Origin of the sequence: Neisseria sp. P0020.S003 (assembly GCF_051957095.1) — a bacterium.
GTDB lineage: Bacteria > Pseudomonadota > Gammaproteobacteria > Burkholderiales > Neisseriaceae > Neisseria > Neisseria subflava.
The window spans coordinates 1-53,494 of record NZ_JBQCWU010000006.1 but is presented as its reverse complement, the minus strand read 5'-3'; the positions used below and the strand labels follow the sequence as shown (position 1 = coordinate 53,494).

Sequence of the window (53,494 nt, the reverse complement as noted above, 5' to 3'; positions counted from 1 at the left end):
GTTTCTCAATTTCAACTGCAATTTCAGCAGGCATTTTATTGCGACCCTTTACCCAACTATTTACAGTAGAACGTTTTTTTCCAAGCTTTTCGGCTAATGCCGCTTGACCGCCAGCAGCTTTAATTGCTTTTTCCAGATGATTCATGACATCTCCTTAATTTAGAGAAAGTATATTTTAAATAACCTTAAAAGTAAACTTTTAGTAGCCGTTTTTTGTCTATTTAAAATTTACAATGCTGAAAACATGGAGAATTTTATGACTTACGATTTGGCAAAATGGGCTACTGAGGCAAGAAAAGCAGCAGGGATGACTCAAGAGGACTTTGCACTTGAGCTTGGCTTCTCAACAAAAGCCAGCGTTAATGCAATCGAAAAAGGACGAAACAAGCCAACATTTGAAACGATGGTAAAAATATCTGAAATTTCAGGATTCCCTTTGCCTTATCAGGAGACCTTCCCCAAAAAAGTACTGTCTGAAGATTCAGACGGCCTTGCTGACGACCGCGTACGCTTTGAGCGGCTGGACGTGGTTGCCGCGCTTGGAGACGGCTATATCAACAACGAAGCAGTGGAGGTGGTCGATTTCGTCCATGTCGATAAGGCGTGGGCGCGCGAAAAACTCGGCGGCAACCTCTCCCGTATCCAAGTCATCACGGCACGCGGCGATTTCATGCAAGGCACCATCGAGGACGGCGACGTGTTGTTTGTCGATACCTCCGTCCACTCATTCGAAGGAGAGGGCATTTATCTCCTATCCTTCGCAGACGGCCTAAAAGCCAAACGCCTGCAAGCCTCCGTCAGCGGCGGCCTGCTCGTCATCAGCGACAACCCGCTATACCGCACCGAAACCATCGAAAACGACAAGCTGGAAAAACTAACCATCTGCGGCAAAGTCCGCGGCGCATGGCATTTGTCTGCGTTTTGATTTTATTTTCTGAATCTGCTCGATTCACGGTAAGTTTTGGAATGTACTGCCGTTGGATTTTTTGGATATTTAGTGATTTTGTTTATTAGGGAAGTGCAATATGGGAAAACAAAGTGGTCAACAGGCTGACAGGCAAGACGGTGTGAAATTGGACTTGCAAGAACTGCACTCACGGCAAATTCAATTAAAGCAGACCGTGCAGGAAAATATCGATGCTGTGCTGGCACTGCTGGCATTGGTTGATATTGAACCGGTAACGCGGACGCGGAATTTGAGATACAACCAAATTATTAAATCTGCACTCGCTCTGAACGGGATTGATTTGTCAGTAACAGATGACGAAGAGACGGAAGCAGGGGCTGAATCAGACAAAAATAAAGGCGAATTCCAAACAGACGCCGACAAACTTGAAAAGTTGTTGCTCAAATTAGGGCAGGAATTTTTGGGCGGTTTAATTCGGAAAGATTTTAAAGAGTCTCTCGCAGCTGCCCGAAACCTCGATTTTGAACGCCGCCTCCATTGGGCAGCCTGTTCGGGCGCGATATTAGTCTACGGGCGGAACGACACGGCCAAACAGAAACTAACACCGTCTGAATTATCTCTCCACGACATGATTAAAAAAGAATGGTTTTACGATGAAAGATAAACCTGTGCTGCTGCCTGTCGGCGGTAGTTTTGAAATTGAATATGTCAATGCTGAAGGAATCGGAAGCAGACGGGTTATCGATGTCCGTAAGTTTGTTGCCAACCTTTCAGACGGTTATGTGCAGGCGTTTTGCCACGTGCGGAAAATGGTCAGGACGTTTAAATATCAGTCGATTATGGGACTGGTGGATTTGGAAACCGGCGAAGTGGTCGAACCGTCGCTTTTCAGACGGCGTTTGCAGGAACGGTACGATGAGGCACCGGAGCGTCAGATGGATTTTTTTGTGCGAGACATGAAGCCGATTGTGGATGTGTTGGTCTATATCGCCTACTGCGACGGGAGATATGCGCCGTCTGAACAGCGGTATATTGCACAATGGCTGACGGACAAATCGGAAATGGGCAATGATTTTCTTGCTTATGCGCTTGGCGCTATGAAGTCTTGGCCCGTGCCGGATTCTATGGATTTTTCTTTTGCTGTCCGTGCCATTAACCAGCGTTTCCCCGATTGGAGGGAGGCGATTTTGGAATATGCCAGCGGTGTTGCCAAGGCGGACAGAAAGGTAACTGCGGAGGAAACGGATCATTTGGCAAAATTGGAAAGGTTGTTTGGGGTAGTGGCATGAACATCAACAACAACCCGCTATACCGCACCGAAACCATCGAAAACGACAAACTGGAAAAACTAACCATCTGCGGCAAAGTCCGCGGCGCATGGCATTTGTCGGGATTTTGAGGGGGGATTTGATGTATGTTTTGACTTTTCCGAAACGCTTGTGTCTGTACCGCAATTTCAATCAAACAGCCAGTGTTTTGAATCTTCTCGACTCGCCGCATCAGGTGTTAACGCTAGATTTTTCGCAAACCGAAGAAATCACGTCGGCAGCGGCTTTGGCTTTGGTTGCCCATATCAACCATATCCAGCGCAAGCGGAATAATAAGGGCTGTTTTGTCTTCGACTGCAAACGTTCACCCGTTTACAAAAAGCTGTTTTTGGAATCCAAACTGCTTATCGCCTTGAAGTCTGGACGGGATTTGATGAAAGTAGACAGTTTTTTCCATTCCGGCAACCGTTTGAATTTTGCGCAGCAGCGCAAAGCGATTTACAGACAGCTTGATGAGTATGAATCCCGCTTAAAAGAACAAATCGGAAGCCGCTCCGAGAAATTTTTTTCTTACCTGCGGACTTCTATTTCCGAAGTCCTGCTCAATATCCGCGAACATGCCTACCCCGTCGATGTCGGTGGCGAAAATCCTTGGTGGTATATGTTTTGGCACGGAGACGACAACCACATTCATTTTCTGGTCTATGATTTAGGGGTTGGCATTGCCCGCTCCTATGTCGATCACGCCACCAAAGAACGCGGCGTCTTTTACAGAGAACTACAAGATTCCCATATCCTTCAGGAAGCATGGCAGCAAGGTATGAGCCGTCGCATTGGCGAAGGGCGGGGCAACGGACTGGCAAATGTGGTACTTGGCGCAGAAGACTGGTCTGAATCCCATCTTCTGATTCTAAGCGGTGCCGCAAAAGGATTATTGTCCGACGGCAAGTTTACAGCACGCCAATCGGAATCTATAATCCAAGGAACCTTAATCGAATGGGCTTTTCGCCTACCGGAGTAAAAAATGTCAAACAACAAATATATCGATATTCTGGAATTCTCAGACGACCCTTGGGGACGCTCGGTTGAAGACAATCCCGACAGCAACGGCAACGATTTCCGCAAACGCTTCTTGACGCATGCTTTCCGCCAATTTGACACGGTGACGGTCGATTTTTCCAAATTGCGTGACGTTCCCGATTCTGCATTTTTAGGCGGTTCATTCGTCAATCTGATTAAAGAAGACGGCTTCTCATACGATGAGGTTTTACAAAAATTGGTTATCCTGCCTGCTGACGGCTTCCTTCCCCAACTTGTCCGCCGAATCATCGAATTGGCACGCGACGAACATAAACGGGTGGCTGGCGCATAATGAATACGCCTGATTTGGATCAGTGGGATAAGCTGATTAATATCCTGAACAATCTTTTCAGCATTATCATTTTCGTTACCGGAAATATTATAGGGGCTTATCTCCAACGGCGACATGCCCGTGAACTTAATGAGATTACAGAAAAAAATAGGGTAAAAGAGGCAAGAGAAAAAAGCTTATCCGAAATCGAAGATGAACTGCAAAACCATTTGGACAGTTTCTGTGAACGGAAAAACATACAGTACATCACATTTTCTGCTAATCGAATCAAAGGAATAATTTCACGGTTTTGCGTCAATCATGAAATATCCCTTGATGCTATCAATCCTTCATTAATTGATTTTTTTATCACTTCTAGTGACGGAAGATTTGATCCCGCCGCCCTTAATAGGAAGTCCATTAAACTTAAAGATGATTTACGCCGCTTGGCTAATCAACGTTAAAAAGGTCGTCTGAAATGTTTCAGACGGCCTTTCTGATAAGGGTGTACGTTTTAATTTGGTATTTGTCGGCATTTTGAGACAAGTGGCAGGGTGGCCGCTTGCGGAATATAACTAAAAAGATATATTATGCAACTTATTGTTCACGATCATGCGGAAGCGGATTTAGAACGCCTTTTCGAGAGTAAGGAGGAGGCGGTCGGTTATATTGATAGTGTGATTGCGCTTATTGATGATACGCCTGCGCTTTTTGACAAACTCTTTTCTGAAAACTACTGCCGCGATTACGATCAGCCTATCGGGCTTTTGGGTATGGAATGCAAACGGGTGGCTGTGTTGTGGCGGGCGGATATACGCGTGATGCGGCTACGGCTCGATGAGGAATCTGCGCTTTCGCTGCGTATTTTGTACTGCGTTCGAAATGAGATGCAGCCGAACCGGACGTTTATCCGGAAAATCTATATTTTGGCGGTTGCCGACAAATCCGAGGGCTTTGATTATCAGCCCGATCATCCGATTATGCGGAGAATCCAAAATGACTATGCAAAAATCGAATATTGAAAATTGGACTGCCTTCGGGGCGGTCTGTCTGTTTACGGCTTCAGCGGTGTCTTTGTCTGTGCCTGCCGCTGCTGCGACTGTCAGAGCTTCTGCGGTATTTGTTGCAGGCGGCCAAGTTTTGCCGCTTTCTGATGCTTCAGACGCTTGCTGCTATGTGGAACGTGTTCGCAAAAATCCTCGCCGTGCGGCGGCGATGGATAGAGCCGCTAAAAAGCTGGCAGCAAGACTTGATGCGGATACTTCGGGGGCAACGTTTGCATCATTGCGTCTGAAACATGGTTTGACGCAATCTTCGCTTACTGAAAAAACTGGTCTGAAACAGTCTTATCTTTCGCGCATTGAAAACAACCGCTGTACTTTGAGTAATGAAACAGTCGATAAGCTGGCAACGGTTTTCGGTATCGGCCCTCTTGATGTACGGGCGGCTTTTGACCGTCAATGGGATTTTGTGGAAGGACTCAAATCATGATGCCTGTATCGCTGCATATTCAATATTGCGATAGTATTATCCGCCATGCGGACGATTTCCGTTACAGTCTGATTGGCATTTATCCGGGGGTCTGCCCGCTACCGTCGCGTGATTTTGTATTGGCTCAATTAAATCTTTCTCTGAATTTTGAGATTCCGACTTCTAGAAAGGATTTGAGTTTTGCGCCTTTGCGCTTGGAGATTCTTAGGAATGCCGATGTTTTGTCAGTATTCGAAATGCCACCTGTCGATAATGCTCCTGTAGTATCGGAAAATCCTGAAGTATTCAGTGGGCTGGTGCATCATAGTTTGGATCATCTTCCTGTATCAGTCGGAGATAAAATTTATGCGCGACTTGTAGTAGGGGATGTTGTGGCAACTGGAAATTCCCTTAAGTTTATCGCTATGTAAGCTGAAATTTTAAAAGGCCGTCTGAATTTTCTCAGACGGCCTTTTATTTTGGTCAGGATTTTGAAAATGCTGCGGCAAAGTTTGGGCTGACTTCGCCTTCGTAGAGGATGATCGGTACGTCTATCAGGCTTTGTAGTTTGACGGCGGTCGTCAGTCCGTTGCTGTCTAGGGTGTGGACGGTTTCTTTCCCCACCCATTTTTCCGCGTCGATTTCGGGTTTGAAGCCTTGCAGGGTTACGGGGCTTTCGGGAGCGACGTCTGGGCGGCCAATAGCGAGGGAAATGTCGAATTCCATTGTGCCGCGTTTTAGTTTTTTGTACGCGGAGCGTGCGCCGGTGGCGGCGGTTTTGGGGCTTTGGTAGGTATGGCGCAGGGTTTTGATTTTTTTGCCGGCAGTATCCACCTGTTTGATTTCGGTTACTTCTTTGGTGGTGGTTTTGTGGGTTTTGCCGTCTTTGCGCTTGGTCTTATATTTTTTGGTGGTGGTAACGGTTTTTTTGACGGGGTCGTAGTTGTCTTCGGTAATGACGACTTCGTGCTTTTTCCCTGTCTGTTTGTCGATGTAGTAGGCGCGGACGGCGTTGTAGCTTTCGGTATTGCTGTATCTGAATGCATATTGGTCGCCGCTGTTGCGGGTAATCCTGATCGTTGGCAACGGCTGCCCTCCGGCGGTCGTGGCTTCGCCTGATGATACAAACAGGAGGCGGCCGTGTTTGACTGTTGCGATGGCGTCGTAGCGCTCGGCAAGGCGTGATAAGAAGGCAGCGTCGGATTCGTTGCTCTGGTCGATGTGGTCGATTTTTTCGTCTTGGTAGGCTTTGCCGATGATTGGGGTGTAGCCGTTGGCGGCGGCAATGGATTCGATGATTTCTTTCAGGCTGGTTTTGTGCCAGCTTTTTTCTTTTGCCTCTGAAAATCGGTCGGATGTGTCAGCGGATTGGGCGGTGATGTGCAGGGTATCGGGTGCGCCGCTCCAGCTTACTTCGGTTATTTTGTAGCTGCCTTTATCGACAATGCCTGTTTCGATGTAGCCCAGGGCGATGGTTATCTCGGCAGACTTCGGGGGTAGGGCGAGCTTGCCGTCGTGGTCGGACAGGCTGACGGTCAGCTCGTCCGCCTCGAAGCCGCTTTTGTCGGTCAGGCTGATGGAGATGATGCGGGAGAGAGCGTCGGTATTGAACGGCTTGCCGTTTATGGACAGCTTGGCGACTGGGGTTAGATGGTTGCCGCCAGTGTCGGTAATGGCGTTGAAGATTTTGACGGCTTTGTCTTTGATTTGGGTAAGTGCGGTCATGTCAGATTCCTGCAATGCTGCGGGCGATGGATACGCCAAGCTGAAGGGCTTTGCCTTTTAGTCCCAGCGGGCTGTCGGATACTTTTTTTAATTCTATGCTGAAGCTGATGGAACGGGCTTTGCCATCGTGCATGAGTTGGCTTCTGTCTTCTTTGATGGATGTGATGACGTATGCGCCCATTATTTGACCTGTGCCGAGGATGAGATTGTATGGTTTTCCACGCTCTGCCATGAGGTGGAGCATGGCTAGGGAGGTGTCTCCCCCTGTGATTTCCGGCCTCATTTCGGCTGACAGGGTCAGGGTGTCAGTTTCCGGCCCTAGGTATTGGGTGGGATTAATACCGCCGCCGACGGTGGATTGATTTGGGTGCTTCCAGCCGCTTTGGCGGTTGATGGTTTGAAAGGGGATAGTGCGGATGAGAAAGGGGAAGAATCCTAATGTGGCAAGCATGGTAGTGTCCTTTTTTGGTGTCAGTCATCTGAAAATGCGCTACGGGCACGACGTGCGGCTTGGTCTGCAATCTGCTTAATCTGACGGGCAACTTCGCGGGCGATGTCAGCAGGGCTTTGGCTGCCGCCGTTGATAGTAATGTTGACGGTCATACCGCCTGCGTTTGTGTGATTAAATCCTGCCGATACGGGAACTGCTCCGACAAGGGAAGGGCGCGGTTCTTCAGCTACGGCGGGGATAATGCTCTGCAATGCGCCCAAGCCTGCCTTGCGGATTTTTTCCAGAACACGCCATCCTCCGAAGCGGGCTACATCTTGTTGATTGAAGACAACCTCGCCTTTATGCACGATACCGGCCGCTTGGTTGACACCTCCCGCCCCTGTGTAACCGCCTGTGGAATAACCTTTGTTGGGAATGTATGCGCCTACGCCATAACCGGATGCGCTGCCTCCCGGCGCGGTCGGTTTGGTGGAAAAGGCTTTTTTCATCCATTCCCATGCGCTAGTAGCGACGTTTTTGAGGATTTGGAAGTTTTTGATGAGGATACCGATTGGGCCTAGGGCGGCAGAGAGGGCGTAGGATATGGGGTTGTTGCCGCTGAATGTTTTTTTTATCCATCCCCAGCCTGTAATGAGGGCGTTTTTGATGCGTTCCCAGTGTGTGGCCAATGCAACGATTGCACCAATCGGTCCGGTCAGGGCGTATAGGATGGGGTTTTGGGCGAATGTTTTTTTAATCCATTCCCAGCCTCTGATAAAGGCGGCAGTCAATGTATCCCAATTGGTGTAAACGAGATAGATGATGCCGACTATGGCAGTCAGCGCAAGGCCTATGGGATTTAATGTCATGAAACGTAGGGCAATGCCTAAAAATTTAAGAATACTCATGCCGAATCCGCCAAAGGCAATGCGGGCGGCGGCAAAGGGGACGGCAACTGCGGCAATAACTGAGGCCAACCCTGCCAATGCGGTCATTGCTGCGGTTGCATAAAATGCGATTTTTCCAAGTTTGGCGGCGGCCTCTGGATTTTTTGCCGACCATTCGTTGAACTTATCCAATAAGCCTGAAATGACATTCATGCCGTATTCTAAGCCTGAAAACATACTGCGCCCAAAGCCTGATTCGGTATTGAAGAGCTTATTTTTGAACATCTGCCATTTGGACGACATGGCGTTGACACGAATTTCGAACTCTTTGTCGAGGCTGCCTAATGCGTCCGGGGAGGTGGCAAGGCGTATTTGTTCGCGCCAAAGCTCTGTATTGGCGATGAGTTGGGCAAATACGCGGTTATATTCGCCGCCTGCCAAGCCTTTGAGAATGCCTGCTTGTTGCTCTTTCGGCATTTGTTGGACGGCGGCAATGATTTTTTCAAGCGTACCTTGCGCGTCTACGACCATGCCTTTTTGGACGGATTTTGCGTCTATACCTATGCTTTTCAGGGCTTCCCGTACGGGTTTCATATCAGGTGCGGTACCCAGCCTTGTCATGAGGCTGCCGACCGCTTTGGCAGAGGTGGAAGCATCTACACCTGCGGACATAAGGGCGGAACCTAGAGCCGCTACATGCTTCTCGTTCATTTTCGCCAAACCCATGCTGCCTGATACTTCGTTCATGTAGCTGATGAGCTGGTCGCCTGCAACCAGTGCGTTGTCATCAAGGTAGTTCATGACGTTGACTAGTTCAGAAGCGGCTTCTTTGGATAATTTGAAGTTTTGGCGAATGCGCCCCAGCTCTTCTGCAAGCGCCCCCGGATCTGCTGCTTCAAAGGCATTTGCAGCTTTGACGGCTTCGGTAACATAGGCTGCAAGCTCTTGGCGTGGGATATTCATCTTCGCGCCGGCAGTCATCATATTCATGATCTCAACCGTTGCCATGGGCAATTCACCGCTTAGTTTTTGGACTTCGGCGCGGATTTTGGCGATTTCGGCGTGGTTGAGGCTGCCGTCTGTATTTTTGAGGCTGCCGACTTGGCGGATCAGTCCCTGCATTGCATCTTCTTCGGACATGGCTGTATTGATGGCATGCCCTGCACCTTGCCTCATGGTGGCAGCCTTGCTACTTGTCCATGATGCGACACCTGATGCGATACCTGCGATGGCTGCGGCTTTGATTCGACTCTGTTGCCGTTTCTCCAGCTTTTCTAAGGCGTTGGACTGCTTTTCGATTTGAGCAGTAGTCTTCTGCATTCGGGCGGCAATCTCTGCTTGCTCTTTTTCAAAGTTTTGTCCGGATACGCCGACTTTTTCCATGTGGTCTTTGTAGCGTTTTAGCTGCGCGGATTGTTTTTCGTATTCGTTATTCAGCTTTTCGCCTTCACGGGTCAGCTTTTTGAGTTCTGCCGCTTGTTTTTTTGTGGCAACGCCCGTTTTCTCGATTTCGGCAGTAAGGCGGCTTGTGGCAGCAGAATTACGGATGATTTGCTCATTCAGACGGTTGAAATATTGTTCTGCCTTGCCGATTTTTACCAGTGCGGTTTGGGCGCGCTCGAGATCGCGCATGTCTTTTTTGTTTTTCGCCAATTCGCCCGACAGCCCGCTACTACTTTTTTTAATTCTGTCAAACGTTTTGCTTGCTTTGTCGGCGGCTTTGAGGATAATATTAATTGTCTTGTCTGTCATGGCTCGAGCTTTAAGATGAAACGGAAAATGAAAAATCAAATCTTGGCAGATTCGGTTTTGAATGCAGTCGATTCTGTCATTTGGTGGTATGGCGCATTATTTTGGCTTTTTGTTGCCGTCATTGCCCTTATGGTATGGATGCTTCCTTGATTATTTTGTCGATTGAAAAGGTCGTCTGAATTGATTTCAGACGACCTTTTTTATTTTCCGTCTCCTTGGCGTGCGCGTTGGATTTCGGCGGCTTTGGCTGCCCAGCGGTTAAGGGTAAAAAGATTTAGTCCTGCGAACCAGCCTATACCTCCTTTGAAAGTAATGGCGCAGAGGGCAAGGGCGTCGTCTATTGGGTAAAACGCAGGAACGTCTTCATCTTCTTCAGCCTGCCAGATGTCGGGCGCTGCTTTTATAAGGTCGGCGAACTGGCCGGCTCGGTATCGGAAGCACGGGTATAGCCCAAATCGGCAAAGGCTTCCTGAATCTCTGCTTTCGCCGAAGGTGCGGCTGAAAAAAAATCAATAGCGGCATTGAGGGCTTGTACATCTGCCATACCTAATACGCCATATTGCGCCATGCCGATTTTTGGGGTGCTGATTTTTGAGAGGAGCTTTTGAACAGTTTCGGTGTGTTTGATTTTGATGAGGTCTTGTCCCATGCCTGCCATGTCTTTGGCCAGCGGTTCGCGCAGAGTGTAGGCTTTGCCATCGGTCAGGGTTACGGTCAGGGTATCGTCGGGGTTGATTTTGATTTTTGGTTCTTGCATTTACTTGTTCCTGTTGTATGTGTTTAGAGGCCTAATGCGGCGCGAATGCCGGCACGAACGTCTTTGCCGCCGATGATGAGTTTGTTCGCCATGAGGTCTGCTTCAAAAACGACTTCTCCATCGACGGTTTCTTTCCAGTAGGTTAGGGCATATTTGAATGTCTGCTCTCCACCTTCGGCCGCTTTGTCTTCGCTGCGTGTGGTTTCGATAATTCGGCCACGCGCTTCGCCGACCAGTGTTTGGTAGGTTTCTTCGTCTTCTTTGTGCAATGCGCCTTGATAGCGTAAGAGGTTGCCATTAATTTTGTGGCTGATGGATTTGAACAGCTCAAGATCGAAACCTTTGCTGGTCAGCTCCAGCTCTAATTTTTCAATGCCATGAATAACGGTAAATTCGCCCATACCGCCGCCCGGGGTATAGTCTTCGGTTTTGAATTTGATGTCCGGGCGTTTGACGGTCATGAGGACGCCGTCTTTGTTGAGTCCGTCGGTAAAGACGTTAAAACTTTTCAAGATGCGTGGCAGCTGCATTTGGTGTCCTTTATTACTTGTGTTTGGGATGTCTATCCCTAACCCCTCTCTGTTGGGAGAGGGGAATTATTGGGAGGCAAGGTGGTTTAGACGGTGGTAGGTTTTAGGTTGGATGCGAATTCGATAACTCGGTCAGTCAGGTTGACGATAAAGCGGTCTGATACATGTTGGTTGAGTTCGATATTCTCTAAAGGCGGGGCTACGGTAAATTCGTAGTCAAAAGCAAAGATGCCGCCGGCTACGCGTTCTTTTTCGATTTTTTTGGGGTCGATGAAGACTTGGGCACCCAATAACCAGCCTTGATAGACTTTTTCGGCGAGCTTGGCATTGATGCTGTTGATGATGTCAATCATAAGGCTCGGATGCATTGGTTTGTCCATTGCCCAGAGGAAGCTTTCGGCGATGGTCTCTTTAATTACGGAGGAGACTCGGACTGTCGGTTCGAATGCCCAGGCTGGGTCTGCAGAGCATGTGCGGTTGCCCCAAACGCGAAAGCCGTTTTCACGGATGAGGGTGGTAATGTTGAGGTTGTTGATGGTATTGGCGTCGCTGTTGATGTCCAAAAGTCCGAAGCTACGCGGGTATTTAAGGGCGGATACTCCTTGAATTTCAGTATTTGAAATGGATTTGTGCGGACCGATTTTCTGGTCAAGCATGGCGCGTGCACCGAGGATGCGGGCAACGGTAGCGGCAGTTTCTTGGGTTTTGGAAGCGCCGAAAGTCATGAATTCGTTGTCAATCAACATGAGATTTTTTTGCCCAAATCCATTTTTATATTGGGTCAGGGCGGTGATATTTTCTGTGCCGCCGGCGGATGCATATACGAAGCCTTCAAGAGCGTTGGCGGTTACAACCAGCTCGGCGGTTACGTCAGCGTCGTCAAGTTCTGGTGCACCAATGATTTTTGGTTTGTACCCGGTATGTGCGGGAGCTTTCGCCAGTGCTTTGATACCTGCGATAACGTTTGCTTTCTGCTCCGGTGCTTTGGTTGAGCCGGGAACACGGACTACAACGATTTGGGCATCTGCCTGATCTGCAATTGCGTCTAGGGATTTTGCCAATGTTCCTTTGCTGCCTGCTTTATCAATCAGGGCGGAGACGGATGTTGAAAATATGGGGTTGGTAGCGGGGAAGACTGTGGCATCAGCGTCGTCTGCAGTGGCAACGATGCCGATAATGTTGGTGGCGATGTCGGAAATATGGCGCGCGCCGTGTGTGAATTCGTTGGCTGTTACGCCGTGCATGCGTTTTGCGGTCATGTGGCTATCCGTTTCTTTGGGAATGGTCTGATTGTTGCTTTGCTTTCTATCGGTGGCAAGCGGCGGATGTTTTGAGTGGGATTTTCAGGCCGTCTGAAGTTTTCAGACGGCCTTTGTTTGTCTTAAGCGGCGGCGATAATTTGCCCTTGCTCTCCGCCATTGCTTTGGCCAGCAGCTCATACTGATACCAATCGAAGCAGCCGTTTTCTTTACATTTCTGCCGTCATGCCCGCCAAATCATTAGGCGACAGCCGCCACGGCTCGGCAAAATCCAAGACATGGGCGCACCACTCCGAGCAAAACCACTTATCCGGCCGGTTGCCGACGCGCAAGATCACACCAAGCGAGCCGATCAGGTCGTAGGGCTGGTCTTGGGTCATCAGCCAAATCATCTGTAATTTGGCAGTTAACACGTCTGCTGCTGGCAGCTTAACCAAATCCCACTTATCCGACGGCAAGCGCATGATTTTGCAGCGCACGCCGCCATCACGCAGGCTGGATGAGTAGCACTCAAACACGCCGTCACCCAAGGCCAGGGCAATCTCGCAATGCGAGTAAATGCCGCGCGTGGCTTTGCAGATTACCCAATCCGCAAAGCGCATGGCCAATGCCTTAGGGGTGCGGCCTGATTTTCGGCCTTTGTAAAGTGCCAGATAGACTTTGCTCATTTAGGCAGCCTCCGGCGCGGTGAACTCGATTTTAATTTTTTCGAGCGTGGCAACCGTTTTGGCTGACTCAATCTTGCTTTGCAAGGCTTGGCGTTGACCGGCGACATGAGCCGACAGGGCGGAATACGCCAAGGCTTTGCGCAAGGCGGCGGCTTTGAGCTTGTCGGCATCCATGCCACGCGCGGCAGCGATGCGGTCTAACACGGGCGTGGCGGCAGTGTTGTCGGCTGCCCACGCTTGCGCCTCGGCCGCCTGCAGTGGCCATGTTTGCACCTCAAAATCGGGCAATGCATCCAGACCGGTATGTTGATTAATAAAGGCTTGCGCTTGCGCATTGAGTGTTTTGAGTTTAATGTCTTTTAAATCCGCCAGAAGCGCAGACTCATCCTCAACGACCCATTTTATACCGTCCCAAGCATGATATTGAGACGGCGGCGGCGGGGTCAGGCCATCTGCCAGCAGTAATGCCCCCGCCATAACCGCCGACAATACATCATCGGCCTCGTCGGCGCTGTAATACTTAGCGGCTTCGTCACGCAATGCCAAATCATCGGCATCTGGCTCATGGTCTGCCGAACATGTTAATCGGCCGTCTGAATTAAAAATAAGCCATAGTCCAGATTTTGTTTGTAAACTCATTATTTGACTCCAATAACGATGTAGTTGACATGGATGCCACGATCAGGATAGCCGTTAAGCCTCATTTTAGCTGTGACGCGGCGGGCGCCATCGGCATGTATTAAATATGCAAAGTGGTTATGGCTACCGCCCTCATCGATATCCCATCGTGCCCCACTTGCATTGTCATCTCTTAAAGAGACCAGCCACTTACATTGCCTCTCTGTGTATCCTGCGGGTAACGGGAGGGTATCACCGTCGTAAATAACTCCCGTTAAAACCGCAACCTCTGATTTTCGATTGGCGATTTCCTCTGCGCCGACAGCTTTGTCATAGGCGGTTTTGACGGCTTTGGATGTGGCAAGGCGGTCGGTACTGTCCAGATTGACGGCATCGGACTTGTCTGACATGAGGACGATTTTGCTGTCACTGTATGTCAATGTGCCGTCGTCTTTAAGTTGCAGGTATTTGTTGCTCTTGGAATTACGCAAATAAATGCCTTGGGCACCGGTATTGATATCGGCAGATTTTCCATTGCCGGATACGGACAATCCCGCATTAAATACGGCTTTTGATGTAAAGGTTTTGACACCGCCGACGGTTTGGTCGCCTGTCAGCATGACGCCGTTTTCTTCAGTCAAGACGGTTTTCATGCCGATATAACGACCGTTGGCATCCCAAGCAGAGGTAACCAGATGAAACGGATTGGACGACGAGCCGTATGAGAAGCCGATGCCGCGGGCGTGTGCACCGTTCACTGCTTCCGGATGGGCAATGTGGATTTCCATCGTTGGCAGGGTATTCCCATCAAGCTGACGGCCATCGGATCGGTAAAATCCACTTTTGGTATAACCACCGGACTGGTCTGTATAGTAGTTGGTGGTGGCAACATTCATTTTGTCAGTAGCAAGGCGGGCGGCATTGGCTTCGACCCAACTTTGATAGGCGACGCTTTCAGAACCGGATACGCGAGGGAATTGTACGCGCCCAATTTCTCGACTTCCCGATGTAAAAACATAATTGAAGCGTGCGCCGTTTTCTCCTTCAGATACGGGGGCAGTCTTAAAACGCCAGTAGCTGCCGTCGCCATTGGTAAAACGGATTTTTTCCCATGCGTCGGTTTGAATGTTGAGCTGCCCTTCTATAACTTGCGTACCTTTATTGCCAATCTTGGTTTCGATTTGGGTTTTAAGGTATAAGGTGCGGTTAGCTAGTGCTTGCAGGGGTTGATTGATTGGGGTATCAGTACCGCCGATAACGCGGTCGCCAGGTTCGATGAGGCGGACGTTTTGGGTGTATTGGTTGAGTTCTTTTGCGTTGGCCATTTTTTATCCTTTAGGGTCAGGCTATGCCGAAGTTGTAACTACCATCGAATGTGATTTCTCCGTTCCAATAGATAGGGTGGTCTCGGTAGTCGAGGCTGTGCAGTTCGCAACGGAGAGGAACAATTCGTTCCAGCCATTCTCGAAGTTTTTGGGCTTCATTATTGGTAACCGGGCGGCTTAATTTAATGCTGTATTTCGCCCATTCTCCGTTGCTGCCACCGAATAGGTGTGTGCCGTCGAAGACGGCGCTTCCATTCCAGTAAAGATTGGCGGTATTTTCGATGATTTGTATTTCTCCGTACCCCAGGTCACGGAAAAGGCGCCGGATTACTGATGGTGTCCCTTTGTGCTGATGCTTTTGAATATAGTTTTCTATCAGCTTTCTGCGTGCGACTTCGGTGTCAGTAATATTCCAGCCTTCATCACTGCCTATGGAGCGTTCCCATGCAAGCCATGGTATGAATTCGGGAGGGCAATTTTGGGGCATGCGGCTTTTGGTAATGACTTCGAGATCGAAGACAGTTGCCAGTTCTTGTGATGTCAAGCGGGCAAGGGTTTGCAGGAGGTCGGTATTGTTGGTAGGGATGACTGTCGGCATGGCTTAGGCTTCTGTCAGAATGGTTTCTGTGATTTTTATAAATTCGCCGTCTGTGCAGAGGATGTCTTGTCTTGGCTCTGTCAGCTCTACTTTTTTGACGCCATCTGTATCAAGTGCGCCAATGATTTTTGACAAGGCAATTTGTGCGCCGAGTCTTTTATGCTGCTCTAGCATTTGATTGAGGTCTTGAAGCTGGCGGGCTTTGACGATTTCTTTGTCTGGGCCGTCTTCATAGGTAATACGGGCGGATATGCGTATTTCTTTCGGGGTTCCGGCGTGGACGGTTACGGTATCGCAGAGTGGGCGGCGGATTTCGTCGCTAAGATAGGCATTGACGGTTTCAAGGGTGCGGCCATTTGGTATGCCTTGGTTGCCGGATGTTTGGATATAGACAGCGACTGTTCCTGGAGACACTCTGACGGCGCGGGCATCGGTAATATCGGGCGCAGCATCAAGGGCATGGGCTTCGTATGCTGCACGAGGCCCTGCAGCTGCGAGTTTTTCTGGATATAACTGGACGCGCCGGCGGAGGTCATCGTCGGTTTCGTAAACGGCTTCTGTGGGGGGATTGGTGGTTGGATCGGCAGTGATGATGGTTTTCCGCTCTATGCCTTTGGCTGCAGCAAGATGGTCAAGATCGCTTCCTTGTGCAAAGGCTAAAAGTGTTGCTGCAGCTGCTTGGTTTATGCGTTGACGCAGAATGATTTCTTGATATGCCTGTTGTTGAAGGTCGATGGTCAGTGGCTCTGATTCGAGTTTCAAGGTGGCTGTAATGGTTGGGCGTATGCTAGCCGGTACGAGGTCGATGAGGTTCGCTTTTTTGCGCTCAAATATGGTCTCAAAGTCGAGTTCTTCGATGACTTTTGGGGCTGGTAGGCGGGTTAGGTCAATTTCTGCCATGTTTCTGCGTTATTGTATTTGGAATGTTTGTTCTGTGCCGTCGGTCAGGGTTGTGACTATGGTAATGGCAAGTTGCCCATTGGCGGCGGCGGTTGGGTCAAAGTGTATGCTGCGGACGGTAATGCGCGGCTCCCATGCAGCTATGGCAGTTACGGCAGCCTGATGGCAGAGCGCTATAACGGTCTGGGTCATTGGCATATCTATCAGATCAGGCAGGAGGCTACCGTAGTCTTCTCGCATGAGGCGGCTACCGATTCGAGTGAAGAGTATGTTTTTTATGGATTGGGCAATGTGTTCTTTTAAGCCGATGCGGCGGCCTGTTTGGTTGTTGGTCATTTTGGCGTCCCTGTTGTGCCGCCGCTGTCGCCTTGGTGGGTGTGGGTGGTTAGGTTGATCCCGTTACTGATGATGCTGCCTGATTCTTGGCGTATTGTGCCTTTGATAACTGCTGCTGCTCCACCTTCGCCGCCACTTCCTGCCATGCCGCCCTGATATGTAAGCAGTCCGGCAACGTTCAACTTGCCTTTGATGTCTGTCTCGGGACTGTCGATAGTCAGGTGTTTGGTGTGTACGGTGGCTGTTTCTTTGACGGTAATATCGGCAGTTTTGATGCCTTTGATTTGCAGATGGCTTTTTGCGTGGTTGTATTTAAACTCTGCTCCGTCAGGCATGAGGATGATGGTTTCGTCTGGGTTTTGGGATGGGGCAGGATGTTGGGTGGTTGAGAAGCCGCAAATAATAATTCCGTTTTCGGGTTCTCCGCTGGGAGAAAGTATGATGCAACCTTCGCCGATGGAAGGTAAACGCCAAATTGATACGCCACCCGCTGCAGGAACAAAGTATGGCAACCAGTCTGTAATGAGACCGCCGTGTTGTGCGCGGATTCTGTTGGCAACAGGGTCGGTTTGGGAAACTGTGCCGATTTTTATGAGGTTTTCAATTTTGCGACTGGTCATGGGATGATGTAGTCTCCGATTTTTAGGCTTTCAGCTGCTTTTTTGCTTTCAAACATGGCTTTGCGGTCGAATTTCCAGCCGTATTCATTTTTTAGTCTGACGGTAATGAACCATAAGCCGCAAAAAAATAAGGGGCGGCTGTGGATTGCTATGACTTGGCAGGGTTCTTTGAACATGGTTTTGGTTTTGCTGTTTTTGGAAAGCCGCCGTTGTGGAGTGGCAACGGCGGCTTTGGGGGATGCCGTCTTTCCGGCTGTCATTACTCAACAATCACAAGGAACATATCACTTCAGATGACGATTTGATTTTGGCAAAGAGTGAATATGTGGGCAAGCAGATGGGGTTTTGGGTGGGTTTTTTAAGTTTTGGATATAGAAAAAGGTCGTCTGAAAACTTTTCAGACGACCTCAAAACTATTTTATCCGATACTTTTCCCGTAATGCCATCACATCTCGACCAAGGTTTTCCAGCATTTCTCGTCGCTCCTCTAAAAGCTCTGATCGGTCATAGGCGCGTTCTGTCTTATCCGTAATGCCATGCGAAAGCAGTAATTCCCCCACATCTTTGCGAACCTTATAAACCTCCCTCAAATAAGTCCGTGCTAGACTCCGCAAGCCGTGTGCCGTCGTATCCAGCCCCATTTTAGTGCGAAGCTTTAGTCTGACTGTCTCGGACGACAATGGCTTGTTAAACCCTGAACCTTCAAATAAGAATACTCCATTCACATTTAATCTTAATGCCTCAAAATAGATTCGGGTCAAAGCGGAACTTAATGGGACAACATGCGGCCTTGTTTTCATCCGTTCAATTGGAATTTCCCAGGTTCCTGACTTTAAGTTAATTTCATCCAGACGAGTTCCTGCTGCTTCTGACGGTCGCGTCATACTCAAAAGTTGCCAATAAATTAATAGCCGAGCTCGTTCCCCAATTCCCTTCGATGTTTCTAACTTCTCCACTAAGAGTGGTAGCTCATCAAAGCGCAGTGTATCGAAATGACGTTCAGGCGGCCTATCGAATACTTGTTTCCCAATAACACTGACTGGATTCATAGCGATAGATCCATCCGCTACAAAATAATCAAACATCAATCCCAATGCACCTTTAACCCGACGCAAATATTCAAGTGCCCCGCGTTCTTCCATTTTCCTTAAAACAGCTACTACATCTGCCGTCTTGATCGAACGGATATCCTTCCCCTTAAAAAAAGGTAGTACATTCAATTCTAAAGCTGCCAGTACTTGCCCTGCATAACGAGGATTTTTACCCATCCCTTGTTTTCCACCCGACTTCTTCCATTTATCGAACCAAAGTACCAAGCAATTTTCAAAACGAAACTCTGCTCCTATGTCCGCAGAAATTGCTTTCGGATCAGTTCCTTTTCTGATTTTTTCTAACATCTCTTTTCGCCATGCCCGCGCATCTGCTAGTCCGAAACGAGGAAATAAACCCAGTGTCAATGTGTTCATTTTCCCATCAGGGCGGCGGTATTGTAGCCTCCAAGACTTAGAACCTGAAGGCAAAATCCATAGGGCAAGCCCACCCCCATCTGGTAATTTGTAAACCTTCTCTTTAGGTTTTGCTGTTTTAATTTGAGACAGACTTAATGGCGTTACAATTTTTGGCATGAAGTGTTACTCCTTGGGTAATAACACATAAAATACCACAAAAAAGATAAAAGAATTGAAATATACCCGAAATGAATTTAAAGCAGATGAATAACAAAAAAGCTAAGTTATTGATAACTTAGCCTTTAATATGCAGTTTTAGAAGTAATGAAAAACTTATAAAAATGAAAATGGCAGAGAGGAAGGGATTCGAACCCTCGATACGCTATTCACGTATACACGCTTTCCAGGCGTGCGACTTAAACCACTCATCCACCTCTCTGTGGACTATTATCCTGACTTGTTATCAGAATAATGTAAAACTTGACTGATTGATTTATCAGTGGTGCCCAGGAGAAGACTCGAACTTCCACACCCGTGAGGATACTAGCACCTGAAGCTAGCGCGTCTACCAATTCCGCCACCTGGGCAATTTAAATTTTCTTAAGCAAAGAAGCACCAAATTACTTGGTGCCCAGGAGAAGACTCGAACTTCCACGCCCGTGAGGACACTAGCACCTGAAGCTAGCGCGTCTACCAATTCCGCCACCTGGGCTTTGCTTTATTCTTCAATTTAAGGTAGAGTTGACTACCTGAACTGCGAAGAAGCAGCTATTATATATTTTAAAAAAAGAATGTCAACTATCAAAATGAACAAAAATACTAAATCTTTAAATTTACGAGAAAAAGACCCGTATTTGGAGCGGGAGAAACAACGTTACGCTCATCCGTTGCCCAGCCGTGAATGGGTCATTGAATTATTGGAACAAAAAGGTGTACCGACCAAAATCGAAGCTTTGGCACATGAATTGTCGATTACAGAAGATGAATATGAATTCTTCGAGCGCCGTCTGAAAGCGATGGCGCGCGATGGTCAGGTGTTGATCAACAGACGTGGCGCGGTGTGTGCGGCAGAAAAATTGGCATTGGTTAAATGCCGTGTCGAGGCGCATAAAGACGGCTTTGGTTTTGCCGTGCCGCTAACGCCAACGGGCGAGGGCGATTTTGTTTTGTATGAGCGTCAGATGCGCGGCGTGATGCATGGGGATATTGTTACTGTTCGTCCTGCCGGTATCGACCGCAGAGGCCGTCGTGAAGGTACGGTTTTGGATGTGGTGGAACGTGCGCAGTCTAAAGTGGTCGGCCGTTTTTATATGGATCGCGGCGTGGCTATTTTGGAGGCTGAAGACAAGCGTTTGAGCCAAAGTATCGTGTTAGAGCCTGAAAGCGTGGCGCACTTTAAACCGCAATCCGGCCAAGTGATTGTGGCTGAAATCGAGACGTATCCTGAAGCGCATCGTCCTGCTGTGGCTAAGCTGATTGAAGTTTTGGGCGATTATGCCGACAGCAGTATGGAAATCGAAATCGCTGTACGCAAGCACCATTTGCCTCATCAATTCAGCGAAGCATGTGTCAAAGCTGCGAAGAAAATTCCCGATCATGTGCGTAAAACCGACTTGAAAGGACGCGTGGACTTACGCGATTTGCCTCTGGTAACCATTGACGGCGAAACTGCGCGGGACTTTGACGATGCGGTTTTTGCTGAAAAAATCGGCCGCAATTACCGTTTGGTGGTGGCGATTGCCGATGTCAGCCATTATGTCCGTCCTGATGACGGAATCGATGTAGATGCTCAAGAACGCAGTACCAGCGTGTATTTCCCACGCCGTGTGATTCCGATGCTGCCGGAGAAGTTGTCCAACGGTATCTGCTCGCTCAACCCTGATGTTGAACGCCTGTGTATGGTGTGCGATATGGTGATTACTTATGCCGGCAATATCAAGGAATACCGTTTCTATCCGGCAGTAATGCGTTCGCATGCGCGACTGACTTACAATCAAGTTTGGGATTGGATTTCAGACGGCCAAGATCATCCGTTTAAGCAGCGAATCGATACTCTGTATCAGTTATTTAAAATCTTGCAGAAAAAACGTTTTGAGCGTGGCGCGGTTGAGTTTGAGAGCGTTGAGACTCAGATGATTTTTGACGACAACGGTAAAATCGACAAGATTGTTCCCGTCGTCCGCAATGATGCGCACAAGCTGATTGAAGAATGTATGTTGGCGGCGAATGTTTGCGCGGCAGAATTTTTGCTGAAGAACAAACATACGGCTTTATTCCGCAATCACTTGGGCCCGACTCCCGAAAAATTGGCCACTTTACGCGAGCAGCTTGGTTTGTTAGGGCTGAGTTTGGGCGGCGGCGATAATCCGACGCCGAAAGACTATGCTGCGCTTGCCGAGCAATTTAAAAACCGTCCGGATGCGGAGCTGTTGCAAGTAATGATGTTGCGTTCTATGCAGCAGGCGGTTTATGAGCCGCATTGCGACGGTCACTTTGGTTTGGCTTATAGTGCATATGCACACTTTACATCGCCTATCCGCCGTTATCCGGATTTGACGGTACATCGTGCCATTAAGGCTGTATTGAACGGACAAACTTACCAGCCCAATAAAACCTGGCAGGCTTTGGGCGTGCATACCTCTTTCTGTGAGCGTCGTGCCGATGATGCTAGCCGTGATGTGGAAAACTGGTTGAAAACTTATTATATGCGCGACAAAGTCGGCGAAGTCTTCAGTGGCAAAATTTCGGGCATGACCAGCTTCGGTATTTTTGTAACGTTGGACGATATTCATATCGACGGCTTGGTACATATCAGTGATTTGGGAGAGGATTATTTCAACTTCCGTCCTGAAATTATGGCGATTGAGGGCGAACGCAGCGGTGTCCGTTTCAACATGGGTGATACGGTCACTGTAAAAGTCGCGCGTGCCGATTTGGATACCAGCAAGATTGATTTGACCTTAGTCAGCGGCGGTTCAGTCGGTAAGAAACGTGGTAGTAGAAAAGCGAAACCTGTGAGTAAGCCAATAGCTGCTGACAAACCTGTTGAGAAACGTAAGCGTAAACTTTCAGCTAAAGAAATTGATGAAGCGTTGGCTGCTCCCGTGAAGGCAAAGAAGAGCAAGGTGAAAAGTAAACCTGCCTCCAAGCCCGTTAAGCCAAGCAAACCTAAAGCTGCAAGCAAGAAAAAAGTGCAGGCGAAAACAGCTTCCGTCAAAGCCGGAGGTAAAAATAATGCTCAAGGCAAAAGCGTGAAGATTAAAGTGAAGAAAGCTGCTAAGAAATAAGCGGCATTCAATTCAGGCCGTCTGAAAAGTTTCAGACGGCCTGAATTTGTGATTTTATGAATGACACCAAGGATAAATAAGATGATAAAACTATACGGTATTCCCAATTGCGATACGGTTAAAAAAGCGCGCAGTTGGTTGGCGGAAAATGGCATCGAGTTTGAGTTTGTAGATTTTAAGAAAAACGCCCCGACTGCCGAATTGATTGATGGTTGGTTGGAGCAGGTAGCTTTGGAAATTTTGCTTAATAAAAGAGGCACGACTTGGCGTAAATTGGATAAAGATGCGCAAGAATCTGCCGCCACAAAAGAAGGGGCGATTGCTTTGATGGTGGAAAATCCGAGCATCATCAAGCGGCCTGTGTTGGTCAAAGAAGGACAGGTTCATGTCGGATTTTCAGTAGAAGCGTATCAGGAAATTTTCGGATAAGGCATTTTTAGGTTTTTAGGCCGTCTGAAAAAGCAAGCCTCGAAAAAATACGTTACAATACGCGCTTTGAGCCTGTTTTCAGGATTTTAAGATTTTTGCGGCAGCATTTTCCGGCTGCCGCGCCAAACTTTTCTTTCGGATAAATATGTTCCATATTGTTGAAAAATATAAAACACCCGCCCAGATTGTTTTAGGTATCATCGGTCTGACCTTTATCGGATTCGGTGCCAATAACTTGTCTTCGCCGGGTTCTGATTACATTGTCAAAGTCGGGGATGAGAAGGTTAGCGAGCATGCTTTACAGATTGCGATACAAAATGAGCAGGCTGCCGGTAATAATGCGCCTTCGCGTGATGCGATATTCCAATCTTTATTGCAACGTGCTTACCTGAAGCAGGGTGCCAAGCTGATGGGCATCGCTGTGTCTCAGGAACAAATCAAGCAAGTTATCGTGGATGATCCGAATTTCCATGATGCTTCCGGCAAATTCAGTCAGGATTTGCTCAAGAAGTATTTGGATCAGCGCAAAATGACCGAGGATCAGTTTGTCGAAGATATCCGCGAACAGTTCCAGTTGCAAAATCTGTTGAATTTGGTGCAAAACGGTGCGTTGGTCAGCGATGCGCAAGCGCGTCAGTTGATTAACCTGACCCAAGCCACCCGTACTATCCGTTCATTTACGTTCAGCCCTGAAGCATTTGCGGCACAAGTAAAAGTAGATGATGCGGCTTTGCAAAAGTATTATGAAGCGCATAAGAAAGATTACTTGATTCCTCAAGCCGTTAAGCTGGAATATGTGGCTTTGAACATCAAAGATTTGGCTGACAAGCAAACCATCAGTGCGGAAGAAGTACAAAAAGCTTACGATAGCAAAAGCGTAGATTTGTCGCCAAGAGCCGAAATTGCGCATATTTTCATACCGGTTATGCCTAACGGAGATGAAGCAAGCAATGCGGAAATTAAAGCCGAAGTAGATAAAATGGCTGCAGAGCTCAAAGCACACTCGGATGCTTTTGCCGAGCTGGCGGCCAAGTACTCCAAAGATTTGTCCAGCAGCAATAAAGGCGGCAATTTGGGCTACCTGAGCAAAAGCGGCGGTAGTGGCTTTGGGCCTGAATTCGATAAAGCGGCATTTGCATTGGGCAAAGGCGAAGTCAGCGATACCGTTAAATCGTCTTTGGGTTATCACATCATCAAAGTTTTGAATGTCGAAGCTGAGCCGACTTTGGAACAAGCCAAAGCACGTATCGAAGCAGCCTTGAAACTGAAAAAAGCAGCTTCTGCCTTTAACGCAGCCAAAGAAAAATTGGGTGAAGATACCTTCAATGATCCATCTTCTTTGGCAAAAGCAGCCGCCAATTCAGGCTTGAAAGTGGAAAACCTGGATGAATGGGTAACCAAAGCGGGTGCGAAAGAAGCCGGTTTGCCTGAAACGTTGATTAATGCTGCGTTTAGCGACGATGTGCTGAAGAAAAAACACAATTCTGAAGTCATTGCTATCAACAACGAAACCGTTTGGGTTATTCGTGCGAAAGAAGTGCGCGAAGAGAAAATTGCACCATTTGCAGAAGTCAAAGACACTGTCCGTGCAGCATATCTGCGCTCTGAAGCTGCCAAACTGGCAGAGAAGAAAGCCCAAGAAACTTTGGCTGCGTTGAAAGCCGGTAAAGCTGCCGACGTTCAATGGTCGCCTGTTTCGCAATTGAGTGCGCAAGATGCACGCAAAACCATGTCTCCTGAAGCTTATGCGGCTTTGATGAAAGCGCGCCCTGTCGGCGGTAAACCTGCGTACGCATTATTAGAAGGTATGCCTGCACCGGTAATTATGGAAGTTCAGAGCGTTTCTGCTCCTGAAAATGCCGATTCACAGATTCCGGCTGCCAAACAGGCTTTGGTTCAGCAGCTTTCTGCGAATGTGTTCGATAATTTACTCCAGTATTTGGGTAAGAAAATCGATCGTAAGCAAGGCGCACAGCAAGTTAATAATGCTGCCGAATAAGCAGAAATATTTGAGTAGGGCAGCCGGATGAATTCCGGCTGTTTTCTTATTTTTAGCTATCTTTTAAAAGGCCGTCTGAAATCATGAGTAAAAATCCTGATGCCTTTGTCCGCTTGATTAATGCATTAAAAATCCTGCCTAATGTCGGCCCGAAATCCGCTCAACGCATGGCTTACCAGCTTTTACAGTATAAACGCGAAGAAGCGCAGGAATTGGTGGATGCTTTGCAATTTGCCTTGAAACAGGTGCAGCATTGTCGGATGTGCAACACATTTTGCGAAGGTGATTTGTGTGAAATTTGCGCGGACGAAAAACGTGAGAAAAGCCGCTTGATGATTGTGCATATGCCTGCGGATGTTTCCAGTATGGAGGCGGCCAATTGTCATGACGGCCTGTATTTTGTTTTGATGGGGCAAGTCAGTCCGGCGCAGGGCATGGATATTTCGGCAGTAGCATTAGATAAGCTGGTTGCCCGTTTGCAGGTGAGCGATATTGAGGAAATTATCATTGCAACCAACTTCACAGCCGAAGGCGATGCGACAGCATATGTATTGGCAGAATTGTTTAAAAACCTTCCTTATAAAGTCAGCCGATTGGCAAGGGGAATCCCTTTAGGCGGCGAGATGGAATATGTGGATGCCGGTACTTTGGCTCAAGCTGTTTACGATAGAAGGAATATCCAATCTTAAATGGCAATATAAAAAGGCCGTCTGAAAGTCTTTCAGACGGCCTTTTCATTGATTAAATCAGATTATTTGCAGCTGACGCCTTGAATTTGAGGCGTATCGCCGTTGCCGACTTTGAATGCACATTTGGTTGCGCTGCTGCCGGATACGGTAACAACACCGTTTCCGCTGTTGAGGCTGACAGGTTCTTTTACACCCATACCGACAGCAGTGGCTGCCAGTTTTTGAACATCGGCGTCGGAGTAAGCGGTATTGTTTGAACTGATTTTGATTTCTTTGGCGGCATATGCATTGAAGCTGAATGACAAACCTACAGCTACAGATACGAGGGCCAAGAATTTTTTGCTGTTCATTAGTGTATTTCCTTTTTGATGGTGACAAAGTGTGTCACAGCTTCAGAATAAGGGCGATTGGCCGATTGTGCAAGTTTTTAGGCGGAATTTACGGGAAGATACATGGTTTTACATACACTTTATCCCTGAATGCTACATCAGTCGGGCAATCGGACGACCTGTCGGTTTTACGGTACAATAAGCCTTTTTTGACAAACGAATGAGGCATTTTTGAATGGCTTCTTTAGAAACTTGGATAGGCCTGCGCTATCTGCGTGCGAAAAAACGCAACGGTTTTATGTCATTTATTACCATGATTTCAATCGCCGGTATCGCCTTGGGTGTAACGGCTCTGATTGTGGTTTTATCCGTGATGAACGGATTTCAGAAAGAGATACGCGGTCAATTGTTGAACGTTGCACCTCATGCGGAAATTGGCTATTACGATGTCGGTAGCGCGCCGGGTTGGCAGAATTTGCGCGAATTTGTAAAAGGCAAAAAGGAAGTATTGGCCAGCGCGCCTTATGTTTCCGATCAGGCTTTACTTGCCAATGCCGGTGAAGTGCGCGGTGTTCAGATACGCGGTATTTTGCCGTCTGAAGAAAAAAATGTCGTTGATTACGGCAAGGATATGCCGGCCGGTAGTTTCGACGATTTGAAGCCAGGCGAATTTGATATTATTTTGGGCCAAGGGCTTGCTGAGGCATTGGGCACGGAGATTGGCGGCAAGGTTACAGTGATTACGCCAGAGGGTAACGTTACCCCTGCCGGCGTGGTACCGCGCTTGAAGCAGTTTAATGTGGTCGGTGTGGTAAAAACAGGTGTTTATGAAGTCGATAACACATTGGCCATGACGCATATCAAAGATGCGCAAGTCTTGTATCGACTGGGAGAAAATGTCGGTGGGCTGCGTTTGCGACTGGCTGATCCTCAGAATGCGCCGTCTTTCATAGCCAAGTTGATTCCAGATGCTAAAAAAGATGAAGTTTGGGTGCGTGACTGGACGTTTAACAACCGCAGCTATTTTGAAGCCGTTGAGTTGGAAAAACGCATGATGTTCATCATTTTGACACTGATTATCGCGGTTGCTGCGTTTAACCTCGTCTCTTCCTTGGTAATGGCGGTAACGGAAAAACAAGCCGATATTGCGATTTTGCGCACTTTGGGTTTGTCTCCGGGCGGCGTCATGAAGATTTTCTTGGTGCAGGGCGCATTTGCGGGGTTCTTCGGTACGCTTGTGGGCGTGGTATGCGGTGTATTGCTGGGTTGGAATGTCGGCAAGATTGTCGCGTTTTTTGAAGATCTGTTTGGTGTGCATTTGATTAACTCACAGGTTTATTTCATCGATTACCTGCCTAGCGATGTGAACTTGAAGGATGTAGCCGTTATTGCCTGCATTTCGCTTGGCTTGGCATTTATCGCCACACTGTATCCGAGCTGGCGTGCTGCAAAAACCCAACCTGCGGAGGCTTTGCGTTATGAGTAAGACAATTTTGAAATGTATCGGCGTTGGCAAAAGCTATAATGACGGCGCATTGAATGTACAAGTGTTGAATCATTTAGATTTTGAAGTTGCCGAAGCGGAAAGCGTGAGTATCATCGGTTCGTCAGGCAGCGGTAAATCCACATTGCTGCACCTTCTCGGTGGCTTGGATATGCCGTCTGAAGGCAAGGTAATACTGATGGATCAGGATTTGGGCGGTTTGAGTCAAAAACAGTTGGGCGAATTGCGCAACCGTTATTTGGGCTTTGTGTATCAGTTCCACCATCTATTGCCTGAGTTTTCTGCTTTGGAAAATGTCATGATGCCGCTTTTAATCGGCAAAATGCCCAAGGCGATGGCCGAGGAAAAGGCTGTTAAGATGCTAAAAAAGGTTGGCTTGGACAAGCGTATGCTGCACCGTCCAAGCGAACTTTCCGGCGGCGAGCGTCAGCGTGCGGCGATTGCCCGTGCTTTGGTTAATGAGCCGAAATGCCTGTTGGCGGATGAACCGACGGGGAACCTTGACCGTAAAAATGCGCAAAATGTGCTGGACATGATGCTGGATTTGAAACGCGAATTGAACACCAGCCTGATTGTAGTGACCCATGATGACGAGCTGGCTGAGCGTTTCGACCGGGTAATGACCATGAAAGACGGCAGCCTGCAAGTGCTGCAATAAGGTTATTATTTCAGGCAAATATTTTATGCTTTGAACGGTATAATAGAGGCCGTCTGAAAAACAGGTTTTCATTATATGGAAATACTGTTTTTCAGACGGCCTTTCTTTTTTCGTATCAATCAATCCTAAGCCATGAATCCGACCAACTCTATCCTTTCCTCTGCCGCAGATGCGGCTATAGCGTTTTTCCGCCGCCACGAAGTACAGGGGGCATCCGTTATTGAACCTTATGTGGTTCGACTGTTTGCAGCCTTGCAAAACGGGCATTCGTTCATTTATTTGGATAAAGAGGATATCGATGCCTTAAGCAACTTGCCGAATTTGGTCGGTAATGCGGATAAACCGCTTATCCTGCAAGGCCGGAAATTGTTTTTAGGGCGAATGTGGCAGTTGGAACATGATTTGGCTGTTGAAATCAAACGGCTGGCCAGTGCAGAGGCGGAAGAAGTGAATTTCATGGCGGCTTCAAAAAGCCTGAGCGACTGGTTTGACACTAAAGACAGTAAAGAGCAACGGGATGCTGCTGCTTTGGCCTTGCTGCAAAACTTTATGCTGATTACAGGCGGGCCGGGTACGGGTAAGACGACGACCGTAGCAAAGCTTTTGGGTCTGATTTGTAATAACAGTATGAAGCTGCCCCGTATCGCTTTGGCGGCGCCGACGGGCAAAGCGGCTGCGCATATGGCACGGGCTTTGCAACGTGCTTTGGACGGTTTTGATTTGTCTCCGAGCATTAAAGCGCATTTGGAAAGCTTGGAAGGGCAGACTGTCCATCGATTGTTGAAACTGCGTCCGCCACAAATGCGCCCTGCGTTCAATCGTGAATATCCGCTCGCTTTGGATGTTTTGGTGGTGGATGAGGCGTCGATGTTGGATTTGCCGCTGGTGTTGGATTTGTTGCGTGCCGTGCCGACCGGCTGTCGTCTGGTGTTGCTTGGCGATGAAAACCAGTTGCCGTCGGTTGGATTGGGGGCCGTGTTGGCGGCATTATCGCGTCCGACAGCTTTGGATAAAGAAACCGCTGAAAAGTTGGAAGTGTACCTGCCCGATCATGATTTTGAGATTAAAGGGCAGCCACAAGCTTTATCGCAAAACAATGCCAAATTGACATTCAGCCACCGTTTTGGTGCAGACAGCGGTATCGGCTGTTTGGCAAGGGCGGTGGTGTCCGGGGAAAAGCAAACTGCGGTTGAACAGTTTGACAAGTTCCCCAAAGAATTGGAAATGAAATCAGGCCGTCTGAAAGAGCAGGTTGCCTTGCTGTATCAAAAGCAACAGGATTATTGGCAGGCCGTGGCGGAGAATAATGTTGCACTCGCCTATGGTTATGCGGCCGATGTGGTGGTATTGGCGGCTTGGCGGCAGGATGCTGATGATTTGAATCAGGCTTATCAAGAATACTTGCAACGGCAAGGCAAGGTTTCGGGCGAAACGCCTTGGTTTGCCGGACAAATCATCATGATTACGCACAATGATTATATGTTGGAAGTGTTTAACGGCGACATCGGGCTGATTATGCCGGATAAAGAATCGTTGAATGGCTTGTCTGCATATTTTCCTGAGAAAGATGGATTCAAAAAAATTGCTATCAGCCGTTTGCCCGATTTTGAATCGGCTTTTGCCATGACGGTGCATAAGAGCCAAGGTTCGGAATATCGGGAAGTATGGCTGTTGCCGCCGTCAGTACCTGCAACGACGGAGAGTGAAGAAGAGGCCCGAGGTTTGGATAAGGCTTTGCTTTACACGGCCATTACCCGTGCGCGTGAACGTTTTGTATTTTGGGGAAATGCGGAGGAATTATGTAAAGCTGTGGAATGCCATCAAAAACGCAGGACGGCATTGGCCGATGCCTTGAAATGGCAGTTTGAACAGCCTGATGAGTAGGCTTCCGTTTGACCTGAATCAAGAGGCCGTCTGAAAGAGGATAAAGCGTTTAAATCTGCTTGACTGATTACACTAATTTACATACGATAAAAATAATTAGTAAATAAAATGAATGATTTATACAAAATTCATAATGTTGTACGCTTTATCGAATACTTCACTTTCAATACCTTCTTTTGGAGAGTCGGCATGAAATTTCAAACCAAACTGATTGCAACCTGTATTTTATTGGCATCAGCGTCTTATTCATTGGCAGAAAATGCTGATGGCGGACATGATGCGGCGGCTTTGGTCACCACCAACGATTACGTCAATTCCGGCAGTATCATTCGCAAAGATGACGATAAAATCAGCATTTTCAATGATTTGTTGACTGTGAATGGTGGCTTGCGCGTACGTGCGGATACCAAAAACATCAATGCCAACAACAGCAGCATCAATCCTACGCCTGAAGATACCAATGCCAACTTCAATGCGGAGTTTTGGTTACGCGCAAAACTGTATAAAGATTGGAAATTGGTGGCGCAAATCGAGCCGAATATCGATTTGGAAACCGGTAAGTTCAACGGCGATCATGATGTGCCGGTTAATAAACTGTATGCCGAAGGCACCTTGTACAACAACATTAAAGCGCGTGTCGGTAAATTTGGCGCGTTCTCTTCATACGGCCGCGTATGGGATGCCGAAGTAACCGGCGGCGAAATCTTCTTCGACAATAAAACCCTGCCGACCAAAATTTATGCAGGCCGCCGTACTGGCAATCTGAACGACAACGCATGGGGCATTGGCGGCCGCCGCAGACATTTTGCTGCGGTGCAAAGCATGTTGCCTGTGAATGAGAATATCAACGTCGGCGCAACCGTCAGCTACATGAAAGACATCGATGTACGCGGTGCGAAGAAAAATGCGGTCTTCGGAGAAATCGGTACGGACATCAAGTTTACTGACGATTGGCATTGGATGGCCGCAGTCAGCAAGTCCAATATCAAGGCCTATAATGATGCCGGACAAAAAATCAAAAATGATGGCGTGTTCACTGAAGTACGCTATAAATTGGCCGACTGGAATGTCCGCAATTCTTACGATGTATTCTTGAACTACCGCCGTGTCGGTTCGTTGTCCGGTGTCTCTTCTGTTGAGGATTACAGCAAAAACGTCCAAGGCGTGCAAATCGGTGCGACCTATATTCCTTGGAAAAACTGGAAATTCAAAGGCTTCTATTTGGCCGGCAAACAGGTTACGCCTACCGTCGGCACGGATAAGCAGGACGTAAACGTTATTCGTGGTCAGTTAGAATATAAATTTTAATCATCACAAAAAAAACAGGCAGGGTGTCCTGCCTGTTTTTGGTTTTCAGACGGCATGGATATAGGGCCGTCTGAAACAATGGATGAAACGCTTTACCAGCTATCGCGCTTCATACGGTCAAGCTGGCGGCGGTCGCGTTTGGTTGGGCGACCGTCCGGATAAGCGGCACTGATGCGGCTGGCTTGGTCGAGTTGTTTTTGAGCCTCGCGTTCGGCAGCCGTTTTCATGTCTTCTTCGTAGAGTAAACGCGCTTCCGGTGCCGGGCGGCGTTGATGATTGAGCGCGGCAACTTTGAATTTGTAGGGTAGGGAGTTCAAAGTCATGTCGATGGTGTCGCCGGCAGAAATATTTTTGCTGTTTTTCACTTTTGAGCCGTTTACCAAAACCCTGCCCAGCTCAATATGTTTTTGTGCCAGCGCACGGGTCTTGAAAAAGCGCGCGGCCCACAGCCATTTGTCCAAGCGCATGGACGAATTGTCATGATCGTTTTTCATAGCCTGTTTGAAATGATTGAACTGAATTGAAGTTTATCATAATATACGGCACTTCATGCGTTTAGTGCAGATATACTATTTCTTTGTTAAAGGCCGTCTGAAAGATTTTTTATTGCAAAAGATGGCAGTTTCCCTTTGAGAAATGCTGTCAAATACGTCTGATTAGCGTATCATGTCAGCAACCGTTACCGAGAGCTTTGTTTTATGAAACCTGTTTTTTTGGACTTCGAACAACCCATCGCCGAATTAACCAATAAAATTGACGAGTTGCGATTCGTACAAGACGAATCTGCCGTTGATATTTCCGACGAGATTGCCAGACTGAAAAAGAAAAGCAGCGAGTTGACCAAGTCAATTTTCAGCAAGCTGACTCCGGCTCAAATTTCACAAGTATCCCGCCATCCGCAACGTCCTTATACTTTGGACTACATCAACGGTATTTTTACCGATTTTGAAGAGTTGCACGGCGACCGCCATTATTCTGACGATCATGCCATTGTCGGTGGTTTGGCGCGTTTCAATGGCCAAAGCGTGATGGTTATCGGCCATCAGAAAGGTCGCGATACTAAAGAAAAAATCCGCCGCAATTTCGGTATGCCGCGTCCTGAGGGTTACCGTAAAGCACTGCGCTTGATGCAGACTGCCGAAAAATTCAATATCCCGGTCATGACCTTTGTCGATACTCCGGGCGCGTATCCGGGCATTGGCGCAGAAGAACGCGGCCAGTCTGAAGCCATCGGCCGTAATTTGTACGAACTGACCCGTCTGCATGTGCCGGTATTGTGCACCATCATTGGCGAAGGTGGTTCAGGTGGCGCGTTGGCAGTGGCTGTCGGCGACTACGTCAATATGCTGCAATACTCGACTTATTCGGTGATTTCTCCCGAAGGTTGTGCCTCTATTCTTTGGAAAACTGCTGAAAAAGCAGCAGATGCCGCGCAAGCATTGGGTATTACCGCCAAACGCCTGCAAGAGTTGGATCTCATCGATAAAGTAATTGATGAGCCTTTGGGCGGCGCACACCGTGATTTTGAAACCACGATGAAAAACGTCAAAACCGTTTTGGAACAGCAATTAAGCGAAGCGCAAAGCATGACCATGCCTGACTTGCTTTCTCGCCGTTTCGACCGCATCATGGCTTACGGTAAATTTACCGATAAATAAGTTTGACTGCTGAAAAAGCAAGCAGATGGTCGCTGCTTGCTTTTTTTGTGTTCTATTTTTGAGTAATTCACAATTTCAGGCCGTCTGAAATGTCGCAACTATCCCCTGATTCCCTATTTAAAAGTTTTCACGCAGCTTTTCCTGATTTGCCGAGCCATACTGTTGTTGAAGTTGGTTTGAGTGGCGGATTGGATTCTGTCGTCCTGCTGCATCTTTTGCACCGGACGCGTGAATTTCACCATTTTGATTTGCGTGCCGTCCATGTTCATCATGGTTTAAGCACTAATGCCGACAGTTGGGCAAAATTTTGTCAGGATTATTGTCGGGGTTTGAATGTGACCTTGCGCGTGTGCCGTGTCAATGTGGAAAAACAAGGAAAAGGTTTGGAGGCAGCGGCCAGGGCTGCCCGATATCAGGCATTTTCAGACGGCCTTAAGAAAATTATTGTTTTGGCCCATCACCGCAATGATCAAATCGAAACATTTATGTTGTCGGCTGTGCGAGGGGGTGGATTGCGCGGTATGGCGGCCATGCCGGTATGGCGTGATTTAAATGAAGAGATTCAAATTTGGCGGCCGCTTTTGGCATTTTCCCGTCAGGAACTGGCTGAGTATGCGCAACAATGGGGATTATCTTTTGTTGAAGACGAAAGTAATGAAGACTCCGGCTATTTACGCAATTGGATGAGAAATCAGGCTTTACCGCAATGGCAGCAGCGTATCCCGAATTTTGAGCAGCAAATTTGTGCCAATGTTCGATTATTGCAGGAAGATTTGCAGCTTTTAGATGAATTGATTGAGTCTGAATACCAGCACATCAGTCCAAACGGAATATTCAGCATCAGTCTATGGCGGCAGTGTACCCCGCTTTTGCGTCGTCGGCTGCTTTGGTATTTTTTGCGAAAGCAAACGGAATCATTGCCTTCTTATCACAGCATTGCCGATTTTGCCCGAGTATTGGAAACCGCTGATCAGGCGCAGTTGAATTTGCCAGATGGGGAACTGGTCGCATATCGGGATAAGCTGTTTGTTTGTCAGGAAAGTGAGTTTCAAAAACTGCCTTGGTGTAATGGCAGGGAAGTTCGAGGCCGTCTGAAAGATATTTTGCTCGAAAATGGTTTTGTTTTATTACCGTTTAAGGGAGGTTTGTCAGAAGAGGAGTTGGAGAAGCAGGCAGTACTTAGAAGTATGGCCAAAGGTGATGTGATTCAGTCGGGACAAAGGGAAAAATCAATCGAAAAACTATTGCAAGAGTGCCATATTGTGCCACTCGTCCGTAAATATTGGCCGATTATCCTAAGTATGGGCAACAAGTGCCTTGCTGTTATTAATCTTCGGGTGGGAAGCGATGTTCAAATAGGGGAAGGCTATCTGCCTGTTCATGAAAAGTTAGCTAAATATATAGTAGAAAAGTAAAGAGACTAACTTTAAATTTAATAAGTATTAGTAATTTAACTACTTGTGCTAAGTGTAGATATAATATGCAATATAGCTTATATTAGAGTATCTATACGAATAAACTTTTGCGATTAAATGTAATCTTGTGGAACTATTTCAAAGCGATGCTGTCTTTATTGTGCACAGCACGCTTTACTATTTTTTGGTTTAAAGCAGTAAAACGATTAAAGGTTGGGTATGAACGATCGCCAAATAGATCAAGTTTTGGTGGAGCGCGCGCAGAAAGGTGACCATAAGGCATTCGAGATGCTGATGTCCAAGTATCAGCGTCGGCTAAACAGACTGATTTCCCGTTTTATTCAGGATGAGCATGAAGTGCACGATGTAACCCAAGAGGCAATGATTAGGGCTTATCATGCGCTGGTTAATTTTCGTGGTGAGAGTGCATTTTATACATGGCTGTACCGTATCGGTATCAATACGGCAAAGAATTTTCTGACTACTTCGGGTCGCCAGTTTTTTGTCAGCTCGGAAGCAGCCAATGAGGAGGGAGATGTTCTTGATTTAACCGATCAGATTGCGGATTACCATACGCCGGAAGCTGAAATGATGAATCGGGAAATCTTGCAGACCGTCGAAGCAAGCATTGCGCAACTGCCAGACGATATGCGCCAAGCCATTACGCTTAGGGAAATGGATGGCTTGTCTTATGAAGAAATAGCTCGGGTAGTGGATTGTCCGATAGGTACTGTACGTTCGCGTATTTTCAGAGCGCGTGAACTGATTGCAAAAGATTTGCGGCCGCTGTTGGATACTTCTGAAGATCAAAGGTGGTAATAAAAATGAATGACAAAACAAATAAAGCATTGGAGTATGTGTCTGCATTGATGGACGGTGAAGCATTGACTGATGAGATGCTGGATGCCGTATTGGCAGACGAGGAGGCCTTGCGCGCTTGGCATGAGTACCACATTATCGGCGACTGTATCCGTCAGGGTGCGGCAGCGAGTGTTATCGGTGAAACCATGCAAAGCAAAGCATTTACAGTGCCTCAAACCGAGGCTGAAGGCAAACAGGAAAAATATGCTCAGCGTGAAGCGGCCAATAGCGGCTTCTTCAAATTCTTTGCGGACGCTGCCAGCGTGTGTGCGATTGCTGTTGCAGTATGGCAATTTACACCGCAAACTTCTCGTGACGCTATGCCGGTTGCAGAGAAGTCTAATGTTCAGCCAGCCCAAAATATTATTCCGGTAAGCGGTACGCCTAGTGATAAAGCAGCTTCAGATTTGCGGCCGCTGTTGGATACTTCTGAAGATCAAAGGTGGTAATAAAAATGAATGACAAAACAAATAAAGCATTGGAGTATGTGTCTGCATTGATGGACGGTGAAGCATTGACTGATGAGATGCTGGATGCCGTATTGGCAGACGAGGAGGCCTTGCGCGCTTGGCATGAGTACCACATTATCGGCGACTGTATCCGTCAGGGTGCGGCAGCGAGTGTTATCGGTGAAACCATGCAAAGCAAAGCATTTACAGTGCCTCAAACCGAGGCTGAAGGCAAACAGGAAAAATATGCTCAGCGTGAAGCGGCCAATAGCGGCTTCTTCAAATTCTTTGCGGACGCTGCCAGCGTGTGTGCGATTGCTGTTGCAGTATGGCAATTTACACCGCAAACTTCTCGTGACGCTATGCCGGTTGCAGAGAAGTCTAATGTTCAGCCAGCCCAAAATATTATTCCGGTAAGCGGTACGCCTAGTGATAAAGCAGCTTCCGAGCCTGGCGAAACTGTTGTGCCAAATGCGGCAAAAGACGGCAAAATTGAAAACCGTCCGACTGTCCGTACCGAGCAGCAAAATGAGCAGCAGACAGTTGTGCAGTAAAAAATGAAATCATGTAAAACCCTTGCTTCATTGTAAGGGTTTTTTATTTTCTAAGTAAAACCATCAGGCCGTCTGAAAGCATAGCTTCAAGGAAGTTAAAACAGTTATAATGCGCTCCATGAAACTGATTACCTCTGCTCAAAACGAACAGCTCAAACATTTATTCCGTTTGCTGACGCAGGCCAAAGCAAGGCGTGAAAGCGGTGAAACCGTATTGGAAGGCGTACATCTGCTGCAAACTTATTTGCAAAGCGGCGGTACGCCCAAACAGGTTTACTTGCCTGAAAAGAAACAGCAACATCTTGAAATTCAAGAAATTACGGCGCAGTTGGACGAGGGATTGATTACTTGGGTCGGTAACGAAGCACTGTCTAAAATCACCAGTCTGACCGATGCCGATGATGTGATGACTTGGATTGATATTCCGCAGCAGGCAGGTTTGCCTTCAGACGGCGATTGCGTAGTATTGGAGCGGGTACAAGACCCCGGCAATGCAGGCACGATTTTGCGCAGCGCGGCGGCAGCCGGAATCAGGCAAATCGTGTGCGGCAATGATTCCGTGGATATCTGGTCGCCCAAAGTGTTGCGAGCGGGGATGGGTGCGCATTTTCTGCTGTCTATTTTCAATCGAGTGGAATTATCCGCTTGGATGGAAACGTATCAGCATCAAATTTGGGCAACTGCCTTGGGCGGTCGCAATATCGGTTTGTATGAGATGGACCTCAGTCAATCTTGTGCTTGGGTGTTTGGCAACGAAGGCAGCGGCGTGAGCGAAACGGTAAAAGAGAAGGCTGATGCCTGTGTCAAAATCCCCATGTTGGGGCAAACCGAATCCTTGAATGTCGCGATGGCGGCAACGGTTTGTCTGTTTGAACAAATGCGGCAGCGTATCCATGCCTAGGCCGTCTGAAAACAATAATACGATTTTATTTTAAGGAACAAAAATGCAAATACTGACTTTTGATGAAGCGGCACGCAGCCGCTTGATGGAATTGCTGGATGATAAATCTGAAGCCCATGACACCATGCGTTGTGATGAGGTTCAAGGTTTTATGATGGCTCTATTGAGCGGTCCGGATGCTTTGAATCCGACCAACTGGCTGCCAGAGATTTTGGGTGAGGAATCTTTGTTTGATGCCAAAGAGCGCACCGAAATCGAACGTTTGGTCATGGCAATGGCCGCCGATATGCGCATGAAGCTCAACGAAAAAATCCTGCCTGATCTGTGGTTTTATGAAGATGAAGCCGGTAATCCGGATTTCTACACTTGGTGTAATGCCTACCTTTACGCACTGGATATTGTGCCTACCGATTGGTTTGAAGCAGTCGAACAGGAAGAATTTGAAGATTTGTTCTATCCGATTATGGCTTTGGGTGGTATCTATGATGATGAGGAAAACGGCGAAGTCATCTTGCATCTGAATGAAAAAGAGCTGACCCAGCTGGAATCTGATTTGCCACATGTCCTGCTGGATATTTACTGGTACTGGCAGGCCATCATCAATAAGCCGCAAACCGTACGCCGTGAAGGCGAAAAAGTGGGGCGTAACGATCCTTGCCCGTGTGGCAGCGGTAAAAAGTACAAAGCTTGCTGCGGCAAATAATCAATGAAATAAAAAGGCCGTCTGAATACTTGAAATTCAGACGGCCTTTAATATTTTTTATTTAGAAGAATGAGGCTAACCAAACAAACAGGATGGTCAGTGCGATGGTCAATGCGCAGCCGATTTTGGCTACGGTACCGATAATGAAGCCGATAAACGTACCGATACCGACTTTGCCTGCCTGCCAAGTGTCTTTGCGTGCAATAAATTCGCCGATGGCCGCGCCGGTCAACGGGCCGAGCAACAAGCCGGGAATAGAGAAGAATGCGCCGACGATGCCGCCGATAAATGCACCCCAAACCGCGGTTTTACTTGCGCCGGTATATTTTGCACCCAATGCACCCGCCACATAATCCATTGCAGTACCGAATACGGCAACAATGGCCAAAAAGGTCAGCGTACCCGAGCCAAACACTTGATAATCGCCGGCATAACCCAACAGCCATGCGCCGCCAAACATCAAACCCAGTCCGGGCAAGGCAGGGTAAATAGTGCCTAAAATGCCGACAACAATGGCGATTAAACCGAGGATAATCAGAATGGTGGTCATGGTTTTCCTTTTGATAGAGGGGTGGATAATGGCGGTATTATGAGGGCGTTTTGCCGGATTGCGATAAAGGTTTATGCAAGAAAATGAAAATATGCCTAAATATTCAGACGGCCTTTCAGTCAATAGCTACCGAAAGGCCGTCTGAATGTCTAAACGCGGTTACATACCGCAGGTTTTGGGTTTGTTTGCCAAAATATTGATGACTTTGCGTTCGGTTTTTTGCGGTTCGATTTTAATTTCGCTTTCGTCTTCTTCGCTGCCGTCGGAGAAACGTTCCGGCATTTTTTCGCTGTCAAACGCCAAGTCGCCGCCGTGTTTCAGGCTTTGACCGCGTTCCAAGCCGACAAAGTCGAAAAGTTCGGTATCGGCCAAATGCGATGGAACGACGTTTTGTAGAGCGGAGAACATAGACTCGATACGGCCGGGGAAGCGTTTGTCCCAGTCGCGCAACATATCACCGATGACTTGGCGTTGCAGGTTGGGCTGCGAGCCGCAAAGGTTGCACGGGATAATCGGGAATTGCTTCAGTTCGGCGTATTTGATCAAATCTTTTTCTTTCACATACGCCAGCGGGCGGATGACGATGTGTTCGCCGTTGTCGCTCACCAGCTTGGGCGGCATGGCTTTGAGTTTGCCGCCGTAAAACATATTCAGGAACATAGTAGCAAGGATGTCGTCGCGGTGGTGCCCCAATGCGATTTTGGTGCAGCCCAATTCTTTTGCAGTGCGATAGAGAATACCGCGGCGCAAACGGCTGCACAGCGAACAAGTCGTTTTACCTTCTTCCAATACACGCTTGACGGTGGAGTAGGTGTCTTCTTCAACGATTTTGTACGGCACGCCTATGCTTTCGAGATAGGTCGGCAGCACTTCTTCAGGGAAGCCCGGCTGTTTTTGGTCGAGATTGACGGCGACCAGTTCAAAATCAATCGGCGCGCTGGCTTGAAGCTGGCGCAGAATGTCTAAAAGGGCGTAGCTGTCTTTGCCGCCTGAGAGGCAGACCATGATTTTGTCGCCCGGCTCGATCATATTGAAATCGTTAATGGCATCACCGACGGCGTGGCGCAGGCGTTTGCTGAGTTTGTTGTTTTCTAATTCTTGCTTGGTTTTTTTGGACATGGCTGTTTGTGCTTTGAAATAATAGAAAAATTTAAGGGCGGTATTGTACCGCAAAAGAATAAAGGCCGTCTGAAAAACTGCGAGTGCTTGATTGAAGCGGCGTTTTCAGACGGCCTGATATTTGTGCTTTATTTGATTTGAAGGGCGGTAATTTTGATTTCAACCTTCCAGTCGGGCGAAGCCAGTTTCGCCTCCACGCAGGCGCGGGCCGGAGCGCGTTCAGGAGCTGTCCATGCATCCCAGGCTTCGTTCATAGCGGCGTAGTCGTTCATATCGGGCAGATAGATGGTGGCTTCTAAAATATGGGCTTTGTCGGATTGGCATTGTGCGAGCCATGAATCGATTTGCGCCAAAACATTTTCAGTTTGCGCTTTGGCATCGGCTTCAGGATTTTCGGGAACCATGCCGGAGAGGAAAACCAAGCCGTTGGCTACGACGGCTTCCGAATAGCGTTTGCTTGCACCAAGATAGCGGATATCCATGTTGTCTCCTGATTTCAAAAAGAAGGTATGGTAACATTGCGACTGTTTACGTTCCACATTTAAGAGAGGCCGTCTGAAAAGGATGGCGGGAAACAACCCATGAGTAAAGCAGAATATCCGGTTACGCAGGCAGTACGCTTTTTACGCAGTAAGAAAATCGATTTTGTCCCTTATGTTTACGCATATGAAGAACACGGCGGTACGGCGCGTTTTGCCGAATGTGCGGGCAAGCCCGAGCATCAAGTCATCAAAACGATTGTCTTGCAGGATGAGCATAAAAAAGGCTTGGTTGTTTTGATGCACGGCGACAAACATATTTCCACCCGCAATCTGGCGCGTGAACTGGGCTTGAAACACATCGAGCCGGCAACGGCGGATCAGGCGGCGAAATGGACAGGCTATTTAGTCGGCGGTACGTCGCCATTCGGTATGAAAACCGCGTTGCCGGTTTATGTGGAAGAAAGTATTTGGGCTTTAGACGAGATTTTTATCAATGGCGGCAAACGAGGGTTTATCGTGGGCATGAAGCCTGAAAACCTGCGGACGCTCAATCCGCAAGATGTTCATGTTGCAGTGGACGCGTAAAGGAGGGAAATACAGATGGAACAAGTAAATTTATACGAAATCTTGGGGGTGTCTCAGGATGCGGATATTAACGTTATCCGCGAGGCTTACGGCAAATTGGTGGCCAATCCGGATATTCAGAAAGATGCGGAGCGGTTTAAAGCCATCGGACAGGCGTTTGAAGTATTGTCTCATCCGGAAAAACGTCTGGCTTATGATGCGGCTATGCAGTACGAGCGTCAGGAAACCAATACCAACAACTTCACTGATATGGAGACAAATGTGGTCAATGCACCCAGCTCTGACGTGAAAAACTATGTTTTTATCGCTTATGTGACATATGCTGTGGGCTTATTGATTTTGTTTACCCCCGTTGTCGGTGTGATCATGGCGTATGTTAAACGCGATGAGGCTCAAGGCAGTATTTACGCCAGCCATATCGATTATTTGATTAAGACATTTTGGGTGTCTTTAGTAGGTACGGTTTTGGGCACTTTTACTACACTGATCTTAATTGGTTGGCTGATTTTGTTGGTAACTGCCATTTGGTTTATTTACCGTGTAGTCATCGGACTGATTAAACTGAATGAAGATAAGCCCGTCTCCACTCAAGGATGGTTTTAAAGCATGGCATATTTATTGGCAAGTATTGTTTGCAGCGTGTTGGTTTCCGTATTACTGAAGGTGGCACGCAAACAAAAAATCAATATCGAGCAGGCGGTGGCGGTGAACTACATCGTTGCCGTCACTTTGACCATGCTGGTGTTAAAGCCTGATTTGAGCAATCCGCAGGTATTTTTACCGACGTGGTGGCTTTTTGCGGCCTTGGGCATTTTGCTGCCAACCGTATTTGTCATTATGGGTAAATCCGTAGATGCGGCAGGTATCGTCAAATCAGATGCGGCGCAACGCCTCTCGCTGTTTTTACCCATTGTTGCTTCGTTTACGCTGTTTCATGAGCAGTTGACCGAAGGCCGTCTGATTGGTTTGGTATTGGCATTTACGGCACTGTTTTTCTTGCTTTGGAAAAGCGATGGCGGCAAGAAATCCGGCGGCTTCAGCACGCAAGTGATGCTGCTTTTAGGCGTTTGGTGCGGCTATGGCATCGTTGATATTTTGTTCAAACAAGTGGCCAAAAGCGGTACCGCGTTTGCCGGTAATTTGCTGGTGGCGTTTTGTTTGGCCGGTATCTTGATGTTTGGCTACCTGTTTGCCAAAGGAAGCAAATGGACCAAAGAGGGCATAGTGGGCGGTATGATTTTAGGCTGCCTGAACTTTTTGAATATTGTTACCTACATCTCGGCACACCAAATCATGAAAGATAATCCGACTTTGGTATTTGCCGGTATGAATATTGGCGTGATTGTTTTGGGTACGCTGATTGGTGCGGCAATATTTAAGGAAAAAATCAGCAGCATTAATGCAGCCGGTATCAGCATTGCTATTTGCTCGATAGCCTGCCTGTTTTACTGGCCTCAGATTCGCAGCTTGGTAGGTTAAAAATACTTATGCCGTCTGAAAGTTTTCAGACGGCCTTATTTTTATTATAAAATAGCCATTCATGCGCCGATTTGTCCGTATGGAAATTAATTTGCGCTTACGGGCGTTTCTATGTTAAACAAAGAAGTTGAACTCACACAATAATATCGATAGTTACATCATGAAACATATTCAAAAACACATTCAATGCGCCGTTCTCGGCATGCTGGTATTGTCCGGTTGTCAATCTTATCAGGAAGATCAAAGCCGCCGCAGCAAAATGGCTCAATTCGCGCTGAACCATCCCGTAGCCGCCCAAGTTATCGGCATGGAAGACGAAGGTTTAATCAATATGACCAGCAATGCGGCACGTTTTGCCGAGCGTTCAGGTCTGGACGATAAAGCAAACGGCGACAGCAGGGGGACGCAAGTCAATGCTGTACGTCAAGCATTGTGGCAGGCGGCGATTGCTTCCAAATTCGACAGCATTATTGCAGAAAAAGCAGGGAATGCGCGTTTGACGGATATGGAGTTGCGAGAAGGTAAAGACGACTACTTCAGCCGTTACCTTGCCGACCAAGCGGTCGATCAGCGCAATAACCGTATCGGCCGCAGTATCGGCAGTGCCAAGCCTGACAGTGATATGAAAACTTTGGCGGCAAGCATTTTGTTCTACTACAACAAAGTAGGCTTGTGGACGGCTTCCGAAGTGAAAAACCGTTGGCACATCAAACAGGAAAAACTTTCAGACGGCCAGTATGCCGAGGCATTGAAAAATATCGCCAAATTGGATCAAAACGGCATGACCGAACAGGAACGTAGCGGTTATAAAACCGATACACTCAACGAAATCAAGCGTTCGGTTAAGGCCATGCGTCAAGTCGAAGACTGATTTTAAGACTTCATCATTTAAAGGCAATTATTATGAATTTCCCTCCGCGTTATGTCTCAAACACCCGTATGCGCCGTATGCGTAAAGACGATTTTTCACGTCGCCTGATGCGCGAGCATACTTTGACGGCAGATGATTTGATCTATCCGGTTTTTGTATTGGAAGGCCAGAATCAGGAAGAGGCAGTCCCATCCATGCCGGGTGTCAAACGCCAAAGTTTGGACAAATTGTTGTTTACCGCTGAAGAAGCGCTGAATCTCGGCATTCCTATGCTGGCTTTGTTTCCCGTGGTAACACAAAACAAAACCGAGCTTGCGGAGGAAGCTTATAACCCTGAAGGCTTGGTGCCGACAGTAGTACGAACTCTGCGCGAGAAATTCCCAGAGTTGGGTATCATGACCGACGTTGCCTTGGACCCTTATACCATTCACGGCCAAGACGGTTTAACCGATGAAAATGGCTATGTCCTCAACGATGAAACCATTGAAGTTTTGGTAAAACAGGCTTTGTGTCATGCAGATGCGGGCGCACAAGTCATTGCCCCATCAGATATGATGGACGGACGTATTCTTGCCATCCGCGAAGCTTTGGAAGATGCCGGACATATCCATACGCGCATCATGGCGTATTCGGCAAAATATGCTTCAGCATTCTACGGCCCGTTCCGCGACGCCGTCGGCAGCTCCGGAAATTTGGGCAAGGCAGACAAGAAAACCTACCAAATGGATCCTGCAAACACTAACGAAGCCTTGCACGAAGTAGCATTGGATATTCAAGAGGGCGCAGACATGGTAATGGTAAAACCGGGTCTACCGTATCTGGATGTCGTCCGCCGAGTTAAAGATGAGTTTGGCGTACCGACTTATGCCTACCAAGTTTCCGGCGAATATGCCATGCTTCAGGCAGCCATTCAAAACGGTTGGCTTGATGGCGAAAAAACCATTTTGGAAAGCCTGTTGGCATTCAAACGCGCCGGCGCCGATGGCATTTTGACTTATTATGCGATTGAAGCGGCAAAATTGTTGAAGAAGTAAAATAAAGAAATAAATCAAAAAGCGGCAAACAGTGTTTATCCTGTTTTGCCGCTTTTTTGTATTACTTAAAATTGACTCAATAGAGCCCGACTAAGGTTTATTTTTTTAAATCTAAAAAATCTTGTATAGTCATTTTGACCAAATAAAGGCCGTCTGAAAAATCAGGGAACTGTTTTTTCAGACGGCCTTATATAATTTAAACCTTAGTGATGGCTGCAACCGCCGTGGGTTTCACGCAAAGCTTCGGCTGCTTGCTCGTCTGCGTGGTAGCTGGAGCGAACCATTGCGCCGATGGCGGCATTGGTAAAGCCCAATTCGTATGCTTCTTTTTCAAAAACTTTGAATTGGTCAGGCGTTACATAGCGCAAGACGGGCAGGTGGCCGTCTGAAGGTTGCAGATATTGGCCGATGGTAATCATCTCGATATTGTTGGCACGCATATCGCGCATGATTTCGCGCACGTCCTCGTCTGTTTCGCCCAAGCCGACCATGATGCCGGATTTGGTCGGAATATGGGGCATCATTTCTTTATAGCGACGCAGAAGCTCGAGGGAGTGTTGGTAGTTGGCACCCGGACGGGCTTTTTTATACAGGCTTGGATGGGTTTCCAGGTTGTGGTTCATGACGTCAGGCGGCGTTTCTGCCAAAATTTCCAGTGCAATGTCTAGACGGCCGCGGAAATCGGGAACGAGGATTTCGATTTTGGTATTCGGACTGGTTTCGCGGATGGCTTTAATGCAGTCGGCGAAATGTTGTGCGCCACCATCACGCAGGTCGTCACGGTCGACGGAAGTGATCACGACATAGCGCAGGTTCATGGATTTGACGGATTCGGCCAAGTGTTTAGGCTCGTCAGGATCCAACATGTTGGGGCGGCCATGGCCAACGTCGCAGAACGGGCAGCGGCGGGTACAAATATCGCCCATGATCATGAATGTGGCCGTACCCTTGGTAAAGCATTCGCTGATATTTGGACAAGATGCTTCTTCGCACACGGTATGCATTTTTTGTTCGCGAAGAATGTTTTTGATTTCAAAGAATTTCTTGCCCGGTAATTTGGCGCGGATCCATTCGGGCTTTTTCAATTTTTGTTCCAATGGAACAACTTTAATCGGAATGCGTGCAGTTTTGTCTGCGCCTTTCAGTTTGATGCCGCGTTTGGGATCGTTTTTTACTTCTTCACTCATGGTGATGTGTTCTTTCTGTCGTTATAAAGGCCGTCTGAAAAGCTTATCGTAGTCTTTATGACCTAAGGGCTTGTGGGTTCAGAGGGGCAGTTAAAAGATGGCGTTGGGGGCGAATATTTTCAGACGGCCTTATGCCAGCTCTTTTTGTAAATGCTTGGTCAGTTTGTCTGAAACTTCTGCCAAACTAGGTGCCGGAGAGACATAGTCGGCAATTTGGGTCATTTCCATACCGGCATAACCGCAGGGGTTGATATGGGTAAACGGACTTAAATCCATGTTCACATTAAGCGCCAAACCGTGGTAAACGGATCCGTCTTTGATACGCAGGCCAAGGGAAGCGATTTTACGCTCTCCGACATAAACGCCGGGGCGTTTGGGATCGGCAGCTGCTTCGATGCCATATTCTGCCAAGGTGGCGATGATGCTGTTTTCAAGTGCGGAAACGATGTGGCGGACACTGGTTTTACGGCGTTTGAAATTGATCATCGTATAGACGACCAGTTGGCCGGGGCCGTGATAGGTAATTTGACCGCCTCTGTCGATTTGGACAACGGGAATATCGTCGCGGATGAGGAGGTGTTCGGGCTTGCCGGCCAAGCCTTGGGTAAATACGGGCGGATGTTCAACCACCCATAATTCGTCTTCGGTATTTTCGTCACGCGAGGCATTAAATGCCTTCATGGCTTCGAAAGTCGGCAGGTAATCGACCAAGCCTTTGTGCACGATTTTCATTACAGCACCACTTTTACCAATTCGTGTGCAGTCAGGTCGCGGTAGATATTGTCGAGCTGTTCTTGGTTGTCGACATTTACTTTGACGGTTGCGCCGGTGTAGTTGCCTTTGCTGCTTGGGCGCGTAGTGATGTGGTGCGGCTCGGTATCGGGAGCGTGTTTGCGCACGGTTTCCAAGATGGCGGATTCAAATTCGGGATGAACTACGCCCATAACTTTCAAGGGGAAAGTGCAGGGGAATTCAATCAGTGATTTTTTTTCAGTTGAGTCTGTCATGGTTTACTGCCTTGTTTGGTTTGCTTGGGCCGTCTGAGAAGTTTTCAGACGGCCCGAAATCCGATATATTTTATCGTAAACGTCCATATCGGGCTATTAAAAATGATGTTTTCGAAAATAGGTGCGGATAAGCTGTTTTCAAGTCTTGAAATGCAGCGCTTCAGCCCAATTTTGAGCTACATTCTGATTTAACAATGATTGAGATTTCTAACTATGCCGACAAAAGACAAATATTTCGAGGAATACAGTGCGCTGGCTACCTTGCCTTTACGCGATGTCGTGGTGTATCCGCATATGGTATTGCCGCTGTTCGTCGGTCGTCCTAAATCGATTGCGGCCCTTGAGGCGGCAATGGCCAATGATGATCCGGTTTTCCTGTTGGCCCAGCTTGACCCTAATACAGAAGATCCTAAAGCTGAAGACTTGCACCAAACCGGTACAGTCGCCCAAGTTTTGCAGGTTTTGAAGCTGCCTGACGGTACGGTTAAAGTATTGGTAGAAGGCATTCGTCGTGCGCGTGCGTTGACGGTTGATGAAACAGGCGGATTGTTTTTGTCTCATGTTGAGGCGATTGATGAGAATAGCGACAAGGACAATCCTGAAATTGAGGCCTTGCGCCGTACTCTGCTGACTCAATTTGAGCAATATGCGAAGTTGAACAAAAAAATCCCTGCCGAAGTCATCAGCACCATCAGCAGTATTGATGACAACAGCCGCCTTGCAGATACCATTGCCGCGCATTTGCAGCTGAAATTGGAGCAGCGTCAATATGTATTGGAGACTGCCGGCATTGTTGACCGTTTGGAATTTCTGCTGGCGCAGTTGGAAGCCGAACTCGACATCATGCAGGTCGAGAAACGTATCCGTGGCCGTGTGAAACGTCAAATGGAAAAATCCCAACGCGAGTATTACTTGAATGAGCAAGTGAAAGCGATTCAGAAAGAGTTGGGCGAAGAAGACGAGCGCGGCGAGCTGGATGCGCTGGAAAACAAAATCAAAGAAGCAGGCATGAGCAAAGAGGCTGAAGAAAAATGTCTGTCTGAATTGAAAAAACTGAAAATGATGCCGCCGATGTCTGCGGAATCTACCGTCGTGCGCAACTATATTGATACTTTGCTTGAGTTGCCGTGGAAGAAAAAATCCCGTGTCAGCAAAGATATTGCCAAAGCTGATTTGATTTTGAATGCCGACCACTATGGTTTGGAAAAAGTCAAAGAGCGCATTTTGGAATATTTGGCTGTTCAAAAACGTATGGACAAGCTCAAAGGCCCGATTTTGTGTTTGGTTGGTCCTCCGGGGGTGGGTAAAACTTCCTTGGGTGAATCGATTGCCAAAGCCACAGGCCGCCAATATGTGCGTATGGCCTTGGGCGGCGTGCGTGATGAAAGCGAAATCCGCGGCCACCGCCGTACTTATATCGGCTCTATGCCGGGCAAAATCCTGCAAAACATGGTGAAAGCAGGTGTGAAAAATCCATTATTCCTGCTTGATGAAATCGACAAGATGGGTAGCGATTTCCGCGGCGATCCGGCCAGTGCATTGCTTGAGGTGCTGGATCCTGAGCAAAACAACAAGTTTGCCGACCACTATGCCGAAGTCGATTATGATTTGAGCGATGTGATGTTTATTGCCACTTCAAACAGCTTGAATATCCCGACTCCGCTGCTTGACCGTATGGAAATCATCCGTCTGTCCGGTTATACGGAAGACGAAAAAATCAATATTGCCATGCAATACCTTGTGCCGAAACAAATGAAGCGCAATGGTGTGAAAGAGGGTGAGTTGGTGGTTGATGAGAGTGCAGTGCGCGATATTATCCGTTACTACACTCGCGAGGCCGGTGTCCGCTCGTTGGATCGCGAAATTGCCAAAATCTGCCGCAAAGTGGTAATGCAGGTTACCTTGAATGAGGACAAGAAAAAAGCGTCCAAATCCAAAACAGTAAGCAAGGCCAAGCCTAAAGCGATTAAAGTTACTGAGAAAAATCTGCATGACTATTTGGGCGTGCGCCGTTTCGACTATGGTGTAGCCGAAAGTGAAAACCGCATCGGTCAGGTAACCGGTCTGGCTTGGACTGAAGTCGGTGGCGAGTTGTTGACTGTTGAGGCGGTTGCCTTGCCGGGCAAAGGTACGATTCAATGTACCGGCCAACTGGGCGATGTCATGAAAGAATCGGTATCTGCCGCATGGTCGGTTGTCCGCTCCCGTGCTGAAGCCGTGGGTCTGGCTCCTGATTTTTACGAGAAGAAAGACATTCACGTTCATGTACCTGAAGGTGCGACGCCAAAAGATGGTCCGAGCGCAGGTATCGCCATGACTTTGGCGATGGTTTCTGCCTTTACCAAAATTCCGGTGCGTGCGGACGTGGCGATGACTGGCGAAATCACTTTGCGTGGCGAAGTTTTGCCTATCGGCGGTTTGAAAGAAAAACTGCTGGCTGCTTTGCGCGGCGGGATCAAGCATGTATTGATTCCAAAAGACAACGTCAAAGATTTGGAAGAAATCCCTGAAAATGTCAAAACCGGTCTGACCATTCATCCGGTCAAATGGATTGATGAAGTGTTGGCTTTGGGCTTGGAAACTCAGCCTGAGCAATGGGCAGCTGAATTGACGGTTGCCGAGACCCCGCAAACTTCTAAGGCGAAGTCAAGGACAAAAGCAACCAAGCATTAAGTTGGCCGTCTGATGTTGCAAAAAATGTGGTTTTGCCCTGAATGCCACAAAAATAGGGCAATTCCACATCTTTTACTTGACATGATAATTTGAGAATTGCTATAAAGTGCATATGTGCTTTAAAAGTGCTTAAGCCCCGAGTATTCGGGCATTTCATCATTTTTTACGATAGGAAGGGACTAATTGTGAACAAGTCTGAATTGATCGAAGCAATTGCTCAAGAAGCCGGCATTTCCAAATCTGCTGCGCAAAAAGCTTTGGATGCTACTACTAATGCCGTAACCAACGCGTTGAAAAACGGCGACACTGTTACTCTGGTCGGTTTCGGTACTTTCTACGTCGGCGAACGCGCCGAACGTCAAGGCCGCAACCCTAAAACTGGCGAGCCTTTGACTATTGCTGCTGCTAAAACTCCTAAATTCCGTGCCGGTAAAGCATTGAAAGACGCTCTGTAATTTAGAGTCTTTCCCTGAATGGGAATAAAAAACCGATTTGATTCGGTTTTTTATTTTGAAGGCCGTCTGAAACCTTTCAGACGGCCTTTAGTTTGTTGAGTGCATAAAAAGGCTGAAATCCTAATGATAAAAGGATTTCAGCCTTTTTAGTTTATCTTGTTACATTTGATTTTTATATTGATATACCTTATCATTAACGGAAACACAGTATTCAAAACAAACCGCACTTATCGAAAGAAGGGGCAAATAGCCATTCATAACCAATCTTTCAAATGTGCCACGCACTCGTCATACTTCTCACATTTTTTCAATAATCTGATTTTAAAACAAATGAAAAGAGAGGCTTATGTCTACCATTCCTTTATCAAGCCTTAAAAAAGGCGCAGTCGTACATATTGATTCCATTGCTCCCAACCCTGTTTTTGGTGATTTGGATACCTTGGTAACCCGTCGTCTTTCGGATTTGGGTTTTTCCAGCGGAATGCCGTTGCAAGTGATTGCCGTGGGCGGTTTTGGAAGAGGACCGTTTGCAGTACGCTTGGGCAATCAATCCCAATTTTCCCTGCGTTTGGAAGAGGCCGGGAAGATTATGTGTCGTATCGTTGAGGCCGTTTAAGGCCGTCTGAAAGAATAAGGAAAAATGATGGAACTAAGCTATTTTGCCTTGATTGGCGCGCCAAACTGCGGCAAAACCGTTTTGTTCAACGGTTTGACCGGCGCACATGCCAAGGTTGCCAATTATCCGGGCGTAACTGTCGATAAGCGCGAGGGCGCCTTCCTCGACGACGAGGCCGTCCGCATTATCGACCTGCCGGGCACATACAGCCTACGCACGACCAGCCCCGACGAAGCGGTGGCGAAAGATGTAATGGTAGGCAAGATGGGCATTCCGCCCGATGCCATTATTGCCGTTGCCGACGCGACCAACCTGCGTATGACCCTGCGCATGATTTTGGAACTGAAAACGCTGGGACTGCCTATGGTGGTGTCGCTGAATTTGAGCGACGTGGCCCGCAAAAGGGGCTTGAATATCGACGCGGCCAAACTGAGCGAGTTGTTGGATGCACCTGTTTTGGAAACAGTTGCAGTGAGCGCGTCGGGCGTACAGGCTGTACGCGAAGCCGTGGCGAAGCTGCCGCGCAAACGCTCTTTCCCCGCAAACCCCGCCTCTGCCGAACGCACGCTCGATGCGCTGGATAGCGACAAACTTTATCAAGAAGTCGAATCGATTTTGGCACAAGTGGTACGCACCCAGATGACGCTGCCCGCATGGCACAAAAAACTCGACGACATCGTGCTGCACCCCGTCTGGGGCATGATTATGCTGCTGGTGATCCTGTTTATGGTGTTCCAAGCGGTTTACACTTGGGCGGCGCCGATTATGGATGCCATCGAAGGCGGCTTTGCTGCGCTGGGCGAATGGATAGGCGCCAACATGGAGCCGGGCATCCTCAACGACTTGCTCGTCAACGGCGTCATTGCCGGTTTGGGCAGCGTGTTGGTGTTCCTGCCTCAGATTACGATTTTGTTTGCCTTTATCCTGCTTTTGGAAGACTCGGGCTATCTGCCGCGTGCAGCCTTCCTGTTGGATAACATCATGGCGAAAAGCGGTTTGTCCGGCCGTTCGTTTATTCCCCTTTTGTCCAGCTTTGCCTGTGCCGTTCCTGCCGTGATGTCGGCGCGAACCATTAACGACCCGCGCGAACGCCTTGTTACCATTGCGGTTGCGCCGTTGCTGACTTGTTCCGCACGTTTGCCGGTGTATGCGCTGATTATCGCCGCCGTCATTCCTGACCGTACAGTGGGCGGTATTTTCAACCTGCAAGGCCTGACACTGTTTATTCTTTATATCGCAGGCATCCTGTCGGCTGCATTGGCGGCATATATCATGAAACGCTTGGCGCGAATGAAAGGCAACGTGCAACAATTCCCACTCTTGATGGAATTGCCGACTTTCCGTACGCCTAACTTTAAACACATCATGACTAGTCTGTGGGATAGGGTAAAAGCCTTCCTGAAACGCGCGGGTACCATCATTTTTGCGTTGGCCGTGGTTCTGTGGGGCTTGGTAAGCTGGCCGCAACCGCCTGAAGGCGCAACCGGTGCAGCCATCGATTACAGCTTGGCAGGTACGCTTGGTCATGCTATTCAGCCGTTGTTTGCACCTTTGGGCTTTACTTGGGAAATGTGTATCGCCATGATTCCGGGTATTGCCGCGCGCGAAGTAGTTGTCGCCGCTTTGGGTACCGTTTACGCCGTCAGCGCGTCGTCTGAAGATGCGGTACAAAACGCACTGATTCCTATCGTACACAACAACTGGGGATTGCCGACTGCCTTTGCTTTCTTGGCTTGGTATGTATATGCTCCGATGTGTGCCGCGACTTTGACCGTAATTAAACGCGAAACCAAATCCACGAAAAATATGCTTATGATTACAGGCTATTTGTTCCTGATGGCTTATTTTGCCGCATTCGTGGTTTACCAAATTTCTTCAAGGATACTATCGTCATGACTCAATATATTATCGTCGGCTTGATTATGCTCGCCTGCGTATTCTTCCTCTTGCGAAAATTCGTATTCAAACCTAAAAAACGTGACTGCAGCAGCGGCTGCGGCAAATGCGGCGGTTGCGGTTAAATAGAGGGTTAGGTAAAAGTAAAAGGGCCGTCTGAAATGGTTTCAGACGGCCTTTTTGTATGTTTAAACTATGGGTCAATCATTGTTGCAGGGCTTTCTAAGATTATGTGACAAAATGCTTAAACTGTCTTTTTTCTTGGGAAAAGGATACAAGTGATTAAAAATATCAATGTTCCTCCTACGAAATCAATCAAATGGTGTTGATAGACAAATAAGACTGAAATGGCGAGTAAAAATCCCCATATACCAAAAAATGATTTTAAGAATTTGGATTTGAATTCTCTACAATAAACCTCAGTCGAAAGAAAAGCGAAACTCACATGTAATGACGGGCATTGATTAAAACTACTGTCCAATTTTCCCAAAATATAAAAGAAGGATTTTAAAATTTGGTTATCGACTTCAGGCTTGGGACAATAAAATTTCATAGGAAATATTACAAATAGAGCAGTAGAAACTCCGATTAAAAAGGTTGCTCTTTTTATCAGTAATTTCAGACTGCTTTCGTTCTTTTCCAAAAATATAGTGACCAAGAAGAAAAACGGTGACGTCATATAAGGCAACATAAATATGGGCAAGAAAGGAATATTCCTTTCCCAGTCTATAAAATATGAAGGCACATTATCGACTGTATATGTATAAAATTCAGCTCCCTTTTAAAAAACGATAAAAAATATTGATATAAAAATTGTATATTTAATCTTTAGTTTCGATAGCTTATCCACTTACCGATTTTCTCCATCCATGATTCCAATATAATTAAAATCGTAAAAGTTCATCACACTATCATATATATCAGTGATATGGAATATGTCGCACTGTCTCTAATATTTTGTCGGATGGTTATCTCATCTATGGTTTCAGACGGCCTCGAAAGGTGGATTGTAAAAAAAAGCGCAAAATTACAGATTGGGTATGATATTGAAGTGAATCTTTCAGTAGTCTCATGATTTATTGAACGGGAAGCCTGAAATGTCCGGTGATGGTGTAGCGGTAGAGGACGTCGTCTTCACGGGTTTCCGAACCGATATTATGGATAATCAGTGGCCTATCGCCGATTTTTCGATCGGAGACAATGCCGATATGGGGACGGTTTCCTTTTAGTTCCCAAGTTACAATATCGCCAGCTTGATAGTTTGTATCTTGAACGGCCCAGCCTTGACGCGTGAAATAAGTCATTAGGTTAGGGACACGGCGGTGGTCGATATTGGTATCAGGTTGTTTCAAACCCCAGCGTTTAGGATAGACGGAAAAGTTGCGGCTCATGTCCTGATGAACAAGCTCTTGCAAATCTATATTTTGCTCACGCAATGCACGGATGACCACGTCTGTGCAAACGCCTTTTTCCATCGGTACATCGCCCATCGGATAAGTGAGCTTCGTGTAAGCCGGGTCGTAACGAAGGGTTTTACCAATTTGATTTCGTGCAGATTGGACAATTTGCGGAGATGGTTCTTCGGGTTCGGTAATCTCCTGTTGTAGGAAATCGGTATTAATACTTGGGATAGAGTTGTGATGACGGGCAAAAAATACAGCTGTTGTAATCAGAAGGATAGAAAGCACAATACTGATAACTATGGGCTTAAAGGCTGTTTTGTGTTTCATGATATATACACGGCTTAGATGTTGTTTGCATTATTATCAAATTTTTGGGTGGGTTGGCAATGCATAATGGAAAAATGGTCTTTAGCAAGTATGTATGGGTAAATAATATGTAGAAACTAGTAGCGTTGTTTACAGTATTTCCAGGAGAATACTGAAATATGAACATGCACAAAAACACCCGTCTCACCCCTCACCACCGCCAAGCCATTTGGCTGGCCTACACGCAGGGGAAGGAAAGCGTCACCTCCCTGGCACGCCGCTACCAAGTCAGCCGCGTCACCATTTACCGCGCACTTAAAGCCGCAAGGGGCAGACTGCTCAAACCCCAAACCA

General features: G+C 47.6%; 62 protein-coding genes and 3 tRNA genes (1 of these 65 cut by a window edge). 36 read left to right on the top strand and 29 right to left on the bottom strand.

Going from position 1 to position 53,494, the window contains the following annotated elements:
- On the bottom strand, window positions 1-145 hold the 5' portion of the coding sequence (locus tag ACTHTQ_RS05360) for a transcriptional regulator (RefSeq protein ID WP_295697320.1). The gene continues 50 nt to the left of window position 1, outside the view; only the first 145 of its 195 coding nucleotides appear in the window; it begins with the start codon at window positions 143-145; its stop codon lies off the left edge, out of view.
- Window positions 146-256: 111 nt separating this feature from the next.
- On the opposite strand from ACTHTQ_RS05360, the gene ACTHTQ_RS05355 reads away from it, so the two are divergent.
- The 9 genes from ACTHTQ_RS05355 (at window position 257) to ACTHTQ_RS05315 (ending at window position 5,427) form a co-directional block, all read left to right on the top strand.
- Window positions 257-925, top strand: coding sequence for a S24 family peptidase (locus ACTHTQ_RS05355; RefSeq protein WP_440363321.1), 669 nt, complete (start codon window positions 257-259; stop codon window positions 923-925).
- A 100-nt stretch (window positions 926-1,025) separates the two neighbouring features.
- Window positions 1,026-1,571, top strand: coding sequence for a hypothetical protein (locus tag ACTHTQ_RS05350; RefSeq protein WP_440363320.1), 546 nt, complete (start codon window positions 1,026-1,028; stop codon window positions 1,569-1,571).
- The gene (locus ACTHTQ_RS05345; protein WP_440363319.1) at window positions 1,561-2,196 is read left to right on the top strand and encodes a TerB family tellurite resistance protein; all 636 of its coding nucleotides are present in this window, start codon (window positions 1,561-1,563) and stop codon (window positions 2,194-2,196) included. The genes ACTHTQ_RS05350 and ACTHTQ_RS05345 overlap by 11 nt, the downstream gene beginning before the upstream one ends.
- Before the next feature lie 88 nt (window positions 2,197-2,284).
- Window positions 2,285-3,196, top strand: coding sequence for a hypothetical protein (locus ACTHTQ_RS05340; RefSeq protein WP_440363318.1), 912 nt, complete (start codon window positions 2,285-2,287; stop codon window positions 3,194-3,196).
- Window positions 3,197-3,199: 3 nt separating this feature from the next.
- Complete coding sequence (locus ACTHTQ_RS05335) at window positions 3,200-3,547, top strand: STAS-like domain-containing protein (RefSeq protein WP_440363317.1); 348 nt, start codon at window positions 3,200-3,202, stop codon at window positions 3,545-3,547.
- On the top strand, window positions 3,547-3,990 hold the full coding sequence (locus ACTHTQ_RS05330) for a hypothetical protein (protein WP_440363316.1): 444 nt from the start codon (window positions 3,547-3,549) through the stop codon (window positions 3,988-3,990). The genes ACTHTQ_RS05335 and ACTHTQ_RS05330 overlap by 1 nt, the downstream gene beginning before the upstream one ends.
- A gap of 126 nt (window positions 3,991-4,116) precedes the next feature.
- Window positions 4,117-4,548 carry a hypothetical protein gene (locus ACTHTQ_RS05325; protein WP_440363315.1) on the top strand — a complete coding sequence of 144 codons (432 nt, stop codon included), beginning with the start codon at window positions 4,117-4,119 and terminating at the stop codon, window positions 4,546-4,548.
- On the top strand, window positions 4,523-5,017 hold the full coding sequence (locus tag ACTHTQ_RS05320; RefSeq protein WP_440363314.1) for a helix-turn-helix domain-containing protein: 495 nt from the start codon (window positions 4,523-4,525) through the stop codon (window positions 5,015-5,017). Before ACTHTQ_RS05325 ends, ACTHTQ_RS05320 begins: the two co-directional genes overlap by 26 nt.
- Window positions 5,014-5,427 (top strand): hypothetical protein, encoded by a 414-nt coding sequence (locus ACTHTQ_RS05315; RefSeq protein WP_188211664.1) that lies wholly within the window; start codon window positions 5,014-5,016, stop codon window positions 5,425-5,427. The genes ACTHTQ_RS05320 and ACTHTQ_RS05315 overlap by 4 nt, the downstream gene beginning before the upstream one ends.
- 52 nt (window positions 5,428-5,479) lie before the next feature.
- Here the strand turns inward: ACTHTQ_RS05315 and ACTHTQ_RS05310 are convergent, their stop codons facing one another.
- From ACTHTQ_RS05310 to ACTHTQ_RS05300, 3 genes are read right to left on the bottom strand one after another with little or no spacing between them, the layout of a single operon-like run.
- Window positions 5,480-6,721 carry a contractile injection system protein, VgrG/Pvc8 family gene (locus tag ACTHTQ_RS05310; protein ID WP_440363313.1) on the bottom strand — a complete coding sequence of 414 codons (1,242 nt, stop codon included), beginning with the start codon at window positions 6,719-6,721 and terminating at the stop codon, window positions 5,480-5,482.
- Between the two features lies 1 nt (window position 6,722).
- Window positions 6,723-7,172 carry a phage tail protein gene (locus ACTHTQ_RS05305; RefSeq protein ID WP_063075563.1) on the bottom strand — a complete coding sequence of 150 codons (450 nt, stop codon included), beginning with the start codon at window positions 7,170-7,172 and terminating at the stop codon, window positions 6,723-6,725.
- A 20-nt stretch (window positions 7,173-7,192) separates the two neighbouring features.
- Complete coding sequence (locus ACTHTQ_RS05300; RefSeq protein WP_440363312.1) at window positions 7,193-9,790, bottom strand: phage tail tape measure protein; 2,598 nt, start codon at window positions 9,788-9,790, stop codon at window positions 7,193-7,195.
- A gap of 27 nt (window positions 9,791-9,817) precedes the next feature.
- On the opposite strand from ACTHTQ_RS05300, the gene ACTHTQ_RS05295 reads away from it, so the two are divergent.
- A complete protein-coding gene (locus tag ACTHTQ_RS05295) occupies window positions 9,818-9,940 on the top strand; it encodes a hypothetical protein (protein ID WP_265511155.1) in 123 nt (40 codons plus the stop codon).
- Window positions 9,941-10,190: 250 nt separating this feature from the next.
- Here the strand turns inward: ACTHTQ_RS05295 and ACTHTQ_RS05290 are convergent, their stop codons facing one another.
- From ACTHTQ_RS05290 to ACTHTQ_RS05220, 15 genes are all read right to left on the bottom strand, one after another.
- Complete coding sequence (locus tag ACTHTQ_RS05290) at window positions 10,191-10,547, bottom strand: hypothetical protein (RefSeq protein ID WP_440363311.1); 357 nt, start codon at window positions 10,545-10,547, stop codon at window positions 10,191-10,193.
- A 23-nt stretch (window positions 10,548-10,570) separates the two neighbouring features.
- Window positions 10,571-11,077, bottom strand: coding sequence for a phage major tail tube protein (locus ACTHTQ_RS05285; protein WP_063075566.1), 507 nt, complete (start codon window positions 11,075-11,077; stop codon window positions 10,571-10,573).
- A gap of 86 nt (window positions 11,078-11,163) precedes the next feature.
- Entirely contained in the window at window positions 11,164-12,336 is a 1,173-nt protein-coding gene (locus ACTHTQ_RS05280) for a phage tail sheath subtilisin-like domain-containing protein (protein WP_440363310.1), read from the bottom strand.
- 209 nt (window positions 12,337-12,545) lie between these two features.
- On the bottom strand, window positions 12,546-13,004 hold the full coding sequence (locus tag ACTHTQ_RS05275) for a hypothetical protein (protein WP_440363309.1): 459 nt from the start codon (window positions 13,002-13,004) through the stop codon (window positions 12,546-12,548).
- Entirely contained in the window at window positions 13,005-13,643 is a 639-nt protein-coding gene (locus ACTHTQ_RS05270) for a phage tail protein (protein WP_440363308.1), read from the bottom strand.
- The gene (locus ACTHTQ_RS05265) at window positions 13,643-14,947 is read right to left on the bottom strand and encodes a phage tail protein (RefSeq protein ID WP_440363307.1); all 1,305 of its coding nucleotides are present in this window, start codon (window positions 14,945-14,947) and stop codon (window positions 13,643-13,645) included. The genes ACTHTQ_RS05270 and ACTHTQ_RS05265 overlap by 1 nt, the downstream gene beginning before the upstream one ends.
- 16 nt (window positions 14,948-14,963) lie before the next feature.
- Window positions 14,964-15,545: a phage tail protein I gene (locus ACTHTQ_RS05260; protein WP_440363306.1), complete on the bottom strand. Its 582-nt coding sequence runs from the start codon at window positions 15,543-15,545 to the stop codon at window positions 14,964-14,966.
- 3 nt (window positions 15,546-15,548) lie between these two features.
- Complete coding sequence (locus tag ACTHTQ_RS05255; RefSeq protein WP_440363305.1) at window positions 15,549-16,445, bottom strand: baseplate assembly protein; 897 nt, start codon at window positions 16,443-16,445, stop codon at window positions 15,549-15,551.
- A gap of 9 nt (window positions 16,446-16,454) precedes the next feature.
- Window positions 16,455-16,781 (bottom strand): GPW/gp25 family protein, encoded by a 327-nt coding sequence (locus tag ACTHTQ_RS05250; protein ID WP_440363304.1) that lies wholly within the window; start codon window positions 16,779-16,781, stop codon window positions 16,455-16,457.
- A complete protein-coding gene (locus ACTHTQ_RS05245) occupies window positions 16,778-17,401 on the bottom strand; it encodes a phage baseplate assembly protein V (RefSeq protein WP_440363303.1) in 624 nt (207 codons plus the stop codon). The genes ACTHTQ_RS05250 and ACTHTQ_RS05245 overlap by 4 nt, the downstream gene beginning before the upstream one ends.
- Window positions 17,398-17,661 (bottom strand): hypothetical protein, encoded by a 264-nt coding sequence (locus ACTHTQ_RS05240; protein WP_440363302.1) that lies wholly within the window; start codon window positions 17,659-17,661, stop codon window positions 17,398-17,400. The genes ACTHTQ_RS05245 and ACTHTQ_RS05240 overlap by 4 nt, the downstream gene beginning before the upstream one ends.
- A 153-nt stretch (window positions 17,662-17,814) precedes the next feature.
- The gene (locus tag ACTHTQ_RS05235; protein WP_440363301.1) at window positions 17,815-19,026 is read right to left on the bottom strand and encodes a tyrosine-type recombinase/integrase; all 1,212 of its coding nucleotides are present in this window, start codon (window positions 19,024-19,026) and stop codon (window positions 17,815-17,817) included.
- A gap of 171 nt (window positions 19,027-19,197) precedes the next feature.
- Window positions 19,198-19,288: transfer RNA gene (locus tag ACTHTQ_RS05230), tRNA-Ser, on the bottom strand.
- Between the two features lie 61 nt (window positions 19,289-19,349).
- Window positions 19,350-19,436, bottom strand: a tRNA-Leu gene (locus ACTHTQ_RS05225).
- A gap of 38 nt (window positions 19,437-19,474) precedes the next feature.
- Window positions 19,475-19,561: transfer RNA gene (locus tag ACTHTQ_RS05220), tRNA-Leu, on the bottom strand.
- Window positions 19,562-19,640: 79 nt separating this feature from the next.
- Here ACTHTQ_RS05220 and rnr point away from each other — a divergent pair.
- From rnr to recR, 4 genes are all read left to right on the top strand, one after another.
- Window positions 19,641-22,136 (top strand): ribonuclease R, encoded by a 2,496-nt coding sequence (rnr, locus tag ACTHTQ_RS05215; protein WP_440363300.1) that lies wholly within the window; start codon window positions 19,641-19,643, stop codon window positions 22,134-22,136.
- 81 nt (window positions 22,137-22,217) lie between these two features.
- Window positions 22,218-22,565, top strand: coding sequence for an ArsC family reductase (locus ACTHTQ_RS05210; RefSeq protein WP_440363299.1), 348 nt, complete (start codon window positions 22,218-22,220; stop codon window positions 22,563-22,565).
- Between the two features lie 145 nt (window positions 22,566-22,710).
- Complete coding sequence (locus tag ACTHTQ_RS05205; protein ID WP_440363298.1) at window positions 22,711-24,564, top strand: SurA N-terminal domain-containing protein; 1,854 nt, start codon at window positions 22,711-22,713, stop codon at window positions 24,562-24,564.
- 83 nt (window positions 24,565-24,647) lie between these two features.
- A complete protein-coding gene (gene recR / locus ACTHTQ_RS05200) occupies window positions 24,648-25,253 on the top strand; it encodes a recombination mediator RecR (protein ID WP_254323694.1) in 606 nt (201 codons plus the stop codon).
- 62 nt (window positions 25,254-25,315) lie between these two features.
- Here recR and ACTHTQ_RS05195 read toward each other — a convergent pair whose 3' ends face one another.
- Complete coding sequence (locus ACTHTQ_RS05195; RefSeq protein WP_003683377.1) at window positions 25,316-25,603, bottom strand: hypothetical protein; 288 nt, start codon at window positions 25,601-25,603, stop codon at window positions 25,316-25,318.
- 214 nt (window positions 25,604-25,817) lie between these two features.
- On the opposite strand from ACTHTQ_RS05195, the gene ACTHTQ_RS05190 reads away from it, so the two are divergent.
- From ACTHTQ_RS05190 to ACTHTQ_RS05175, 4 genes are all read left to right on the top strand, one after another.
- The gene (locus tag ACTHTQ_RS05190) at window positions 25,818-27,068 is read left to right on the top strand and encodes a lipoprotein-releasing ABC transporter permease subunit (RefSeq protein WP_254323693.1); all 1,251 of its coding nucleotides are present in this window, start codon (window positions 25,818-25,820) and stop codon (window positions 27,066-27,068) included.
- Window positions 27,061-27,744 carry a lipoprotein-releasing ABC transporter ATP-binding protein LolD gene (gene lolD, locus ACTHTQ_RS05185; protein ID WP_003679081.1) on the top strand — a complete coding sequence of 228 codons (684 nt, stop codon included), beginning with the start codon at window positions 27,061-27,063 and terminating at the stop codon, window positions 27,742-27,744. Before ACTHTQ_RS05190 ends, lolD begins: the two co-directional genes overlap by 8 nt.
- A gap of 132 nt (window positions 27,745-27,876) precedes the next feature.
- Complete coding sequence (gene recD / locus ACTHTQ_RS05180; RefSeq protein WP_440363297.1) at window positions 27,877-29,628, top strand: exodeoxyribonuclease V subunit alpha; 1,752 nt, start codon at window positions 27,877-27,879, stop codon at window positions 29,626-29,628.
- A 189-nt stretch (window positions 29,629-29,817) separates the two neighbouring features.
- The gene (locus ACTHTQ_RS05175) at window positions 29,818-30,936 is read left to right on the top strand and encodes a hypothetical protein (RefSeq protein WP_440363348.1); all 1,119 of its coding nucleotides are present in this window, start codon (window positions 29,818-29,820) and stop codon (window positions 30,934-30,936) included.
- 92 nt (window positions 30,937-31,028) lie between these two features.
- Here ACTHTQ_RS05175 and ACTHTQ_RS05170 read toward each other — a convergent pair whose 3' ends face one another.
- A complete protein-coding gene (locus ACTHTQ_RS05170; RefSeq protein WP_003679090.1) occupies window positions 31,029-31,430 on the bottom strand; it encodes an RNA-binding S4 domain-containing protein in 402 nt (133 codons plus the stop codon).
- Between the two features lie 204 nt (window positions 31,431-31,634).
- Between ACTHTQ_RS05170 and ACTHTQ_RS05165 the strand changes: the two genes are divergently transcribed.
- From ACTHTQ_RS05165 to ACTHTQ_RS05135, 7 genes are all read left to right on the top strand, one after another.
- Window positions 31,635-32,594 (top strand): acetyl-CoA carboxylase carboxyltransferase subunit alpha, encoded by a 960-nt coding sequence (locus tag ACTHTQ_RS05165; protein ID WP_308186639.1) that lies wholly within the window; start codon window positions 31,635-31,637, stop codon window positions 32,592-32,594.
- 89 nt (window positions 32,595-32,683) lie between these two features.
- Window positions 32,684-34,009 carry a tRNA lysidine(34) synthetase TilS gene (gene tilS, locus ACTHTQ_RS05160; RefSeq protein WP_440363296.1) on the top strand — a complete coding sequence of 442 codons (1,326 nt, stop codon included), beginning with the start codon at window positions 32,684-32,686 and terminating at the stop codon, window positions 34,007-34,009.
- 219 nt (window positions 34,010-34,228) lie between these two features.
- Window positions 34,229-34,828, top strand: a complete 600-nt coding sequence (gene rpoE / locus ACTHTQ_RS05155) for an RNA polymerase sigma factor RpoE (protein ID WP_440363295.1) — start codon at window positions 34,229-34,231, stop codon at window positions 34,826-34,828.
- Window positions 34,829-34,833: 5 nt separating this feature from the next.
- Window positions 34,834-35,319, top strand: a complete 486-nt coding sequence (locus ACTHTQ_RS05150; protein ID WP_440363294.1) for a sigma-E factor negative regulatory protein — start codon at window positions 34,834-34,836, stop codon at window positions 35,317-35,319.
- Window positions 35,320-35,324: 5 nt separating this feature from the next.
- Complete coding sequence (locus ACTHTQ_RS05145) at window positions 35,325-35,873, top strand: sigma-E factor negative regulatory protein (protein WP_440363293.1); 549 nt, start codon at window positions 35,325-35,327, stop codon at window positions 35,871-35,873.
- 118 nt (window positions 35,874-35,991) lie between these two features.
- A complete protein-coding gene (locus ACTHTQ_RS05140; RefSeq protein WP_036472392.1) occupies window positions 35,992-36,774 on the top strand; it encodes a TrmH family RNA methyltransferase in 783 nt (260 codons plus the stop codon).
- A gap of 43 nt (window positions 36,775-36,817) precedes the next feature.
- Complete coding sequence (locus ACTHTQ_RS05135) at window positions 36,818-37,477, top strand: UPF0149 family protein (RefSeq protein WP_440363292.1); 660 nt, start codon at window positions 36,818-36,820, stop codon at window positions 37,475-37,477.
- Between the two features lie 61 nt (window positions 37,478-37,538).
- On the opposite strand, the gene ACTHTQ_RS05130 is transcribed toward ACTHTQ_RS05135, so the two are convergent.
- The 3 genes from ACTHTQ_RS05130 to ACTHTQ_RS05120 all read right to left on the bottom strand — a co-directional run bounded on the left by ACTHTQ_RS05130 (window position 37,539) and on the right by ACTHTQ_RS05120 (window position 39,628).
- Window positions 37,539-38,027, bottom strand: a complete 489-nt coding sequence (locus ACTHTQ_RS05130) for a DUF456 domain-containing protein (protein ID WP_036472395.1) — start codon at window positions 38,025-38,027, stop codon at window positions 37,539-37,541.
- A 159-nt stretch (window positions 38,028-38,186) separates the two neighbouring features.
- A complete protein-coding gene (gene ttcA, locus ACTHTQ_RS05125) occupies window positions 38,187-39,146 on the bottom strand; it encodes a tRNA 2-thiocytidine(32) synthetase TtcA (RefSeq protein WP_003683461.1) in 960 nt (319 codons plus the stop codon).
- Window positions 39,147-39,274: 128 nt separating this feature from the next.
- Complete coding sequence (locus ACTHTQ_RS05120; protein WP_003683286.1) at window positions 39,275-39,628, bottom strand: RidA family protein; 354 nt, start codon at window positions 39,626-39,628, stop codon at window positions 39,275-39,277.
- A 99-nt stretch (window positions 39,629-39,727) separates the two neighbouring features.
- Here ACTHTQ_RS05120 and ACTHTQ_RS05115 point away from each other — a divergent pair, with 99 nt between their 5' ends.
- From ACTHTQ_RS05115 to hemB, 5 genes are all read left to right on the top strand, one after another.
- Window positions 39,728-40,213, top strand: coding sequence for an aminoacyl-tRNA deacylase (locus ACTHTQ_RS05115; protein WP_049323178.1), 486 nt, complete (start codon window positions 39,728-39,730; stop codon window positions 40,211-40,213).
- 15 nt (window positions 40,214-40,228) lie between these two features.
- Window positions 40,229-40,816, top strand: coding sequence for a DnaJ domain-containing protein (locus tag ACTHTQ_RS05110; RefSeq protein ID WP_440363291.1), 588 nt, complete (start codon window positions 40,229-40,231; stop codon window positions 40,814-40,816).
- Window positions 40,817-40,819: 3 nt separating this feature from the next.
- A complete protein-coding gene (locus tag ACTHTQ_RS05105) occupies window positions 40,820-41,692 on the top strand; it encodes an EamA/RhaT family transporter (protein WP_440363290.1) in 873 nt (290 codons plus the stop codon).
- A gap of 160 nt (window positions 41,693-41,852) precedes the next feature.
- The gene (locus tag ACTHTQ_RS05100) at window positions 41,853-42,563 is read left to right on the top strand and encodes a DUF6973 domain-containing protein (protein ID WP_049329594.1); all 711 of its coding nucleotides are present in this window, start codon (window positions 41,853-41,855) and stop codon (window positions 42,561-42,563) included.
- 32 nt (window positions 42,564-42,595) lie between these two features.
- Window positions 42,596-43,597 (top strand): porphobilinogen synthase, encoded by a 1,002-nt coding sequence (gene hemB / locus ACTHTQ_RS05095; RefSeq protein ID WP_440363289.1) that lies wholly within the window; start codon window positions 42,596-42,598, stop codon window positions 43,595-43,597.
- A 203-nt stretch (window positions 43,598-43,800) separates the two neighbouring features.
- Here the strand turns inward: hemB and lipA are convergent, their stop codons facing one another.
- The 3 genes from lipA to ACTHTQ_RS05080 all read right to left on the bottom strand — a co-directional run bounded on the left by lipA (window position 43,801) and on the right by ACTHTQ_RS05080 (window position 45,791).
- Complete coding sequence (gene lipA, locus ACTHTQ_RS05090) at window positions 43,801-44,784, bottom strand: lipoyl synthase (RefSeq protein WP_003683323.1); 984 nt, start codon at window positions 44,782-44,784, stop codon at window positions 43,801-43,803.
- A gap of 129 nt (window positions 44,785-44,913) precedes the next feature.
- A complete protein-coding gene (gene lipB, locus ACTHTQ_RS05085; RefSeq protein ID WP_049352317.1) occupies window positions 44,914-45,516 on the bottom strand; it encodes a lipoyl(octanoyl) transferase LipB in 603 nt (200 codons plus the stop codon).
- Window positions 45,516-45,791 carry an HP0495 family protein gene (locus ACTHTQ_RS05080; protein WP_250600624.1) on the bottom strand — a complete coding sequence of 92 codons (276 nt, stop codon included), beginning with the start codon at window positions 45,789-45,791 and terminating at the stop codon, window positions 45,516-45,518. Before ACTHTQ_RS05080 ends, lipB begins: the two co-directional genes overlap by 1 nt.
- Window positions 45,792-46,004: 213 nt before the next feature.
- On the opposite strand from ACTHTQ_RS05080, the gene lon reads away from it, so the two are divergent.
- The 5 genes from lon (at window position 46,005) to ACTHTQ_RS05055 (ending at window position 51,556) form a co-directional block, all read left to right on the top strand.
- Window positions 46,005-48,464 (top strand): endopeptidase La, encoded by a 2,460-nt coding sequence (lon, locus tag ACTHTQ_RS05075; protein ID WP_440363288.1) that lies wholly within the window; start codon window positions 46,005-46,007, stop codon window positions 48,462-48,464.
- 185 nt (window positions 48,465-48,649) lie between these two features.
- Window positions 48,650-48,919: an HU family DNA-binding protein gene (locus ACTHTQ_RS05070; protein WP_003683413.1), complete on the top strand. Its 270-nt coding sequence runs from the start codon at window positions 48,650-48,652 to the stop codon at window positions 48,917-48,919.
- Between the two features lie 346 nt (window positions 48,920-49,265).
- On the top strand, window positions 49,266-49,535 hold the full coding sequence (locus tag ACTHTQ_RS05065) for a FeoA family protein (protein ID WP_049349822.1): 270 nt from the start codon (window positions 49,266-49,268) through the stop codon (window positions 49,533-49,535).
- Between the two features lie 27 nt (window positions 49,536-49,562).
- Window positions 49,563-51,431: a ferrous iron transporter B gene (gene feoB / locus ACTHTQ_RS05060; RefSeq protein ID WP_440363347.1), complete on the top strand. Its 1,869-nt coding sequence runs from the start codon at window positions 49,563-49,565 to the stop codon at window positions 51,429-51,431.
- Window positions 51,428-51,556, top strand: coding sequence for a FeoB-associated Cys-rich membrane protein (locus ACTHTQ_RS05055; RefSeq protein WP_003683546.1), 129 nt, complete (start codon window positions 51,428-51,430; stop codon window positions 51,554-51,556). Before feoB ends, ACTHTQ_RS05055 begins: the two co-directional genes overlap by 4 nt.
- 119 nt (window positions 51,557-51,675) lie before the next feature.
- On the opposite strand, the gene ACTHTQ_RS05050 is transcribed toward ACTHTQ_RS05055, so the two are convergent.
- The gene (locus ACTHTQ_RS05050; RefSeq protein WP_440363346.1) at window positions 51,676-51,984 is read right to left on the bottom strand and encodes a phosphatase PAP2 family protein; all 309 of its coding nucleotides are present in this window, start codon (window positions 51,982-51,984) and stop codon (window positions 51,676-51,678) included.
- Window positions 51,985-52,507: 523 nt separating this feature from the next.
- Complete coding sequence (locus ACTHTQ_RS05045; RefSeq protein WP_440363287.1) at window positions 52,508-53,161, bottom strand: DUF1287 domain-containing protein; 654 nt, start codon at window positions 53,159-53,161, stop codon at window positions 52,508-52,510.
- A gap of 158 nt (window positions 53,162-53,319) precedes the next feature.
- Here ACTHTQ_RS05045 and ACTHTQ_RS05040 point away from each other — a divergent pair.
- Window positions 53,320-53,494 (top strand): helix-turn-helix domain-containing protein (locus ACTHTQ_RS05040; RefSeq protein ID WP_308112322.1); only part of this gene is annotated, 175 nt, incomplete at its 3' end.

Coding starts and splice junctions, on each gene's coding strand:
- ACTHTQ_RS05105 (WP_440363290.1), top strand. CDS start 40,820: ATGGCATATTTATTGGCAAGTATTGTTTGCAGCGTGTTGGTTTCCGTA.
- ACTHTQ_RS05255 (WP_440363305.1), bottom strand. CDS start 16,445: ATGGCAGAAATTGACCTAACCCGCCTACCAGCCCCAAAAGTCATCGAA.
- ACTHTQ_RS05120 (WP_003683286.1), bottom strand. CDS start 39,628: ATGGATATCCGCTATCTTGGTGCAAGCAAACGCTATTCGGAAGCCGTC.
- ACTHTQ_RS05275 (WP_440363309.1), bottom strand. CDS start 13,004: ATGAGCAAAGTCTATCTGGCACTTTACAAAGGCCGAAAATCAGGCCGC.
- ACTHTQ_RS05145 (WP_440363293.1), top strand. CDS start 35,325: ATGAATGACAAAACAAATAAAGCATTGGAGTATGTGTCTGCATTGATG.
- ACTHTQ_RS05055 (WP_003683546.1), top strand. CDS start 51,428: ATGACTCAATATATTATCGTCGGCTTGATTATGCTCGCCTGCGTATTC.
- lipB (WP_049352317.1), bottom strand. CDS start 45,516: ATGAAAATCGTGCACAAAGGCTTGGTCGATTACCTGCCGACTTTCGAA.
- ACTHTQ_RS05345 (WP_440363319.1), top strand. CDS start 1,561: ATGAAAGATAAACCTGTGCTGCTGCCTGTCGGCGGTAGTTTTGAAATT.
- ACTHTQ_RS05210 (WP_440363299.1), top strand. CDS start 22,218: ATGATAAAACTATACGGTATTCCCAATTGCGATACGGTTAAAAAAGCG.
- ACTHTQ_RS05270 (WP_440363308.1), bottom strand. CDS start 13,643: ATGAGTTTACAAACAAAATCTGGACTATGGCTTATTTTTAATTCAGAC.
- ttcA (WP_003683461.1), bottom strand. CDS start 39,146: ATGTCCAAAAAAACCAAGCAAGAATTAGAAAACAACAAACTCAGCAAA.
- ACTHTQ_RS05250 (WP_440363304.1), bottom strand. CDS start 16,781: ATGACCAACAACCAAACAGGCCGCCGCATCGGCTTAAAAGAACACATT.
- lipA (WP_003683323.1), bottom strand. CDS start 44,784: ATGAGTGAAGAAGTAAAAAACGATCCCAAACGCGGCATCAAACTGAAA.
- ACTHTQ_RS05325 (WP_440363315.1), top strand. CDS start 4,117: ATGCAACTTATTGTTCACGATCATGCGGAAGCGGATTTAGAACGCCTT.
- lon (WP_440363288.1), top strand. CDS start 46,005: ATGCCGACAAAAGACAAATATTTCGAGGAATACAGTGCGCTGGCTACC.
- ACTHTQ_RS05295 (WP_265511155.1), top strand. CDS start 9,818: ATGAAAAATCAAATCTTGGCAGATTCGGTTTTGAATGCAGTCGATTCT.
- feoB (WP_440363347.1), top strand. CDS start 49,563: ATGGAACTAAGCTATTTTGCCTTGATTGGCGCGCCAAACTGCGGCAAA.
- ACTHTQ_RS05140 (WP_036472392.1), top strand. CDS start 35,992: ATGAAACTGATTACCTCTGCTCAAAACGAACAGCTCAAACATTTATTC.
- ACTHTQ_RS05065 (WP_049349822.1), top strand. CDS start 49,266: ATGTCTACCATTCCTTTATCAAGCCTTAAAAAAGGCGCAGTCGTACAT.
- ACTHTQ_RS05130 (WP_036472395.1), bottom strand. CDS start 38,027: ATGACCACCATTCTGATTATCCTCGGTTTAATCGCCATTGTTGTCGGC.
- ACTHTQ_RS05240 (WP_440363302.1), bottom strand. CDS start 17,661: ATGACAGCCGGAAAGACGGCATCCCCCAAAGCCGCCGTTGCCACTCCA.
- ACTHTQ_RS05315 (WP_188211664.1), top strand. CDS start 5,014: ATGATGCCTGTATCGCTGCATATTCAATATTGCGATAGTATTATCCGC.
- ACTHTQ_RS05050 (WP_440363346.1), bottom strand. CDS start 51,984: ATGAAATTTTATTGTCCCAAGCCTGAAGTCGATAACCAAATTTTAAAA.
- tilS (WP_440363296.1), top strand. CDS start 32,684: ATGTCGCAACTATCCCCTGATTCCCTATTTAAAAGTTTTCACGCAGCT.
- rpoE (WP_440363295.1), top strand. CDS start 34,229: ATGAACGATCGCCAAATAGATCAAGTTTTGGTGGAGCGCGCGCAGAAA.
- rnr (WP_440363300.1), top strand. CDS start 19,641: ATGTCAACTATCAAAATGAACAAAAATACTAAATCTTTAAATTTACGA.
- ACTHTQ_RS05335 (WP_440363317.1), top strand. CDS start 3,200: ATGTCAAACAACAAATATATCGATATTCTGGAATTCTCAGACGACCCT.
- ACTHTQ_RS05175 (WP_440363348.1), top strand. CDS start 29,818: ATGAAATTTCAAACCAAACTGATTGCAACCTGTATTTTATTGGCATCA.
- hemB (WP_440363289.1), top strand. CDS start 42,596: ATGAATTTCCCTCCGCGTTATGTCTCAAACACCCGTATGCGCCGTATG.
- ACTHTQ_RS05320 (WP_440363314.1), top strand. CDS start 4,523: ATGACTATGCAAAAATCGAATATTGAAAATTGGACTGCCTTCGGGGCG.
- ACTHTQ_RS05300 (WP_440363312.1), bottom strand. CDS start 9,790: ATGACAGACAAGACAATTAATATTATCCTCAAAGCCGCCGACAAAGCA.
- ACTHTQ_RS05045 (WP_440363287.1), bottom strand. CDS start 53,161: ATGAAACACAAAACAGCCTTTAAGCCCATAGTTATCAGTATTGTGCTT.
- ACTHTQ_RS05165 (WP_308186639.1), top strand. CDS start 31,635: ATGAAACCTGTTTTTTTGGACTTCGAACAACCCATCGCCGAATTAACC.
- ACTHTQ_RS05205 (WP_440363298.1), top strand. CDS start 22,711: ATGTTCCATATTGTTGAAAAATATAAAACACCCGCCCAGATTGTTTTA.
- ACTHTQ_RS05190 (WP_254323693.1), top strand. CDS start 25,818: ATGGCTTCTTTAGAAACTTGGATAGGCCTGCGCTATCTGCGTGCGAAA.
- ACTHTQ_RS05330 (WP_440363316.1), top strand. CDS start 3,547: ATGAATACGCCTGATTTGGATCAGTGGGATAAGCTGATTAATATCCTG.
- ACTHTQ_RS05170 (WP_003679090.1), bottom strand. CDS start 31,430: ATGAAAAACGATCATGACAATTCGTCCATGCGCTTGGACAAATGGCTG.
- ACTHTQ_RS05305 (WP_063075563.1), bottom strand. CDS start 7,172: ATGCTTGCCACATTAGGATTCTTCCCCTTTCTCATCCGCACTATCCCC.
- ACTHTQ_RS05235 (WP_440363301.1), bottom strand. CDS start 19,026: ATGCCAAAAATTGTAACGCCATTAAGTCTGTCTCAAATTAAAACAGCA.
- ACTHTQ_RS05310 (WP_440363313.1), bottom strand. CDS start 6,721: ATGACCGCACTTACCCAAATCAAAGACAAAGCCGTCAAAATCTTCAAC.
- ACTHTQ_RS05135 (WP_440363292.1), top strand. CDS start 36,818: ATGCAAATACTGACTTTTGATGAAGCGGCACGCAGCCGCTTGATGGAA.
- ACTHTQ_RS05285 (WP_063075566.1), bottom strand. CDS start 11,077: ATGCAGCTGCCACGCATCTTGAAAAGTTTTAACGTCTTTACCGACGGA.
- ACTHTQ_RS05100 (WP_049329594.1), top strand. CDS start 41,853: ATGAAACATATTCAAAAACACATTCAATGCGCCGTTCTCGGCATGCTG.
- ACTHTQ_RS05150 (WP_440363294.1), top strand. CDS start 34,834: ATGAATGACAAAACAAATAAAGCATTGGAGTATGTGTCTGCATTGATG.
- ACTHTQ_RS05115 (WP_049323178.1), top strand. CDS start 39,728: ATGAGTAAAGCAGAATATCCGGTTACGCAGGCAGTACGCTTTTTACGC.
- ACTHTQ_RS05080 (WP_250600624.1), bottom strand. CDS start 45,791: ATGACAGACTCAACTGAAAAAAAATCACTGATTGAATTCCCCTGCACT.
- ACTHTQ_RS05195 (WP_003683377.1), bottom strand. CDS start 25,603: ATGAACAGCAAAAAATTCTTGGCCCTCGTATCTGTAGCTGTAGGTTTG.
- recR (WP_254323694.1), top strand. CDS start 24,648: ATGAGTAAAAATCCTGATGCCTTTGTCCGCTTGATTAATGCATTAAAA.
- ACTHTQ_RS05265 (WP_440363307.1), bottom strand. CDS start 14,947: ATGGCCAACGCAAAAGAACTCAACCAATACACCCAAAACGTCCGCCTC.
- ACTHTQ_RS05340 (WP_440363318.1), top strand. CDS start 2,285: ATGGCATTTGTCGGGATTTTGAGGGGGGATTTGATGTATGTTTTGACT.
- ACTHTQ_RS05350 (WP_440363320.1), top strand. CDS start 1,026: ATGGGAAAACAAAGTGGTCAACAGGCTGACAGGCAAGACGGTGTGAAA.
- recD (WP_440363297.1), top strand. CDS start 27,877: ATGAATCCGACCAACTCTATCCTTTCCTCTGCCGCAGATGCGGCTATA.
- lolD (WP_003679081.1), top strand. CDS start 27,061: ATGAGTAAGACAATTTTGAAATGTATCGGCGTTGGCAAAAGCTATAAT.
- ACTHTQ_RS05290 (WP_440363311.1), bottom strand. CDS start 10,547: ATGCAAGAACCAAAAATCAAAATCAACCCCGACGATACCCTGACCGTA.
- ACTHTQ_RS05245 (WP_440363303.1), bottom strand. CDS start 17,401: ATGACCAGTCGCAAAATTGAAAACCTCATAAAAATCGGCACAGTTTCC.
- ACTHTQ_RS05355 (WP_440363321.1), top strand. CDS start 257: ATGACTTACGATTTGGCAAAATGGGCTACTGAGGCAAGAAAAGCAGCA.
- ACTHTQ_RS05280 (WP_440363310.1), bottom strand. CDS start 12,336: ATGACCGCAAAACGCATGCACGGCGTAACAGCCAACGAATTCACACAC.
- ACTHTQ_RS05110 (WP_440363291.1), top strand. CDS start 40,229: ATGGAACAAGTAAATTTATACGAAATCTTGGGGGTGTCTCAGGATGCG.
- ACTHTQ_RS05260 (WP_440363306.1), bottom strand. CDS start 15,545: ATGCCGACAGTCATCCCTACCAACAATACCGACCTCCTGCAAACCCTT.